The sequence below is a fragment of the Streptomyces sp. NPDC127098 genome (assembly GCF_042722465.1).
Lineage (GTDB): Bacteria > Actinomycetota > Actinomycetes > Streptomycetales > Streptomycetaceae > Streptomyces > Streptomyces millisiae.
This window is the reverse complement of record NZ_JBHXFJ010000028.1, coordinates 1-57,076: the sequence shown is the minus strand read 5'-3', so window position 1 is coordinate 57,076 and position 57,076 is coordinate 1. Positions and strand designations below refer to the sequence as shown.

The 57,076-nt window shown below is 72.0% G+C and carries 46 protein-coding genes, 1 pseudogene and 2 riboswitches (1 of these 49 cut by a window edge); of the genes and pseudogenes, 25 read left to right on the top strand and 22 right to left on the bottom strand.

Features of this window, described 5'->3' with window-relative positions:
- The 3 genes in view from ACFWI8_RS19150 to ACFWI8_RS19140 are tightly spaced (at most 6 nt apart) and all read right to left on the bottom strand, a layout consistent with a single transcriptional unit that may run on beyond the window.
- Positions 1 to 435, bottom strand: partial view of a carbohydrate ABC transporter permease gene (locus ACFWI8_RS19150; RefSeq protein ID WP_387092711.1) — the 5' portion only. 393 nt of this gene lie to the left of the window's left edge; the window shows 435 of its 828 coding nt (coding positions 1-435); it begins with the start codon at positions 433 to 435; its stop codon lies beyond the left edge, outside the window.
- The gene (locus tag ACFWI8_RS19145; RefSeq protein ID WP_387092708.1) at positions 432 to 1,418 is read right to left on the bottom strand and encodes a carbohydrate ABC transporter permease; all 987 of its coding nucleotides are present in this window, start codon (positions 1,416 to 1,418) and stop codon (positions 432 to 434) included. Before ACFWI8_RS19145 ends, ACFWI8_RS19150 begins: the two co-directional genes overlap by 4 nt.
- Before the next feature lie 6 nt (positions 1,419 to 1,424).
- The gene (locus tag ACFWI8_RS19140; protein WP_387092705.1) at positions 1,425 to 2,690 is read right to left on the bottom strand and encodes an extracellular solute-binding protein; all 1,266 of its coding nucleotides are present in this window, start codon (positions 2,688 to 2,690) and stop codon (positions 1,425 to 1,427) included.
- Positions 2,691 to 2,948: 258 nt separating this feature from the next.
- Between ACFWI8_RS19140 and ACFWI8_RS19135 the strand changes: the two genes are divergently transcribed.
- From ACFWI8_RS19135 to ACFWI8_RS19105, 7 genes are all read left to right on the top strand, one after another.
- Complete coding sequence (locus tag ACFWI8_RS19135; RefSeq protein ID WP_387092702.1) at positions 2,949 to 3,731, top strand: GntR family transcriptional regulator; 783 nt, start codon at positions 2,949 to 2,951, stop codon at positions 3,729 to 3,731.
- A 181-nt stretch (positions 3,732 to 3,912) separates the two neighbouring features.
- Positions 3,913 to 6,045: a carbon starvation CstA family protein gene (locus ACFWI8_RS19130; protein ID WP_387092798.1), complete on the top strand. Its 2,133-nt coding sequence runs from the start codon at positions 3,913 to 3,915 to the stop codon at positions 6,043 to 6,045.
- Positions 6,042 to 6,233, top strand: a complete 192-nt coding sequence (locus ACFWI8_RS19125; RefSeq protein WP_311598856.1) for a YbdD/YjiX family protein — start codon at positions 6,042 to 6,044, stop codon at positions 6,231 to 6,233. Before ACFWI8_RS19130 ends, ACFWI8_RS19125 begins: the two co-directional genes overlap by 4 nt.
- A gap of 361 nt (positions 6,234 to 6,594) precedes the next feature.
- On the top strand, positions 6,595 to 7,098 hold the full coding sequence (locus tag ACFWI8_RS19120; RefSeq protein ID WP_387092699.1) for a GNAT family N-acetyltransferase: 504 nt from the start codon (positions 6,595 to 6,597) through the stop codon (positions 7,096 to 7,098).
- 115 nt (positions 7,099 to 7,213) lie between these two features.
- Complete coding sequence (locus ACFWI8_RS19115; RefSeq protein ID WP_387092696.1) at positions 7,214 to 8,647, top strand: DUF2079 domain-containing protein; 1,434 nt, start codon at positions 7,214 to 7,216, stop codon at positions 8,645 to 8,647.
- Positions 8,648 to 8,819: 172 nt separating this feature from the next.
- Positions 8,820 to 8,986: riboswitch (cobalamin riboswitch) on the top strand.
- A 175-nt stretch (positions 8,987 to 9,161) separates the two neighbouring features.
- Entirely contained in the window at positions 9,162 to 11,522 is a 2,361-nt protein-coding gene (locus tag ACFWI8_RS19110) for a ribonucleoside-diphosphate reductase subunit alpha (RefSeq protein ID WP_387092693.1), read from the top strand.
- 59 nt (positions 11,523 to 11,581) lie between these two features.
- Positions 11,582 to 12,538, top strand: a complete 957-nt coding sequence (locus tag ACFWI8_RS19105; protein WP_387092795.1) for a ribonucleotide-diphosphate reductase subunit beta — start codon at positions 11,582 to 11,584, stop codon at positions 12,536 to 12,538.
- A gap of 57 nt (positions 12,539 to 12,595) precedes the next feature.
- Here the strand turns inward: ACFWI8_RS19105 and ACFWI8_RS19100 are convergent, their stop codons facing one another.
- Positions 12,596 to 13,387 carry a class I SAM-dependent methyltransferase gene (locus ACFWI8_RS19100; protein ID WP_387092690.1) on the bottom strand — a complete coding sequence of 264 codons (792 nt, stop codon included), beginning with the start codon at positions 13,385 to 13,387 and terminating at the stop codon, positions 12,596 to 12,598.
- A 360-nt stretch (positions 13,388 to 13,747) separates the two neighbouring features.
- Complete coding sequence (locus tag ACFWI8_RS19095) at positions 13,748 to 14,464, bottom strand: TetR/AcrR family transcriptional regulator (protein ID WP_387092687.1); 717 nt, start codon at positions 14,462 to 14,464, stop codon at positions 13,748 to 13,750.
- A 100-nt stretch (positions 14,465 to 14,564) separates the two neighbouring features.
- Here ACFWI8_RS19095 and ACFWI8_RS19090 point away from each other — a divergent pair, with 100 nt between their 5' ends.
- The gene (locus tag ACFWI8_RS19090; RefSeq protein WP_387092684.1) at positions 14,565 to 15,266 is read left to right on the top strand and encodes an NAD(P)-dependent oxidoreductase; all 702 of its coding nucleotides are present in this window, start codon (positions 14,565 to 14,567) and stop codon (positions 15,264 to 15,266) included.
- A gap of 200 nt (positions 15,267 to 15,466) precedes the next feature.
- On the opposite strand, the gene ACFWI8_RS19085 is transcribed toward ACFWI8_RS19090, so the two are convergent.
- The 8 genes from ACFWI8_RS19085 to ACFWI8_RS19050 form a co-directional block, all read right to left on the bottom strand.
- Positions 15,467 to 15,730 (bottom strand): type II toxin-antitoxin system RelE/ParE family toxin, encoded by a 264-nt coding sequence (locus ACFWI8_RS19085; RefSeq protein ID WP_387092681.1) that lies wholly within the window; start codon positions 15,728 to 15,730, stop codon positions 15,467 to 15,469.
- Positions 15,723 to 15,989, bottom strand: a complete 267-nt coding sequence (locus tag ACFWI8_RS19080) for a type II toxin-antitoxin system Phd/YefM family antitoxin (protein WP_387092679.1) — start codon at positions 15,987 to 15,989, stop codon at positions 15,723 to 15,725. The genes ACFWI8_RS19085 and ACFWI8_RS19080 overlap by 8 nt, the downstream gene beginning before the upstream one ends.
- 146 nt (positions 15,990 to 16,135) lie before the next feature.
- Positions 16,136 to 16,870, bottom strand: a complete 735-nt coding sequence (locus ACFWI8_RS19075) for a D-Ala-D-Ala carboxypeptidase family metallohydrolase (protein WP_387092676.1) — start codon at positions 16,868 to 16,870, stop codon at positions 16,136 to 16,138.
- 83 nt (positions 16,871 to 16,953) lie between these two features.
- A complete protein-coding gene (gene def, locus ACFWI8_RS19070) occupies positions 16,954 to 17,583 on the bottom strand; it encodes a peptide deformylase (RefSeq protein WP_387092673.1) in 630 nt (209 codons plus the stop codon).
- Between the two features lie 103 nt (positions 17,584 to 17,686).
- Positions 17,687 to 18,682 (bottom strand): tetratricopeptide repeat protein, encoded by a 996-nt coding sequence (locus ACFWI8_RS19065; RefSeq protein ID WP_387092670.1) that lies wholly within the window; start codon positions 18,680 to 18,682, stop codon positions 17,687 to 17,689.
- Positions 18,683 to 18,911: 229 nt separating this feature from the next.
- Positions 18,912 to 19,226: a mycothiol system anti-sigma-R factor gene (gene rsrA, locus ACFWI8_RS19060; protein WP_387092667.1), complete on the bottom strand. Its 315-nt coding sequence runs from the start codon at positions 19,224 to 19,226 to the stop codon at positions 18,912 to 18,914.
- The gene (locus tag ACFWI8_RS19055) at positions 19,223 to 19,867 is read right to left on the bottom strand and encodes a sigma-70 family RNA polymerase sigma factor (protein ID WP_387092793.1); all 645 of its coding nucleotides are present in this window, start codon (positions 19,865 to 19,867) and stop codon (positions 19,223 to 19,225) included. Before ACFWI8_RS19055 ends, rsrA begins: the two co-directional genes overlap by 4 nt.
- Before the next feature lie 264 nt (positions 19,868 to 20,131).
- Entirely contained in the window at positions 20,132 to 20,959 is an 828-nt protein-coding gene (locus ACFWI8_RS19050; RefSeq protein ID WP_387092664.1) for an SOS response-associated peptidase, read from the bottom strand.
- 89 nt (positions 20,960 to 21,048) lie between these two features.
- On the opposite strand from ACFWI8_RS19050, the gene ACFWI8_RS19045 reads away from it, so the two are divergent.
- The 7 genes from ACFWI8_RS19045 to ACFWI8_RS19015 all read left to right on the top strand — a co-directional run bounded on the left by ACFWI8_RS19045 (position 21,049) and on the right by ACFWI8_RS19015 (position 27,421).
- Positions 21,049 to 21,594 (top strand): 2'-5' RNA ligase family protein, encoded by a 546-nt coding sequence (locus ACFWI8_RS19045; protein WP_387092661.1) that lies wholly within the window; start codon positions 21,049 to 21,051, stop codon positions 21,592 to 21,594.
- Positions 21,595 to 21,716: 122 nt separating this feature from the next.
- On the top strand, positions 21,717 to 22,730 hold the full coding sequence (locus ACFWI8_RS19040; RefSeq protein ID WP_387092658.1) for a polysaccharide lyase family 1 protein: 1,014 nt from the start codon (positions 21,717 to 21,719) through the stop codon (positions 22,728 to 22,730).
- A 19-nt stretch (positions 22,731 to 22,749) separates the two neighbouring features.
- Complete coding sequence (locus tag ACFWI8_RS19035) at positions 22,750 to 23,757, top strand: polysaccharide lyase family 1 protein (RefSeq protein ID WP_387092655.1); 1,008 nt, start codon at positions 22,750 to 22,752, stop codon at positions 23,755 to 23,757.
- Positions 23,758 to 23,768: 11 nt separating this feature from the next.
- The gene (locus ACFWI8_RS19030; protein ID WP_387092652.1) at positions 23,769 to 24,773 is read left to right on the top strand and encodes a polysaccharide lyase family 1 protein; all 1,005 of its coding nucleotides are present in this window, start codon (positions 23,769 to 23,771) and stop codon (positions 24,771 to 24,773) included.
- Between the two features lie 28 nt (positions 24,774 to 24,801).
- Positions 24,802 to 25,833 (top strand): polysaccharide lyase family 1 protein, encoded by a 1,032-nt coding sequence (locus tag ACFWI8_RS19025; RefSeq protein WP_387092649.1) that lies wholly within the window; start codon positions 24,802 to 24,804, stop codon positions 25,831 to 25,833.
- Between the two features lie 9 nt (positions 25,834 to 25,842).
- Positions 25,843 to 25,929: riboswitch (ZMP/ZTP riboswitch) on the top strand.
- Positions 25,930 to 25,951: 22 nt separating this feature from the next.
- Entirely contained in the window at positions 25,952 to 26,815 is an 864-nt protein-coding gene (locus ACFWI8_RS19020; RefSeq protein WP_387092646.1) for a bifunctional 5,10-methylenetetrahydrofolate dehydrogenase/5,10-methenyltetrahydrofolate cyclohydrolase, read from the top strand.
- 126 nt (positions 26,816 to 26,941) lie between these two features.
- Positions 26,942 to 27,421 carry a peptidoglycan-binding protein gene (locus ACFWI8_RS19015; RefSeq protein WP_387092644.1) on the top strand — a complete coding sequence of 160 codons (480 nt, stop codon included), beginning with the start codon at positions 26,942 to 26,944 and terminating at the stop codon, positions 27,419 to 27,421.
- A gap of 77 nt (positions 27,422 to 27,498) precedes the next feature.
- Here the strand turns inward: ACFWI8_RS19015 and ACFWI8_RS19010 are convergent, their stop codons facing one another.
- On the bottom strand, positions 27,499 to 28,890 hold the full coding sequence (locus ACFWI8_RS19010) for a glycoside hydrolase family 6 protein (protein ID WP_387092642.1): 1,392 nt from the start codon (positions 28,888 to 28,890) through the stop codon (positions 27,499 to 27,501).
- Between the two features lie 718 nt (positions 28,891 to 29,608).
- Between ACFWI8_RS19010 and ACFWI8_RS19005 the strand changes: the two are divergent.
- A pseudogene (locus tag ACFWI8_RS19005) lies at positions 29,609 to 31,492 on the top strand (glycoside hydrolase family 48 protein); the annotation flags it as partial.
- Positions 31,493 to 31,677: 185 nt separating this feature from the next.
- Complete coding sequence (locus ACFWI8_RS19000; protein ID WP_387092639.1) at positions 31,678 to 32,742, top strand: alpha/beta hydrolase; 1,065 nt, start codon at positions 31,678 to 31,680, stop codon at positions 32,740 to 32,742.
- On the opposite strand, the gene ACFWI8_RS18995 is transcribed toward ACFWI8_RS19000, so the two are convergent.
- Positions 32,723 to 34,177 carry a serine hydrolase domain-containing protein gene (locus tag ACFWI8_RS18995; RefSeq protein ID WP_387092636.1) on the bottom strand — a complete coding sequence of 485 codons (1,455 nt, stop codon included), beginning with the start codon at positions 34,175 to 34,177 and terminating at the stop codon, positions 32,723 to 32,725. The two genes, ACFWI8_RS19000 and ACFWI8_RS18995, sit on opposite strands and share 20 nt — an antisense overlap.
- 109 nt (positions 34,178 to 34,286) lie before the next feature.
- Here ACFWI8_RS18995 and ACFWI8_RS18990 point away from each other — a divergent pair, with 109 nt between their 5' ends.
- Entirely contained in the window at positions 34,287 to 35,507 is a 1,221-nt protein-coding gene (locus ACFWI8_RS18990; RefSeq protein ID WP_387092633.1) for a sensor histidine kinase, read from the top strand.
- Entirely contained in the window at positions 35,504 to 36,169 is a 666-nt protein-coding gene (locus tag ACFWI8_RS18985; RefSeq protein WP_387092790.1) for a response regulator transcription factor, read from the top strand. Before ACFWI8_RS18990 ends, ACFWI8_RS18985 begins: the two co-directional genes overlap by 4 nt.
- A gap of 19 nt (positions 36,170 to 36,188) precedes the next feature.
- Here the strand turns inward: ACFWI8_RS18985 and ACFWI8_RS18980 are convergent, their stop codons facing one another.
- Positions 36,189 to 37,016, bottom strand: a complete 828-nt coding sequence (locus tag ACFWI8_RS18980) for a hypothetical protein (protein ID WP_387092630.1) — start codon at positions 37,014 to 37,016, stop codon at positions 36,189 to 36,191.
- A 151-nt stretch (positions 37,017 to 37,167) separates the two neighbouring features.
- Complete coding sequence (locus tag ACFWI8_RS18975; protein ID WP_387092627.1) at positions 37,168 to 39,840, bottom strand: glycoside hydrolase family 48 protein; 2,673 nt, start codon at positions 39,838 to 39,840, stop codon at positions 37,168 to 37,170.
- Positions 39,841 to 40,225: 385 nt separating this feature from the next.
- Here ACFWI8_RS18975 and ACFWI8_RS18970 point away from each other — a divergent pair, with 385 nt between their 5' ends.
- A complete protein-coding gene (locus ACFWI8_RS18970) occupies positions 40,226 to 41,953 on the top strand; it encodes a glycoside hydrolase family 6 protein (protein ID WP_387092624.1) in 1,728 nt (575 codons plus the stop codon).
- Between the two features lie 87 nt (positions 41,954 to 42,040).
- On the opposite strand, the gene ACFWI8_RS18965 is transcribed toward ACFWI8_RS18970, so the two are convergent.
- Both ACFWI8_RS18965 and ACFWI8_RS18960 read right to left on the bottom strand, forming a co-directional pair.
- Positions 42,041 to 44,521 carry a hypothetical protein gene (locus tag ACFWI8_RS18965; protein WP_387092621.1) on the bottom strand — a complete coding sequence of 827 codons (2,481 nt, stop codon included), beginning with the start codon at positions 44,519 to 44,521 and terminating at the stop codon, positions 42,041 to 42,043.
- On the bottom strand, positions 44,518 to 45,534 hold the full coding sequence (locus ACFWI8_RS18960) for a TolB family protein (RefSeq protein WP_387092619.1): 1,017 nt from the start codon (positions 45,532 to 45,534) through the stop codon (positions 44,518 to 44,520). The genes ACFWI8_RS18965 and ACFWI8_RS18960 overlap by 4 nt, the downstream gene beginning before the upstream one ends.
- A 133-nt stretch (positions 45,535 to 45,667) precedes the next feature.
- Between ACFWI8_RS18960 and ACFWI8_RS18955 the strand changes: the two genes are divergently transcribed.
- The gene (locus ACFWI8_RS18955; RefSeq protein ID WP_387092617.1) at positions 45,668 to 47,101 is read left to right on the top strand and encodes a polysaccharide lyase family 1 protein; all 1,434 of its coding nucleotides are present in this window, start codon (positions 45,668 to 45,670) and stop codon (positions 47,099 to 47,101) included.
- Positions 47,102 to 47,137: 36 nt separating this feature from the next.
- Here the strand turns inward: ACFWI8_RS18955 and ACFWI8_RS18950 are convergent, their stop codons facing one another.
- The 3 genes from ACFWI8_RS18950 to ACFWI8_RS18940 all read right to left on the bottom strand — a co-directional run bounded on the left by ACFWI8_RS18950 (position 47,138) and on the right by ACFWI8_RS18940 (position 51,002).
- Positions 47,138 to 48,259 carry a cytochrome P450 gene (locus tag ACFWI8_RS18950; protein ID WP_387092614.1) on the bottom strand — a complete coding sequence of 374 codons (1,122 nt, stop codon included), beginning with the start codon at positions 48,257 to 48,259 and terminating at the stop codon, positions 47,138 to 47,140.
- Positions 48,244 to 49,752 (bottom strand): cytochrome P450, encoded by a 1,509-nt coding sequence (locus ACFWI8_RS18945; RefSeq protein ID WP_387092612.1) that lies wholly within the window; start codon positions 49,750 to 49,752, stop codon positions 48,244 to 48,246. Before ACFWI8_RS18945 ends, ACFWI8_RS18950 begins: the two co-directional genes overlap by 16 nt.
- Positions 49,753 to 49,964: 212 nt before the next feature.
- Entirely contained in the window at positions 49,965 to 51,002 is a 1,038-nt protein-coding gene (locus tag ACFWI8_RS18940) for a LacI family DNA-binding transcriptional regulator (protein ID WP_311598920.1), read from the bottom strand.
- 238 nt (positions 51,003 to 51,240) lie between these two features.
- On the opposite strand from ACFWI8_RS18940, the gene ACFWI8_RS18935 reads away from it, so the two are divergent.
- The 4 genes from ACFWI8_RS18935 to ACFWI8_RS18920 all read left to right on the top strand — a co-directional run bounded on the left by ACFWI8_RS18935 (position 51,241) and on the right by ACFWI8_RS18920 (position 56,057).
- Positions 51,241 to 52,563 carry an ABC transporter substrate-binding protein gene (locus ACFWI8_RS18935; RefSeq protein ID WP_387092609.1) on the top strand — a complete coding sequence of 441 codons (1,323 nt, stop codon included), beginning with the start codon at positions 51,241 to 51,243 and terminating at the stop codon, positions 52,561 to 52,563.
- Between the two features lie 29 nt (positions 52,564 to 52,592).
- Positions 52,593 to 53,603, top strand: a complete 1,011-nt coding sequence (locus ACFWI8_RS18930; protein ID WP_387092787.1) for a carbohydrate ABC transporter permease — start codon at positions 52,593 to 52,595, stop codon at positions 53,601 to 53,603.
- Entirely contained in the window at positions 53,603 to 54,526 is a 924-nt protein-coding gene (locus ACFWI8_RS18925) for a carbohydrate ABC transporter permease (protein WP_387092606.1), read from the top strand. Before ACFWI8_RS18930 ends, ACFWI8_RS18925 begins: the two co-directional genes overlap by 1 nt.
- Before the next feature lie 103 nt (positions 54,527 to 54,629).
- A complete protein-coding gene (locus tag ACFWI8_RS18920) occupies positions 54,630 to 56,057 on the top strand; it encodes a GH1 family beta-glucosidase (RefSeq protein WP_387092604.1) in 1,428 nt (475 codons plus the stop codon).
- Positions 56,058 to 57,076 lie beyond the last annotated feature (1,019 nt).

The window sequence follows — 57,076 nt, the reverse complement described above, 5'->3', positions numbered from 1 at the left end:
GAAGTAGACGAGGACGAGGGTGCCCAGGCTGTTGAGCATCGACAGGTCCCGGGCGTTGAGGTAGACCACGATGATCAGGATCTCCCAGGGCGCCATCTGGGCCATCATCACGGCGAGCACCATCCCGCGCCGCCCCCGGAAGCGCATCCTGGCAATGGCGAAGCTGGCCGCGAGCGCCACCACGAGCGCGAGCAGCACGGCCCCGACGGTGACCAGCACGCTGTTGGCGACGTAGGTCCAGAACAGCTCGACGCCGGTGGCAGTCGCGTAGTGCTCGAACGTCGGGGTGAAGAGGAAGACCGGATCGCGGGTGAGCACCTCGGAGTTGCTCTTGAAGGAGGTGGAGAACATCCAGTAGACGGGGAAGAGGAACACCGCCGCCAGCAGCAGGGCGAGCCCGTTGCGCCAGAGGCGGCCCAGGGTGCGTGCGTTCATGCGGTCTCGTTCTCCCTCTCCTGGCGGAGGATGAGGCGGAAGTAGAAGGACATGGCCACCAGCAGGATCAGCAGGGTGAGCACGGAGATGGCCGCGCCCGTGCCGTACTGGTTCTGCCCCATGCCCTCGATGTAGGCCATGACGGGCAGGGTCTCGGACTCGCGGTCGGGGCCACCGCCGTTGAGGGTGTAGATCTGGACGAACGCCTTGAACACCCAGATGATCTCGAGGAACGTGGTGATCAGGAAGAAGGGCCGCATGATCGGCGCCACGATGGACCAGAAGACGCGCCAGCCGCTGGCGCCGTCCATCCGCGCCGCCTCGTAGATCTCGCCGCCGATGGTGGTGAGGCCGGCGTAGAGGTTGAGCGCGACGAACGGCACCGAGGCCCAGACGACCAGCACGGTGACGATGACGAGCGTCGAGGTGCCGCTGGCGAACCAGTTGTGCTCTTCGTAGCCGTCGAAGCCGAGTCCGCGCATGGCCCAGTTGGCCACGCCGAACTGGGTGTCGAAGAGCCAGCGGAAGACAGTGGTGCTGGCCACGGGGGGCATCGCCCAGGCGGCGACCAGGCTGATGGAGAGCACCAGGCGCATCCTGCGGCCCAGTTGGTTGAGCAGCAGCCCGATGAGGGTGCCGATCAGCAGGATCAGCACCACGTTGCACGCCATGAAGAGCACGGTGCGGACCAGGGAGTCCCAGAAGCGGTCGTTCTCCAGCACCGCTCGGTAGTTGTCGAGCCCGGTCCACTCGGTGGTGCGCGAGATCAGCTGCCGGCGGCCGAACGCCTGGAAGGAGATGAGCAGGTTGCGGACCAGCGCGTAGCCGAGGACGGCGAGCATCGCGAGCACGGCCGGCGCGATCAGCAGGTAGGGCACCCAGCGGGCCGAAGGGCGCCAGCCGCCGGCCGCGCGGCCGACCCGCCCGCCGGGCGGGGTGCCGCGCGGCGGAGCGGGTGGGGCCTGTTCGATATCGACGGTCATCGCGCGCTACTCGCGGTTGATCCGGGCGGTGATCTCCGCGTCGGCCTCCTGGGCGGCGCCGGAGTAGTCCTCGCCGTTGAGCGCCTTGGTCATCAGTTCCTTTATGGGGTTGGGCCCGGTCTCGACATTGGCCCAGCCAGTGGTCAGCGGCGGCAGGAAGCCGACGTCGGCGGACCGCACCATGGCTTCCGCGAAGGTGCCGGCCTCGGGCTCGGCCGTGACGTCGGTGCGGTTGGGCACCACGCCGCCGGAGTTGGCGTCCACGTACCGCTGCGCCCACTCCTGGGAGGTGGCCATCCGCAGCCACTCGTTGGCGAGTTCGGGGTTCCCGGCACGCTCGGAGACGGCCAGGTTCGAGCCGCCGAGGAAGACGTGGCCGAGCTCGTCGGCGGTCTTGCCGGGGATCGGGAAGTAGCCGAAGTCGGCCTCGCCGCCCTGCTCCTCGATGGCGGCGACGGCGCCGGCCGCCTCCCAGCCGAGTCCGATCCAGGACGCGACCTCGCCGTTCGGCACCACCTCGGTGGACTGCTGGGGCGACGCCTCGTCGTTGTCGGTCGGGGAGTTCGAGAACGAATGGAGCTGGGCGTAGAAGTCCATGCCGGCCTCGCCGGCCGGGGTGTCAAGGGCGCCGGCCCAGCCGTCGCCGTCCTCGACGGCGAAGTTGCCGCCCTCGTCGGCGATGAAGCCGCCGAGCACGTAGTAGCTCTGTCCCGGCAGGTAGATGGGCTCGGCGTCGGTGTTGGCCTCGATGGCCTCCAGGGCCTCGATCCACTCGTCCCTGGTGGTGGGCACCTCGGCGCCGGCCTCCTCCCAGATGCTCCGGTCGTAGATGACGACCCGGTTGGCGCCGTACCAGGGCACGGCGTAGAGGGTGTCGTCGACCCGGCCCGAGGAGAGCATGGCCTCGTTCCAGGGTTCGTCGGCGAGGTCGCCGAGGTCGGCGAGGCCGCCGGTGTTGGCGTATCCGACGGTCTGGGTGTTGCCGATCTCCAGCACGTCGACGGTGCCGTCCTCGGACAGGGCCGTGGTGACCCGGTCCTGGATGCCGTTCCACTGCTGGGTCTCGACGTTGACGGTGACACCGTGTTCGGCCTCGAAGGCGGCGTTGAGCTCGGAGACCCAGGCCTCTGGCGCCGAGCCGTCCATGAGCCAGACGGTGATGGAGTCCGAGCTCCCGCCACCCCCGGCGCCGCTGCTGCCGTCGTCACCGCAGGCCGCCAGGCTGACCGTCAGGGTCATCATGCCGGCGGCGGCGATCAGCTTGCGCTTCACGATCCCGAGCCTCCGTAACGTTTAATGGTGGAGATACAAGAGGTGTAGACCAGTTGCCCGGGAGCTTGGACTAGACCAAGTCGGGGTGTCAAGAGTCCACGAGCGGCGCATGCTGTCCGTTACCGGACCGACATCTGTTCGGATCACACGCCGAACTCGGGCCCGTGCCACGATGTGAACTGCGATGTCTCGGAGGAGCCGGTGACGGCGGAGAACGCGGAAGGCGCCGCGCGGAAGAACGAATCGGGAAGGCGTGGTATGGCGAGAGACGGGGCGACGGTCGCGGGCTCACCCGCCGGCGCGGACGGGCCCGACCGCAGCCGGACCACGCGGGTGCCGAAGTACTACCGCCTCAAGCGCCATCTCCAGCAGATGACCGAGACGCTCCCGCCCGGCACCGCGGTGCCGCCGGAGCGTTCCCTGGCCACCGAGTTCGACACCTCGCGCACCACCGTCCGCCAGGCCCTCCAGGAGCTGGTGGTCGAGGGCCGGCTCGAGCGCATCCAGGGCAAGGGCACCTTCGTCGCCAAGCCGAAGGTCTCCCAGATGCTCCAACTCACCTCCTACACCGAGGACATGGGTGCCCAAGGCCTCGAACCTACCTCCCAGCTGCTGGAGATCGGCTACATCACCGCCGACGAGCGCCTCAGCCGTCTGCTCGACATCCCGCCGGGCGGCCGGGTGCTGCGCATCGAGCGGCTGCGGCTGGCGAGCGGCGAACCGATGGCGATAGAGACCACGCACCTCTCCCAGGCGCGCTTCCCCGCCCTGCGGCGCAGCCTGGTCCGCTACACCTCGCTCTACACGGCCCTCGCCGAGGTCTACGACGTGCACCTGGCAAGCGCCGAGGAGACCATCGAGACCTCGCTCGCCAACCCCCGCGAGGCCGGCCTGCTCGGCACGGACGTCGGCCTGCCGATGCTGATGCTCTCCCGCCACTCCCGCGACTCCACCGGCAAACCCGTCGAATGGGTCCGCTCCGTCTACCGCGGCGACCGCTACAAGTTCGTCGCCAACCTCGCCAGGCCGGGCCTGGCGTAGACCCGCCGGTGGGCCTACGCCGCACGCCTCCCTGGTCAACTGGGCTTCCTCTGGCCTAGATTCCGGCGAGTCAGTCAAGGAGGACAGGCGGGAGACCACCGTGCAATTCCCCACGCACGCACGACCACGCTCCATCGCCATCTGGACCACCGTCGCCGTCATCGGCGCCGTCGGCTGGTCCATGTTGGCGCTCTACCGCGGCGAGGAGGTGTCCGCCGCCTGGATGGTGGCGGCCGCGCTCGGCTCGTACGCCATCGGCTACCGCTTCTACGCCCGCTACATCGCGACCCGCGTGCTGCGTGCCGACCCGACCCGCGCCACCCCGGCCGAACGCGTCAACGACGGCGTCGACTTCCACCCGACCGACCGCCGCGTGCTGCTCGGCCACCACTTCGCCGGCATCTCCGGCGCCGGCCCCCTGGTCGGCCCGGTGCTCGCCGCACAGATGGGCTATCTGCCCGGCACCATCTGGATCATCGTCGGCGTCATCTTCGCCGGCGCCGTCCAGGACATGGTGGTGCTGTTCTTCTCCACCCGCCGCGACGGCAAGTCGCTCGGCCAGATCGCGCGCGAGGAGATCGGCCCGATCGGCGGCGTCGCCGCGGTCATCGCCGTCTTCGCCATCATGATCATCCTGTTGGCGGTGCTGGCGCTGGTGGTGGTCAACGCGCTCGCCGAGTCGCCCTGGGGCACCTTCTCGGTCGGCCTGACCATCCCCATCGCCCTCTTCATGGGCGTCTACCTGCGCTACCTCCGCCCCGGTCGGGTCGCGGAGGTCACCGTCATCGGCGTGGCGCTGCTGCTGCTCGCCATCGCCTCGGGCCGCTGGGTCGCCAACTCGGGGCTGGCGGACACCTTCACGCTCTCGCCGCGCACCCTCGTCGTCTGGCTGGTGATCTACGGCTTCGCGGCGTCCGTCGCGCCGGTGTGGCTGCTGCTGGTCCCCCGGGACTACCTGTCGACGTTCATGAAGATCGGCACCATCGTGCTGCTCGCCGCGGCCCTGGTGGTCACGCTGCCGACGCTGAAGATGGACGCCGTCACGGACTTCGCGAGCAACGGCGAGGGGCCGGTGTTCGCCGGCTCGCTCTTCCCGTTCGTGTTCATCACCATCGCCTGCGGCGCGGTCTCCGGGTTCCACGCCCTGATCTCCTCCGGCACCACGCCCAAGATGATCCAGAAGGAGACCCAGGTCCGCACCATCGGCTACGGCGCGATGCTGATGGAGTCGGGGGTGGCGATCATGGCGATCACCGCCGCCTGCGTGCTCGACCCGGGCGTCTACTTCGCGATGAACGCCTCGCCCGCGGTGATCGGCGACACCCTCCAGTCCGCCGCCGACACCATCTCCTCCTGGGGCTTCACCGTCACGCCTGAGCAACTCGCGGCCGCCGCGGAGTCCGTCGAGGAGGAGTCGCTGCTCTCCAGGACCGGCGGCGCGCCGACGCTCGCGCTGGGCCTCGCCGCGATCCTCGCGGACATCATCGGCGGCGACGCGATGATGAGCTTCTGGTATCACTTCGCGATCATGTTCGAGGCGCTGTTCATCCTGACGGCGATCGACGCCGGCACCCGGGTCGGCCGCTTCATCGTCCAGGACGCCATCGCCTCCGTCCACCCGAGGTTCGGCCGGATGCGCGCCACCAACTGGCTGCCCGGCATCGCGTTGAGCAGCGGCATCGTCGTCGCACTCTGGGGCTACCTGCTGTGGGTCGGCGTCAACGACCCGCTCGGCGGCATCAACACGCTGTTCCCGGTGTTCGGCATCTCCAACCAGCTGCTGGCGGCGGTGGCGTTGGCCGTCTGCACGGTGCTGCTGGTCAAGTCCGGCCGGCTGCGGTACGTCTGGGTGACGTTGCTGCCGCTCACCTGGCTCGCCGTGGTCACACTCACCGCGAGCTGGCAGAAGGTGTTCTCCGGCGACCCGGCGGTCGGCTTCTGGGCCCGGCGCGACCAGTACCAGGACGGCATCGACGCCGGACAACTGCTGCCCGGCGCACAGGACATGGACGACATGCGGACCATCGTCAACAACGCCACCCTCGACGCGGCGATCTCCGCGGTGCTGGCCCTGCTGGTGCTGATCGTCTTCGCCGACGCGCTGCGGGTGTGCGTGCGGGCCGTCCGCAACCCGGGCACGGCCCGGCTGCGGGAGTCCCCGCACGTGCCGTCGCGGCTGATCGCCCCGGCCGGCCTGATCCCGACGAAGGAGGAGCGCGCCGAGCTCGCCGCGGCGGGCCTGGGCCCGGGCGGCGGCATCCCAGAGCAGTCCAGGGGTGCGCGGAGCACGGCGAAGGTGGAGGCCGGCGAATGAGACGCGCGGCGGCCTGGCTGCGTTGGTACGTCACCGAGCTGACCGGCGAGAACGCCTACGCCCGCCACGTCGCGCGGGTCCGCGAGGTGGACCCGTCGGCGCCCGTGCCCTCCCGTCGCGCCTTCGAACGCGAGCGGGTCGAGCGCCGCTACGGAGATCCGCGCAACGGGGGCGGCGTCTGCTGCTAGCCCCTGCCGGGGCGGGGGGGGGGGGGTGTACCCCCCCCCCCCCCCCCCCCCCGGGGCCCCCCCCCCCCCCCCCGCCACCACCCGCCAGGCGGCGCCGCCGCGCAGCCCCGGTGGGGTGCCGGCGCGACCACCGACGTGCGCCCCGCCTCCGGCAGCTCTCCCCCGCCCGCCGATTCGGCCCACCGTCCCGGGCCGCCGGGCGGAGGCTGCGCCGCGCCCGTCTGACCGGCACCGCCGCGCCGCAGGCGCCGGCAGGCACCGGCCGGCGCGGCAGGTGCGCCGAAACCCGCTGGCGCGGGACGGGTCCCTGCTCCGAGAATCGGCGCTCGGTGGGACGGCGCCGGGCGGAGAGGGGCAGGACGTGGCCGAGCGGGGCGTGGCGTTGCGTGTCGTGGACGAGGAGACGCTGGGCGGGCTGCTCGCGGCGGCGGTCGCCGACGCGGCGCCCGAGGACGTGATGCCGCCGGTCGCCGGTCCGCCCGGGTGGACGGCGGACCGCCGGGAGGCGTTCCTGGCCTGGCACCGGGCCCGCGGCGCCGGGCTCGACGGGCCGGCCCGCGAGGCCACCTACGCCGTCGTCCACGACGGGCGGATCGTCGGTTCCGTGCGGCTGGCCAGGGCGGGCGCCCCCAGCGATCTCGAGACCGGCATCTGGCTCGGGCGCTCGCACCGCGGCCGCGGCATCGGCACCGCCGCCCTGCGGCTGCTGCGCGCGGAGGCGCGGCGCGTCGGCGGCCGGGTGCTGGTCGCCGACACCACGGCGGACAACGCACCGGCGGTCGCGGCCCTGCGGCGGCTCGGCGCCACGCTGAGCCGGCGGCCGGACGGCGTCGCGGTCAGCGCCAGGCTGCCGCTCGGCGAGTAGCCGCCCCGGGTCGGGAACCGTCGGGGCCGGCCGGACGTCCTTCCTGCGGCGGGGCGGGCCACCGGCGCGGCACCGCCCTCGCGCCCCGACCCCTCGCGACCGCAGCGGTGTCCCGATGACCAGCACCACCCACACGCCCATGAAAACCCCACCGCAGGCTGTCGCGCGGCCGACCCCGCGGTGGGGGTCGCGCCTGCCGTCGGACGGCGTGCTGCTGGCCATCGGGTTCTTCGTCGTCTACGCCACGCTCTCCGTCACCCGCCATCTCCGCTGGGAGAACCGTTCCTGGGACCTGGGGATATTCGAGCAGGCCATCGGCGCCTACGCCCGGCTGAGCGAGCCGGTCGCCGACCTCAAGGGGCCCGGGTTCCCGATACTGGGCGACCACTTCAGCCCGATCACGGCGCTGCTCGCGCCGCTGTACCGGGTCTTCCCGTCGCCCGTCACCCTGCTCGTCGCGCAGGCGGCCCTGTTCGCGCTCGCCGTGGTGCCGGTGACGCGTGGCGCGGCCTTCCTGCTCGGCCGCCCGGCGGGTGCCGCGATCGGCGCGGCGTTCGGCCTCTCCTGGGGCATGCAGCGGGCGGTGGACTTCGACTTCCACGAGATCTGCTTCGCCGTCCCGCTGATCGCCTTCTCCCTGGAGGCCGTGCTGCGGCAGCGCTGGCGCGCCGCGCTCTGCTGGTCGCTGCCGCTCCTGCTGGTCAAGGAGGACCTGGGCCTGACGGTGGCCGTGCTCGCCCTGGTGGTGGCGTGGCGCGCCCACCAGGCCGGGCACGTGCGGGCGACCAGGTCGGCACTGGCGGTGGCCGGGTTCGCCGTGCTGGCGTGCGCGCTGGTGATAGGCGTGGTGATACCGGGGTTCAACGCGGCCGGCGGCTACGACTACTGGGCCAAGGTGGACGAGGGCGGCGGCCCGCTGGACGCGCTGTTCACCGCGACCGACACCAAGCTGCGCACCCTGCTGTGGATCCTGGTCCCGACCACCGGGCTGCTGGCGCTGCGCTCGCCGCTGCTGCTCGTCGTGCTGCCGACACTCGCCTGGCGGTTCGCGTCGCAGGAGCCGAACTACTGGGGCACCGACTTCCACTACAGCGCCGTGCTGATGCCCGTCACGGCGCTGGCCCTTGCCGACGCCGTCGCCCGCTCCCGGGACTCCCGCAGGCCGTGGCTGCGGGCCTACGCCCGCCAGTTGCCCGCCGCGGCCCTGGCGGCCGCGCTGGCGCTCTCCACGACGCTGCCGGTCGCCACCCTCACGCACGCCGACACCTACCGCCCGGGGCCGGTCGCCGAGGCCGGTGAGCGGGTGCTGGCCGCCGTCCCCGACGGCGCGGACGTCGCGGCCAACGTCCGGCCCATCTCCCATCTCACGCAGCGCGCCCGGGTGTTCTGGATCGGCGACCCACGAACTCCGGCCCCCGAGTACGTCGCCTACTACGACCCGGCCAGGGACGCGGCCGGCATGCTCGCCTACGCCCGGCAGCTGTATCCGGACGCGGCCTACCGGGTGACGGCGAGTGAGGCCGGCTTCTGGGTGTTGCGCCGCGACTGACCGCCGCGCACATTCGCGATCGCACACGCGGAAACATCCCCACCCCGAGCCCGACCCGTCGCCGCACACCCTCGGGCCCCCATGCCACGGCGAGCACCCCGGCCGTGGGTCGACCCAACGGGCATTCGCTTGTTCGCTCCCCTCGCTCCGTCACCAAGGGGACACGGAACACAACATATAGGGGTGCTCAGTTGGGGCAGCACAAGATGTATGCTCTTCCTCGTTGTCGCCCAGGGGAATCCGGTGAGAGTCCGGAACTGTCCCGCAACGGTGTGCGACGGCGGGATCCGTCCCGTCTGTCGTCAAGTCCGGTCGCCTGGCTGGCAGCCACAGACGTCCGGGCCTCGAGGACTGGGCCGACGGACGCAGCGCGGCATGCCTTTGCCTTACCACACGCATGCCGGGTGCGCCCGTCCCGCCCGGCCCTCGAAAGCCCGCCGCGGAACGCCGCGCGCGACCCCGTTCGGGCCGGCGCTCCGCGGTCGATTCGGTTCGATTCGAGGGAGAGCATCGAGTGACCATCGCACCCGTCGCACCCGCGGAGCCGGTTACAGCCTCGCAGTCACCCACGCTGTCGAAGGTGCTGGCCGACCTCACCGGCGACCTGCCCGCCACCGACCCCGCGCGGGTCGAGGCGGCCGTGCTGCGCGGCCGGCACGCCGGCTCCGACGAGGCCGAGCTGCGCTCGCTGGCCATCGAGGCCGCCGCCGGCCTGATCGCCGAGGAGCCCCAGTACTCGCGCCTGGCGGCCCGGCTCCTCACCCTCGCCATCCGCGAGGAGGCCGCCGGGCAGGGTGCCGACTCGTTCTCCGCCTCCATCGCCGTCGGCCATCGCGAGGGCCTGATCGGCGACCGCACCGCCGGGTTCGTCCGCCGCCACGCCTCCCGCCTCGACGCCCTCGTCGAGCACGCCGTCACCACCGGCGCCGACGACCGCTTCGAGTACTTCGGGCTGCGCACCGTCGAGTCCCGCTACGTGCTGCGCCACCCGATCACCCGCAAGGTCATCGAGACCCCCCAGCACTTCCTGCTGCGGGTGGCCTGCGGCCTGGCCGAGGACGACTCGGAGCGGGCGCTGGCGGACGTGGCCGAGCTCTACCGGCTCACCAGCACCCTGGCGTACCTGCCGTCGTCCCCCACCCTGTTCAACTCGGGCACCCGCCACCCGCAGATGTCCTCCTGCTACCTGCTGGACTCCCCCGCGGACGAGTTGGACTCCATCTACGAGCGCTACCACCAGATCGCCAGGCTCTCCAAGCACGCCGGCGGCATCGGCCTGTCCTACTCCCGGATCCGGGCCCGTGGTTCGCTGATCCGCGGCACGAACGGCAAGTCCAACGGCATCGTCCCGTTCCTGCGCACCCTCGACTCCTCGGTGGCCGCCGTCAACCAGGGCGGCCGGCGCAAGGGCGCGGCCTGCGTCTACCTGGAGACGTGGCACGCGGACATCGAGGAGTTCCTGGAACTCCGCGACAACACGGGCGAGGAGGCGCGCCGCACCCACAACCTCAACCTCGCGCACTGGATCCCCGACGAGTTCATGCGGCGCGTCGAGGCGGACGCCGACTGGTCGCTGTTCTCGCCCGCCGACACGCCCGAGCTCGTCGACCTGTGGGGCGAGGAGTTCGACGCCGCCTACCGCCGCGCCGAGCAGGCCGGGCTCGCGCAGCGCACCATCCCGGCCCGCCAGCTGTACGCCCGGATGATGCGCACCCTGGCCCAGACCGGCAACGGCTGGATGACGTTCAAGGACGCCGCCAACCGCACCGCCAACCAGACCGCCAGGCCCGGCGCCATCGTGCACTCCTCGAACCTGTGCACGGAGATCCTGGAGGTCACGAACGACGGCGAGACGGCCGTCTGCAACCTGGGCTCGGTCAACCTCGCCGCCCACCTGGGCGACGACGGCGAGATGGACTGGGAGCGGCTCGACGCCACCGTGCGCACGGCCGTCGTCTTCCTGGACCGCGTCGTCGACCTGAACTTCTACCCCACGGCCCAGGCCGGCGCCTCCAACTCCCGCTGGCGGCCGGTGGCGTTGGGCGTGATGGGCCTGCAGGACGTGTTCTTCAGGCTCGGCCTCCCCTTCGACTCCCCCGCGGCGCGCGAGCTGTCCACCCGGATCGCCGAGCGCATCATGCTCACCGCCTACGAGACCTCGGCCGACCTGGCCGAGCGGCACGGCAGGCACCGGGCCTGGGCCGAGACCCGCACCGCCGACGGCGTGTTCCACCCCGACCACTACCCGGAGGCCACCGCCGCCTGGCCCGAGCGCTGGGCCGCGCTGCGCGAGCGCGTCGCCCACACCGGCATGCGCAACTCGCTGCTGCTCGCCATCGCGCCGACCGCGACCATCGCGTCCATCGCCGGCGTCTACGAGTGCATCGAGCCGCAGGTGTCCAACCTCTTCAAGCGGGAGACGCTGAGCGGCGAGTTCCTCCAGGTCAACTCGTACCTGGTCGACGAGCTCAAGAAGCTCGGTCTCTGGCACGACGCGACCCGCGAGGCGCTGCGCGAGGCCAACGGCTCGGTCGCCGAACTCCCCGGCCTGCCGGACGAGTTGAAGGCCCTGTACCGGACCGCGTGGGAGCTGCCGCAGCGCGCCCTGATCGACATGGCGGCGGCCCGCACCCCGTACCTGGACCAGAGCCAGTCCCTGAACCTGTTCATGGCCGCGCCCACCATCGGCAAGCTCAGCTCGATGTACGCCTACGCGTGGAAGAAGGGCCTCAAGACCACCTACTACCTGCGCTCGCGCCCGGCCACCCGGATCGCCCAGGCGGCCCGCGCCGCCGCCCCCGCCGTCACCGTCGTCCCCGAGCAGGCCGTCGCCTGCTCCCTGGAGAACCCCGAGTCCTGCGAGGCCTGCCAGTGACCACCACCGTCCCCACCAAGAACCTGCTCGACCCGGGCTTCGAACTGACGCTCCGCCCGATGCGCTACCCGGCGTTCTACGAGCGCTACCGGGACGCCATCAAGAACACCTGGACGGTGGAGGAGGTCGACCTCCACTCCGACGTGGCCGACCTGGCCAAACTCTCGCCGGGCGAGCAGCACCTGATCGGCCGCCTGGTGGCGTTCTTCGCCACCGGCGACTCGATCGTCGCCAACAACCTGGTGCTGACCCTCTACAAGCACATCAACTCCCCCGAGGCCAGGCTCTACCTGTCGCGGCAGCTGTTCGAGGAGGCCGTGCACGTCCAGTTCTACCTGACGCTGCTCGACACCTACCTGCCCGACCCGGACGACCGCGCCGAGGCGTTCGCGGCCGTGGAGAGCATCCCGTCCATCCGCGAGAAGGCGCAGTTCTGCTTCCGCTGGATCGACTCGGTGGACGACCTCGACCGGTTGGAGTCCAAGGCCGACCGCCGCCGCTTCCTGCTCAACCTGATCTGCTTCGCGGCCTGCATCGAGGGGCTGTTCTTCTACGGCGCCTTCGCCTACGTCTACTGGTTCCGCTCGCGCGGCCTGCTGCACGGCCTGGCCACCGGCACCAACTGGGTGTTCAGGGACGAGAGCTGCCACATGGACTTCGCGTTCCACGTGGTCGACACGGTCCGCGAGGAGGAGCCGGACCTGTTCGACGAGGAGATGGAGCGGCAGGTCACGGACATGCTGAAGGAGGCCGTGGAGGCCGAGCTCCAGTTCGCCCGCGACCTGTGCGGGGAAGGACTGCCCGGCATGAACACCGACTCCATGCGCGAGTACCTGGAGTGCGTCGCCGACCAGCGGCTGGCCCGGCTCGGCCTCAAGCCGGTCTACGGCTCCCGCAACCCGTTCGCGTTCATGGAGCTGCAGAACGTCCAGGAGCTGACGAACTTCTTCGAGCGCCGCCCGTCCGCCTACCAGGTGGCGGTCGAGGGCAACGTCTCCTTCGACGACGAGTTCTGACCCGCGCCCTCCGCCGACCGGCCCGCCGCAGCTCCCGCGCGGCGGGTCGGTCGGCTTTCAACCGCGCCGGGCGAGCAGCGCGACGACCTCCACCCGCTCCACGAACTCCCGCCGCCCGCCAAGCGCACGGCCCAACTCCTCGGCGAAGGCGGCGCGTTCCCCGGGCGGCGGCAGCGCGCTCGGCGGCATCGCGGAGAACACCTCGCCGACCAGTCGGCCGAGGTCGAACGCGTGCTCGTGGCCGTGGGCGACCTCCCGCACCTCCCGGAATCCCGCGGCGGCCAGCGCCCGCGCGTAACGGCGGCGGTCCTCGGCGCCGGTGCCACAGGTGGCGACGAGTTCGGTGTCCAGGCGTCGTTCCAGGAAGGCGCGCAACGCGCGTGACCAGTCGGCGGGTTGGAGCCACAGCGGGGTCCCGTTGGAGACCACACCGACGCCGCCGCCGGGGCGCAACAGCGGAGCGAGGGCGGGAAACAGCGCGTCGGGGTCCATCCAGTGCAGGGCCTGTCCGATGACGACAAGGCCGAGGCCGGGCCCGCCAACGAGCGGAGCCAGCGCGGGCACGTCGCGGTCGGCGCCGAGGACCCAGGTCACGTTCCGCACCCCGTCGCGCTCGGCGGCGGCACACGCCTGCCGCAGCATGTCCGGCTCCGGGTCCATGCCGACGGCCGCCCTCGCTCGCGCGGCGAGCGGGATGGCGAGTTGGCCGGTGCCGCAGCCCAGATCGAGGACGACGTCCTCGGCGCCGAGGCCGACGTGTTCGGCGAGCGCGTCGAGCACCGGAGCCGGATAGCCCCGGCGGAAGGCGGCGTGGAACGCGGCGACCTCGCCGCCGAAGGAAACCGTCACACCGGCTTCCTGCCCGGCACGGCCCGGGCCAGGCTCTGCCGTCGGCCAAGTCCTGTCCGGGCGTTCTTCGAGGAGCAGCCCGCGGCGTCAGACGCGGTGCTCCCCCAGCTAACGGCCCCCAGCTAACGGCCCCCAGCTAACGGCCCTTAACTAACGCTGGGAGGTACCCCCAGGGAGGTACCCACCATTCGCTTCGCTCAAGGCACCCCCACGCGGCGGAGCCGCACATCGACAGCAGCGCAGCTCATACTCGGCCGTACTCGCGCGCAGCGCCCGATATGCCGCTCCGCGACGCGGGGTAACGCAACGAGGTGCCGTAGCTGGCGTCGCGGCATCGAAGAAGATCGCCCCGGACAGGGCCTAAGCCGCCGGGGGGATGCCGAGGGTGCGGACGAGGTGGGTCAGCTCCTCCTGGAAGAGCTTCTCGGGGCTGGTGGTCTGGGTGTTCAGGTGGCCGTAGATCTCCAGGGAGACCAGGCCGTGCAGGCGACCCCAGATGCTGAGGGCGAGGGCCACGGCGGCCGGCGGGAGGTCGGGGAAGGCGGGGCGGACCTTGGCCAGCAGACCCGGGTCGAAGTCGGACCACTGGAACTCGCTGTCGCCGTAGAGGCGTCGGGCGTGCGGCCAGGCGGCGTCCGCGACGGCGGTGAGGACCAGGCAGACGCGCTGTGCGGCGTCCGGGGCCGGGCCGCCCTCGGGGGGCTGGTAGCCGGGGACCGGGTCGCCGTAGACGAGCCGGAAGCCCTCGGGGTTGGCCAGGGTCCAGTCGCGGAAGGCGCCGGCCCAGGCGCGGATCCGGGTGGCCGGGTCCTCGCCGGCCGTCGCGTCCCAGGCCGCGCCGACGGTGTCGGCCAGCGCGGTGTACAAGTCCCTGATCAGCGTGGTGACGAGGGCGTCGCGGGTGGCGAAGTAGCCGTAGATGGCGTTGGCCGTCATGCCCATCTCCCGGGCGATGGCCCGCAGGGTGATGGCGTCGGGCCCGCCCTCGGCCATCAGCGCGAGCGCGACCTGCTTGATCTCGGCCGTCGTCTCGGCCCGCAGCCGCTCGCGCCGATTCCTGGTGCCGGTGCCTGCCATCCGCACACTCTACAGCGTCACTGAGCCGATTGCCGTTTCAAAACTTCACGCCGTATAGTTCCCACACGCCGTACCAAACCAGTCAGGCAGGAGCTCAACCATGCACATCGGAGTGATCGGGGCCACCGGCACCATCGGCAGCCGGGTCGTCAGCGAGGCGCTCGACCGAGGCCACCGCGTCACGGCCTTCAGCCGCGACGCCTCGACGATCGGGGACGACCGGGAGAACCTCGCCTGGGCCAGCCTCGACGTCCTCGACCCGGACGCCGTCGCCGCCGCACTCCCCGGCCTCGACGTCCTCATCAGCGGCTTCCAGCCCGGCAACGCCGCCAAGGACTTCGCCGACACCGTCGAGCGCTCGATAGCCGACCCCACCCGCTACGCCACCGCGGCCCGGTCGCTGCTGAAGGCGCTGGAGAGCCGGCCACGCGTCCGACTCATCGTGATCGGCGGCGCCGGCAGCCTGGAGATCGCGCCGGGGGTGGTGCGGGCCGACTCGGACGAACTCCTGCACGAGGCCCTCGACCAGCTCGGACTGCCCAGGGAGTACGCGGCGGCGGTGCGCGGCCACCGGGACGCGCTCAACGTGCTGCGCACCTCGAACCGGCTGTGGACCTACTTCAGCCCGGCCGAGGAGATCGCCCCCGGCGAGCGCACCGGCCGCTACCGCCTCGGCGGCGACCAGCCGGTCCTCGACGCCGCGGGGCGCAGCCGGATCTCGGTGGAGGACGCCGCCATGGCGCTGGTCGACGAGGCCGAACTGCCGCGCTTCGTCCAGCGCCGCTTCACCATCGGCTACTAGAAGGACGGACGACCGACTCGGCGGTTCCCGTGGGGGACGGCATCAGAGGCGAGAACGTGGCGGCACGGGAATGGGGAGGAGGGCGCGACAGGAAGGGATACACCCGATGGCGGGACATCCGTGACAGCTACGTCGAGCGCGCGGGCGGCGAGGAGGCTCTCACGCGAGGCAGGGGGGATCAGGGCGATGCCGATCACCCTTCAGGAGTCGTAGACGGCCGATCGATGCCCGACCTGGATGGCCCACACCACGAGATCGCCGTTGTCGATGGTGTAGATCACACGGTAGTCGCCGACCCTCAACCGGCGTCGATCCGGTTGGGAGACGAGTGACGTGGTGTGGAGGCCGAGCGGATCCGCCTCCAGTTCGGTGAGCTTGGCCAGAATCCGGAGCGCCATGCCCCGGGGGATCTTTCGGAGCTCCGCTTGAGCCTCGGGATGGAAGACGGTGCGGTACCTACTCACTGCGCGCCAGCGTCTCCCTCATGACGTCCTCGAGGGGGACGCCGGCCACCGGCTTCGCCATGCGCTCGTCGATGATCCGGTTGATCTCGCGCTCCTCCCACTCCTGGTACCTGCGCAGGACATCGATCGGCACGACGGCGGCCACCTCCTTCCCCCGCCGTGTGATGACCGTGGGCGTGTCGTCGCGGTCGGCACGATCGACCACCTCGGCGAGATGGGAACGAACGTCGCGGATGGACTCTATGGGCATCTTGACCATTTCTTCAGTGTACCGAGTGTGCCATGTGTACACCACGCCCCCGCACAGCCTCCTGGACGGGCCCCAGGGCTGTGTCGCCTCGCTGCGGCTCGGCGTCTGAGGGAGCGGCGGGGGCCGGCGCGGCCCCCGCCGCGGGGCGTCGGGCGTCAGATGCCGCAGCTCGGCGCCGACCAGAAGCGCGAGGACCGGTTGGCGACGTGGGCGTGGTCGTTGTGGTCCGGGTAGCCGGGGCCCAGGATCTCGTTGAAGCCGTGGTAGCGGGCGCGCTGCGCGAGGGTGCACAGCGAGGGCGTGCCGGTCAGGTCGACCCCGTCGCCGTAGAGGTGCCGGCTGGTTGAGGAGCCGCCGGCCGCGTTGTTGCAGGCGTAGGAGCGGAAGCCGCTGCTGACGGTGATGGCCCGGTCGCCGAGCGCGTGCCGCAGGGCCTCCAGTTTCCACATGCTGACCAGCGCGTTGGCCCTGGCCGTCGCGGCGCTGACCGCGCCGCCCGACCAGTCGGAGTTGCAGCGGTTGAGCTCGGCGTAGCTGAAGTGGACGGGCGTGCAGTCGGCGTCCTGGAGCGCGTAGATCTGGTTGAAGGTCTGAGAGCCGGCGACGCCGTCGGCGCTGAGGCCGTACGCCTGCTGGAAGCGGGTGACGGCGGCCGCGGTGGCGGGGCCGTAGGAGCCGTCGATGGCCAGCACCTCGCCGTAGGCCGGGTAGCCGGCGACCCGGATCTGGAGCTGCCGGACGTCCTCGCCGGAGGCGCCCTGGCCGAGGGTGCGGTTCCAGGTGTAGCAGGCGTCGGCCTGGGCCGTGCCGGCCGTGAGGACCCCGCCGACCAACACCACTGAGGCGATCATGACAAGTGACAGAAGGAGACGTGCCGCGTGTCTGAGCATGCCGACAGCGTGGCCGAGGGGTCAACGCGCGTCAACCGTGCGAAGCCGAAAGGGCCCCGAAGGGCCCTACACGGCACGGCGGTTCAGTCGTTGGGCACCGTCTCGTAGCGCGGGGTGCCCTCCTCCATCATCTTCAGGGCCTTCTTGCGCTCCCGCTTGGAGAGCCGGTCGATGTACAGCCGGCCGTGGAGGTGGTCCGTCTCGTGCTGCAGGCAGCGCGCGAAGTAGCCGGTGCCGCGCACCGCGATCGGCTTGCCCGTGGCGTCCTGCCCCCGCACCACCGCGACATCGGGCCGCGCCAACTCCGCGTAGGCCGTCGGCACCGACAGGCAGCCCTCGTTGTTGTCGTCCAACACCCGCTCTTCGGCCGGCAGTTCGTCGAGCACCGGGTTGCAGACCACGCCCACGTGCCGCACGCCGTCGTCGTCGGCGCAGTCGTAGACGAAGACCTTCAGGTCGACGCCGATCTGGTTGGCCGCCAGGCCGACGCCCTCGGCCGCCCGCTGGCTGGCGAACATGTCGTCGATCAGCGCGGCGAGCTCGTCACCGAACTCCGTGACGTCCTTGACCTCCCGGTGCAGCAGCGGGTGCCCGAAGACGGTGATCGGCCGGGCCGTGCCCCGCTCGCGGTGCGCGCGCTCCCGCTCCTCGCAGTCCTCGGTGTCGACGACGAACTCGTCGCTGATCCGCTCATCGGTGTCTTGCTGCGCCATGGTGTCCGCCGTCTGCCTTCCGGGGTGCTGCTCGCGGTAACCCGTACAGCTTACGGCGCCCGCCGGCCGGCCCGAGCTGCCTCCGCGGAGAAGGGCGACCGGCTCAGCAGACCTCTTCCAGATCACGCCAGTCCCTGGTGTCCTCGCTGTCGGCCACCCAGCCGTCCAGCAGCCCCCGCACCAGCTGCTCGGGCGCAGCCAGGCCGCACTCGCGCTCCGGGGACCACAGGGCGCCCGTGCCCGTGTGCCCGAGCGGCCCGGGACGCCCCGGCACGCTGTGGTCGTGCGGGTCGTGCTGGGCCAGGCCGTCGCCCTGCTCGCTCGGCATCCGGCTCTCCGAGCAGGCACGACACAGCAGCCGGACCGACGACGACCAGTCCTCGGCCGCGTAGCCCGCGTCGGCCGCCAGCCGCTCCAGCGCGTCCCGGTCGGCCTCGGTCGCCGCCTCGATCAACACCACCCAGGTGGGCACGGCGGACGGCGCCCACAGCTCGATCTCGTCGAAGACCGGGTAGACCGAGGTGACGCCCCCGGCGGTCATGGTGCGCTCGCCGCGCGGCACGCCGTCGTGCAGCACCACCTCGCCCCAGCGGCGGCCGGAGGACGGCAGCGGGATGTTCTGCACCTCGATCCTGGCCGGGTCGAGCCGCCGACCCCAGACCACCTCGGCCTCACCCTCGGGCGAGAGCCGCACCGCGGCCCCGCCCAGGTCCATGCCGAGCGGCTCACCCCCGGCCGCCGAGCCGGCGTCCGGCACCGGCAGCCCGTACGCCTGCCAGGCACGCCGGGCCAGCGGCCAGTCCTGGAGGGCGGTGGCGGCGATGCCGACGTTCCACCAGTCGGGTGCGCCGGTGTCCTTCTCCAGCAGCGCCACGGCCCGCAGCCCGGCCGACCTCGCCTGCTCCCAGTCGTGCCGGAACTTGTACAGCAGGGCCAGGTTGAACCAGGACTCGGACAGCCAGGGCTCGAGATCGGCGGCACGGGTGAGCAGCGCGCCCGCGTCCTCGTAGCGGCCGTCGTCGATGAGGGTGAACGCCCGGTCGGTGGCAAGCCGCCAGTCCGAGGACGGCCGCTGCCTGACCCTGCCGAAGATCCTCACATGTCCCGCCTGATTCCCGCTTCACAGCGTCTACTTCACAGTCTTCCTGTCCTGACCCGATGGCATCCAACCATGGGGAGGTTGGGGAGGACAGGTGCCTGCTCACAGCATGGGGCAGGGGGCGGGGACGCGCGAGACGGCATCGGGCGGGAGGGTGGGGAAGGGGCCGCGCGCCGGGCGTGCGCGGTCTCCCGGACGACTCCGATCGGGTGAACCGCCGGCGCGGCGATCAGCCGGCGGGCTGCCCCGGCGCCTGCTCCCCGGCGCCCGCGCCGCCGCCCCGCTCGCTCCTGATCAGGTCGATCCGGCCGAGCACCTTGGCCCGCAGGTCCGACGGCACGTCGTCATGGCCGCAGCAGCGCTTGACCAGCTTCTTCACCGACTGCTCCAGGCCGTACTTCTCCAGGCACGGCGAGCACTCGTCGATGTGCTCCTGGATCTTGGCGCAGTCCCCGTCCGGCATCTCGCGGTCCAGGTACTCGTAGATCCGGTCCAGGACCTCCGAGCAGTCCTTGGGGCGCGACGGTTCGCCACTTCCGGTCATGATCCAGCGCCTTCCTGAGCCGCCCCGGCGGGGACGAGGCCGCGCTCCCGCGCGTAGTCCTCGAGCATGTCGCGCAGCTGACGCCGACCGCGGTGCAGCCGGGACATCACCGTGCCGATGGGGGTTCCCATGATGTCGGCGATCTCCTTGTAGGCAAACCCCTCGACGTCGGCGAGGTAGACCGCGATGCGGAACTCCTCGGGGATCGCCTGCAGGGCCTGCTTGACGTCGGAGTCCGGCAGGTGGTCGAGGGCCTGGGACTCGGCGGAGCGCAGGCCGGTCGACATGTGCGACTCGGCGCGCGCCAGCTGCCAGTCCTCGATGTCCTCGGCGGCACTGCGCTGCGGCTCCCGCTGCTTCTTGCGGTAGGAGTTGATGAAGGTGTTGGTGAGGATGCGGTACATCCACGCCTTGAGGTTGGTGCCCTGGCGGAACTGGTGGAACGAGCCGTACGCCTTGGCGTAGGTCTCCTGGACCAGGTCCTCGGCGTCGGCCGGGTTGCGCGTCATGCGCAGCGCGGCCGAGTACATCTGGTCGAGGTAGCCGAGGGCGTCCCGCTCGAAGCGTGCGTTGCGCTCGGACTCGGTCTCCTCGTGGGACTCCTCGTGCGCGCCGTCGTCCGTGCCGGTGACCGGACCCACCTCCTCCGCGAAAACGATGAGCCCGGGGGCGGACCCACCCGCTTCGGAGGATAGACGACCGGGGGCGGGCTTCGCCGGTCGGGACGACCGCTCGGCGGCCAGCCGGAGCGTCGCCCAGTCGACCTCCGCGGCCCGCTGGACGAGCGTGCTTTCGGCGCGGGGCGGGCAGGCGATGGAACCCATGGAGCTGGTCTCCCTCTCCCTCTCGGACGTCATGACGTCTGCCACAACGCCACGCGCCCCCGCCGCATTCCCCGGCTCGGCCTAGAAGAGGGTCTCCTCCTCGGGGGCCGGCAGCTCCCGCACGAGCTCTGGACCGTTGTTCCTGACGTTGCTGACCTCGGTCGGCACCGGATAGGCCCGGAACCGGCCGGTCGGCAGGTCCTCGAGCAGCGGCCGTATCGCCTCCGGCTCGGTCCGCGCCGGGTCGAGCCAGGCGTCCCAGCGCTCAGGCGGCAGCGCGACCGGCATCCGCGGGTGGATGTCGGCCAGGGCCCGGGGCGCCACGCTTCCCGCCCCGACGCCCGCCGGCTCGGGCAGCGGCGCGGTCTCGGCCTCGGTGGTCAGCACCGTGCAGGTGACCCACCAGGCCCGCGGGTGGTCGTCGGGCAGCGTCGCGTCCCGCCAGAACTCGTAGAGACCGGCCAGTGCCATCACGGAACCGTCCAGGGGCGTCACGAAGTACGGCTGCTTGCGGGGCCGCTTCCGCTTCCCCTTCTCCTCTTCCTTCCGCTCCTCGCCCCCGGTCACCCACTCGTAGTAGCCGTCGGCGGGGATCAGGCAGCGGCGGGAGGCGAAGGGGCGCCGGTAGGACGCCTTCTCGTGGACGGTCTCCATCCGGGCGTTGATCATCATCGCCGCCTTCTCGGGCGACTTGGCCCACGACGGCACGAGCCCCCACCGCAGCGTCCGCAGCTGCCGCACCGGCTCGGGCCCCGCGTCCCGCATGGGCCGGTCGAGCACGGCGTACACCTCCTTGGTGGGCGCCACGTTCCAGTCAGCGGGAAGCGTCTGCTCCGCGTCCCACAGCTTCACGTCGAACAGGCCCACCAGATCCTCGGGTCGCCGGCTGGCCGCGTACCGTCCACACATGCGACCCCAGGGTAGTCGCTGCCTCTCCGTTCCCGTGTTCGGAGGCGTGGGGTGGCAGGGCCGGTGGCGCGCCTGGGATCCTCGGGGCCATGTCGAGCGACACCGCGGGACGGTACCGGGTCGGTGAGACGGCCCTGTTGGTCGTGGTGGAGGCGGCCGAGCCGGTGGTCGGGGGGTGGCGGCGGCGGTTCGACCGGTCGGCGGCGGCCGGGGTGCCGGCACATGTGACGGTGCTCGTGCCGTTCCTGGACGTGGCGAGGATCGATGACGGAGTGCTCGGGGAGCTTCGAGAACTGTTCGCCGCGCACCGGCGGTTCACCGTCCGGTTCGAGGGGTTCGGACGGTTCCCCGACGTGTTGTATCTCGCGCCGGAGCCGGCTGGCCCGGTGCGGGCGCTGACCGAGGCCGTCGTGGCGCGGTGGCCGGAACTGCCGCCGTACGGTGGCGTGTTCGCGGAGGTCGTGCCGCATCTGACCGTCGCGCACGGTCAGCCGGAGGACGTGTACCAGGAGGCGGAGGCCGCGCTGGGCGGGCGGCTGCCGCTCAGCGCCAGCGTCCGCGCGGTCGAGCTCTGGGGAAGTGACGGGGATCGTTGGCGCCGGCGGGCCCGGTTCCCCCTGCCCGCACCTCGTTGACATGGGCGCGGCAAGCGCTTACCTTGTCGGCACGCTCTAGAAAGCGCTTGCGCCCCGAAGGTGTGGGACCACCTTCCGGCGCCGCGGAGTCGCCCCTTCACCCCCACGGAAGGGAACAACCTGTGCGCATTCCAACGAAGTTATCCCTCGGAACCATCCTCTTCGCGGCCGTGGCCGCGCTCCTGCCCCCCACCGCCGGCGCCGCCCCCGGCGCGCTCGCCGGCGCCGACGGGTTCGCCTCCGTCGACGCGCTGGGACAGGACGGCACGACCGGCGGCGCGGGCGGGGCCACCGTGACGGCCACCACCACGGCGCAGTTCCTGGACTACATCGCCCGTCCCGAGCCGCTGGTCGTGCAGGTCAGCGGCGTGATCACGCTGCCGACCGGGGACAGCGACGGCATGCACGACGTGGCCTCGGACAAGACCGTCGTCGGCCTGGGCAGCACGGCACGGCTGACCGGCGGCGGGCTGAACATCGGCCTGCCGGTGGACGACGACACCACCTCGCCGCCCGCCGACGCGGTGCACAACGTGATCATCCGCAACATCGCGTTCGACGGCGCCACCGACGACCTGATCAACGTGCAGATGTTCTCGCACCACGTCTGGATCGACCACAACGACTTCTCGAACGGCGACGACGGCGCGGTGGACATCAAGCGCGGTTCGGACTACGTCACCGTCTCCTGGAACCGCTTTCACGACCACGACAAGACGTCCCTCGTCGGGCACGACGACGAGAACGCCGCGCAGGACACCGGCCGGCTGCGGGTGACGTACCACCACAACTACTTCGACGCCTCCGACCAGCGCAATCCGCGGGTCCGCTTCGGCGAGGTGCACGTCTACAACAACTACTACCGCGACAGCAGTTACGGCGTGGCCTCGACGATGAACGCCGGCGTGACGCTGGAGGGCAACTACTTCTTCAGCGTCAACAACCCGGCCCGGGTGGACTTCAGCGGCGATCTCGGGCGCCTCGTCCAGCGCGACAACATCCTCGTGGACTGCAACCACGAGATCGAGACGCGCGGCACCGTCACCGCCCCGAGCCAGTCCTACGCCTACACCGCAGACCCCGCCTCCACCGTGCCCACCGTCGTCCCCGCCGGGGCCGGCGTCGGGAAGATCTGACGAGCCGAGGAGAACCGCCATGAGCACGCAGGACTTCGCACGCCGTCCCTCGATCAGCCGGCGCGGGCTGCTGGCCGGCGCGGCCGCGACCGCCGCCGCCCTGGCCACCGGGGCCGCGACGACCGGCACGGCACACGCCGCACAGCGGGCGTTCGCGTCGACGCCCGACGGCTTCGCCTCCGTCAACGCCCTCGGCCAGAACGGCACCACCGGCGGCGCCGGGGCGCCGGTGGTGACGGTCAGCGACGCCGACACCTTCCTCGACTACTGCGACCGCAACGAGCCCTACACGATCCAGGTGCAGGGCACCATCAACATCACCAGCAAGCAGGCGCTGCGGTCCAACAAGACCGTCGTCGGCCTGGGGGCGAACGCCACCATCGCCGGCGGCGGCCTGGACATGTACCGCCGGCAGAACGTGATCATCCGCAACCTCCGCTTCGTCGGCGCCGAGGACGACGCGATCAGCGTCCAGCAGGACTCGCACCACATCTGGATCGACCACTGCTACTTCGCCGAAGGACTCGACGGCGCCATCGACATCGTCCGGGCCGCCGACTACATCACCGTGTCCTGGAACCACTTCGACGGCTTCGACAAGTCGATCCTCATCGGCCACTCCGACGGGAACGCCAGCCAGGACACCGGCAAGCTGCGGGTGACGTTCCACCACAACTACTTCGACGGCAGCCGGCAGCGCCACCCGCGGGTGCGGTTCGCCGAGCCGGTCCACGTCTACAACAACTACTTCCGGAACAACACGCTCTACGGCGTGGCCTCGACGGAGAACGCGGGGGTGCTGGTGGAGGCCAACTACTTCGAGAACGTCCCCCACCCCGTCTACTCCGGCTACGACGAGAGCGGCCCGGGACGGGTCGTCGAGCGCGACAACGTGTACGCGGGCAGCGGCACGCCCCAGACCCTGGGCACGGTCGTGGAGCCCCGCACCTACTACGCGTACACCCCGGACAACCCGTCGACGCTGCCCGGCACGGTCCCGGCCGGCGTGGGCACCGGGAAGATCTGAGGGGCGGCGAGATGAAGGACCACCGTTCCCCGATCAGCCGGCGCGGGCTGCTCGCCGGCACGGCCGCGACCGCCGCCGCCCTCGCCACCGCCAACGTCACGACGGGTACGGCACACGCCGCACCGCGGACGTTCGCCTCGACGGCCGACGGCTTCGCCTCGGTCAACGCCCTCGGCCAGAACGGCACCACCGGCGGCGTCGCGGGACCCACCGTCACGGTGACCAACGGCACGGACCTGGCGAGCGTCGCCGGCGCCAACACGCCCTACGTGATCCTGGTGTCCGGTCGCGTCCAGGTGGACGACATGGTGACCGTGGTCGCCAACAAGTCGATCATCGGCGTCGGTTCGACGGCGGAGATCACCGGCGGCGGGCTCCAGCTCGGCTCCACCACCCGCCCCGGCAACAACGTCGTCATCCGCAACCTCCGCTTCACCGGCGCCTCGGACGACTCGGTCAGCGTCACCAACTCGGCCCACCACGTGTGGATCGACCACTGCGACTTCTCCGACGGCTACGACGGCCTGCTCGACATCAAACGGCAGTCCGACTACGTCACCGTCTCCTGGAACCACTTCCACAGCCACAGCAAGACCTGCCTGGTCGGGCACTCCGACAGCTACACCGCCGACCGCGGCAGGCTGCGCGTCACGTACCACCACAACTTCTTCGACGGCACCGAACAGCGGCACCCACGGGTGCGGTTCGCCGAGCCCGTCCACGTCTACAACAACTACTACCGGAACAACGCGCTCTACGGCGTGGCCTCGACCGAGGACGCCGGCGTGCTGGTGGAGGCCAACTACTTCGAGAACGTCCCCCACCCCGTCTACTCCGGCTACGACGAGAGCGGCCCGGGACGGGTCGTCGAGCGCGACAACGTGTACGTGAACTCGGGCACGCCCCAGACCCTGGGGACCGTGGTCGAGCCGCGCACCTACTACTCCTACACGCCCGACGACCCGCGCACCCTGCCGTCCGCCGTGCCGGCCGGCGTGGGCGTCGGCCGGATCTGAGCGGCGGAGGTTCACGATGAGGCTCACGATGAGACTGAACGTGCTCGCGGCGGCGGCCGTCGCCACGCTTGCCCTCTCCGGGGCCACGCCGGCGACCGACCCCTCCGGCCGGCAGGTGGCCTCCGGCGTGGCGGCCGAGGCGGCTCCGACCGGCTTCGCGTCCGTCAACGCCTGGGGTCAGAACGGCACCACCGGCGGCGCCGGCGGGCCGACGGTCACCGTGTCGACGGCGGCCGACCTGATCGCCGAGATCCGCGCCGACGGACCGCGGATCGTGCAGGTGAACGGCATGATCACGCTGCCCGACGGGATGTACGACATCAGCTCAGACAAGACCGTCATCGGCCTCGGCGCCGACTCGGGCATCACCGGCGGCGGCTTCAACATCGGCCTGCCGGCGGACGACTCCGTCACCTCGCCGCCCGCGAACGCGGTGCACAACATCATCATCCGGAACCTGAACTTCCGGGACGCCAGCGACGACTCGATCAACGTCCAGATGTTCTCGCACCACATCTGGATCGACCACAACGACCTCGCCCAGGGCTACGACGGACTGATCGACATCAAGCGCGGCGCCAGCTACCTCACCGTCTCCTGGAACCACACCCACGACCACACCAAGAACATGCTGCTCGGCCACGACGACGACAACGCGGCCCAGGACACCGGGCGGTTGAAGGTCACCTACCACCACAACTGGTACGACCGGACGCCGCAGCGCAACCCGCGCGTCCGCTTCGGCGAGCCGGTGCACATCTACAACAACTACTACCACCGCAACTCCGACACCGGCCCGGCCTGCCAGGCGGACTCCGGCTGCTGGATCGAGGGCAACTACTTCGAGGACGTCGAGGAGCCCATGACCAACAGCTACTCGGGACCCGACGGCCGGATCGTGGAGCGGAACAACGTCTTCGTCGGCGAGGAGGCCGGCGAACCGGTCGTCGGCGGCTCGGTCCAGAACCCGGCGACGTACTACTCCTACCCGCTGGACGACGCGGCGGACGTCAGAACCATCGTGACGAACGGCGCCGGGACCGGTCGGATCGGCATCTGAACTACAGTGACGGTGGGCCGTGACTGGCGCTGAGGTGGAGCACCACCGGGGAGCGGCCCCCGGAACGGGTTGATGCCGTGCGCCTGGGCGTTGTCGTCACGATGCTCGGGAGCTCGGCATGCCCCATGTACACACCGCGGAACTGATGGACGGCACGGCGTTGGCCAGGCGGGTGCTGGGTGAGACGGCCGACCGGGCCGCCGCGCTCACCCGGCGCACGGGCGTCGCGCCCTGCCTGGCCACCGTGCTGGTCGGCGAGGACCCGGCCTCCGTCACCTACGTCCGGATGAAGCGCGCCCGGTGCGCCAAGGTCGGCATCACCTCGCGGCACGTCCCGCTGCCGGCCACGACCACCACGGCCCAGCTCGTCGAGACCATCGAGGGTCTTTCGCGGGACCCCGACGTGCACGGCATCCTGCTCCAGCACCCGGCAGGGCCCGGCATCGACGAGCGGGCCGCGTTCGAGGCCATCGCGCCGGAGAAGGACGTCGACGGCGTCACGACGCACTCCTTCGCCGCGATGAGCTTCGGCCTGCCGGGCTTCGTCTCGTGCACACCGGGCGGCATCATGCGGCTGCTCGACGAGTACGACGTCGACCTCGCCGGGAAGCGGGCGGTCGTCGTCGGCCGCAGCGCCATCCTCGGCCGCCCGGTCGGCATGCTGCTGCTGGCCCGCGACGCCACGGTGACGTACTGCCACTCCCGCACGGAGGACCTGCCCTCGGTGGTGCGGGAGGCCGACGTCCTGGTCGCGGCGGTCGGCCGCCCAAGGCTCGTCCGCGGCCAGGACATCAAACCGGGCGCGGTCGTGGTGGACGCGGGGTACAACGCGGGGAACGTCGGCGACATCGACGCGGAGGGCGCGATGAGCCGGGCGCGCCTGATCACCCCCGTCCCGGGCGGCGTCGGGCCGATGACGATCGCCGTCCTGCTGTCCCAGACCGTGGACGCGGCGACCGCGCAACGTGGCCTGGCGCCATGAGCGGGGACGAGCCACGGGCGCCGCTCGCCCCGGCGCAGGTCGCGGCATGAAAGCGCGATGAAAGCCCCCGCCGCCAGATTTGGCTCTCGGAACCGGAGACGGAGACCACACGGCGTGGAGGTAGTCATGAACCGACGCACAGCGGGTGCCACCCCATCCCCCGCCCCTCGGCCGCCGCGCACGGCGACGCGCGAGCGCGTCGTCCTCGCGGCCACCGCGCTCGCGCTGGCCGGCACGCTGGCGCTGCCGGCGTCCGGGGCGGCCGCGGCGGGGGAGGTCGGCGCCGCGGTCTACTCGTGCTCCAACGCCGAGTTCGAGAACGGGCGCTGGTACTACGGCTACTACAGCGGCATGACCGCCGTCCCCTCCGCTTCCGGCGTCACGTCGTCGGGCATCGAGGCGCAGTGCTCGCTTCGGCGGGCCAGCCTGGACCTCGGGCGCTCGGACATGAACCCCGGCACCATCGACGGCATCTTCGGGTCCAACTCGCAGGACGCCATGCGGGCGCTCCAGCGGTGGGTGAACACCACCTTCGGCAGCGGCACCGTGGGGGTCGACGGCTGGCCGGGCCCCGAGTCCTGGCCCTACCTGCGCATGTGGCACTGACCCACAGCGCGGAGCGAGGGGCCGGGGCTGGGTGCCCCGGCCCCTCGTTTCAGGGGTGGATCGGTGTTCCTACCGGCTCACAGGGGCGGGTAGGCGTTGTCCAGGAGCTCCTGGAACTGCGCGGAGAACCAGTGGCCGGAGAGCGGGGCGTCCGGGAGGGCGCCCGAGGGGTTGTTGTTGTTGCGCGGGTTGCCCTGGTAGGTCGGGTCGCACATCCGGTCGAAGCCCTTGCCCTCGTCGTTGGGGATCTCCCGGCTGGCGCCGTCGGACTCGCCCGGGGGCTTGATCCAGACGTAGGCGTCGATGCCGGAGGCGGGGGCGGCGGTCGGGCGCTCGCCGAGGCCGGCGCCGGCCTGGTTGCACCAGTTGCCGGCGTGGATCCGGCCGTCGACACGGCTGCCCTCGACGTAGGCGTTCACGTCGGTGCGCGGGCCGGGCCCGGCGGGCCGGTCGGAACCGCCCCAGCCGTTACGGGAGGTGTCGATCAGCATCCCGATGTTGGAGTTGAAGCCGGTGCTCACCAACTCCTGGCGGAAGCCCTGCGCGAAGGACTGGTTGTCGACGTAGCGGTTCCAGTCCACCCAGGTCGACTGCCGCACGGACGTGCCGTTGATCGAGTCGTTGATCGAGTAGTGCGGCTCGGTCGTCGGCCCGTAGTTGGCGGTGTTGACGATGAAGCCGTGCACGTCGTCGACCGTCGCCTCGCCGTGCGTGGCGGTCTGGTGGAAGAGGTCCGCCGAGGCGCCGAAGTTGTCGTCCCAGCCGATCCAGCCGTAGTGGCCGGCGTCGATGTAGTTGTAGACGTTGCCGACCGAGCCCAGCTCCGACAGCGCGTACGAGACGCCCTCGACGTAGTTGCCGTTGGCCTTCATCGTGTCGCACTGCGGCGTGGCCGTCGGGCGCGGGCTGACGTTGGTGACGAGGTTCGGCAGCGAGTCGATCTCGATCACCGCGGAGACCCGCAGGTTCGCCTCGTTCTCGTACTCCCGCAGGATGTCGGCGATGACGTCGATGTACTCGGTCTTGTAGCGGTCGATCTCCGTCGCGCCCAGCTCGCCGTTGGAGGCGAGCGCCGAACAGTCGCGACCCGGCAGGTTGTAGATCACGACCTGGAACACCAGCGGCGAACCGCCGGCCTGCTCCACGGCCTCGTCGAGGTGGTCACGCAGGCCCATGCCGCCGTTGACGCCCTCGATGGCGGCGATCCGGTCCAGCCAGACGCCGGTGGGCTCGTTCGCGATCGCCGAACCGCCCGGCTCGGCGGCGGCGCGGGCCGACCACTCCGGGTTCACGTACACGTCGGCCCCGACGTACGGGTTGTCCACGCGCGCCAGGGTCCCGGGGTCGTCGTTCGCCGAGGCCATGCCGAGCGTGCTGAGCGTGATGGCGAAAGCGCCGGCCAGGGCGCCGGCCGCGAACGCCGAGCGGCGTGCGCGTCGCCGGTGTGGGGGGTGTTCTGTGCGGCTCATCGCTGCTCTTCCTCCAGTTGTTCGCTGGTTGTTTCGCGGTGCGTCGATGCCGCCGGACGCGGCGGGGGGCGCCGCGCGACGGAACGGCGTGACGTCACGGATGCCGGTCATCGCAGTCGCCGCGCCCGGATCCGGGCAGGGCGACGCGGCGCGGTGGGCGCGAGCACGCCGGCGGTCGGCGGACAGGACCGCCGTGGGCATCCGGATGGTGGTGGGGGGTGTGGGGGTTCGTGTGGGGGATGTGGGGGTGCATTCGGAGCGACTCCGGTTCGTCCGGCGCGCCGTCCTCGGCGCCTGACAGCTTGGGACCGCTCCCACTGGTTGAAGGGACCGTAGGCCATTCGCCCCCTTCCCGCCAAGGGGGCGTTCGAGAATTGACCGCTGACCTGCCCTGAAACAAGGAGTTTCGTCAAGGGGGTTGACGCCTGTAATCAATGCCTTAATTCTTGGGAGCGCTCCCACTGGCGTCCTCTGAGGGCACTTTCCGTGTGTGCGCCACCCCACGGCGCGCGCGCAGCTCCTCACCCCCCACGAGCCGCGAGGAGGCGCGATGCGGATCCCACGTGGATCAGCGAGCACCACCCCCACAAGAGCCAGAAAGCGAGCGCGCAGGGCCAGGCAACGACTGTGGTTGACCGGCGCCCTCGCCCTGTCCATGCCCCTGGGCCTGACGGCCACCGCCGGCGGCGCCAGCGCGGACGAGCCTCGGCTGCTCCAGTTCGAGCAGGAGTTCCTGGAGCTCTACGAGAAGATCAAGGATCCGGCGAACGGGTACTTCTCCGACGAGGGGATTCCGTACCACTCGGTGGAGACGCTGATCGTCGAGGCGCCGGACCACGGGCACGAGACCACGTCCGAGGCCTACTCCTACCTGATCTGGCTGGAGGCCCAGTACGGTCAGGTGACCGGCGACTGGGGCCCCTTCAACGATGCCTGGGATCTGATGGAGGAGTACATGATCCCGGACAGCAGCGAACAGCCGACGACCAGCTTCTACAACGCCTCGTCACCGGCCACGTACGCGCCCGAGTCGACCAACCCGGCCGACTACCCGGCGCCCCTCGACCCCGGTGTCCGGGTGGGCTCCGACCCGTTGGCGGCCGAGCTGCGGTCGACGTACGGGACGAGTGACATCTACGGGATGCACTGGATCCAGGACGTGGACGACGTCTACGGCTACGGCGACGTCTGCGGCGGGAACAGCGGCGACCCGACGTTCATCAACACCTTCCAGCGAGGTGCGCAGGAGTCCACCTGGGAGACCGTCCCGCACCCCTCGTGCGAGGACTTCTCCTACGGCGGTGACAACGGCTACCTCGACCTGTTCACCGGGGACAGCTCCTACGCCCGCCAGTGGCGCTACACCAACGCCCCCGACGCCGACGCCCGCGCCGTGCAGGCCGCCTACTGGGCCAACCAGTGGGCTTCGGAACAGGGCAACGCGGCCCAGGTGGCCGACACCGTGGAGCGCGCCTCCCGGATGGGCGACTATCTGCGGTACGCGCAGTACGACAAGTACTTCAAGCAGGTCGGGAACTGTGTGGGTGCCTCGTCGTGCCCGGCGGGGAGCGGCAAGAACAGCTCGCACCGGCTGCTGTCCTGGTACTACGCGTGGGGCGGCGCGCTCGACACCTCGGCCGGCTGGTCCTGGCGGATCGGCTCCAGCTTCGCGCACTTCGGCTACCAGAACCCCATGGCGGCCTACGCGCTGAGTGAGGACCCGGCCCTGCGGCCCAACTCGGCGACCGGGGCCTCGGACTGGGCGGCGAGCCTGGACCGGCAGGTGGAGTTCTACCGGTGGCTGCAGTCCGCGGAGGGGGCCATCGCCGGTGGCGCGACGAACAGTTGGGAGGGCCACTACGCCACCCCGCCGTCGGGCACCCCGACGTTCTACGGCATGTACTACGACCCGCAGCCGGTCTACCACGACCCGCCGTCCAACCAGTGGTTCGGCTTCCAGGCCTGGTCCATGCAGCGCCTGGCCGAGTACTACTACGAGTCCGACGACCAGCTCGCAGGACAGGTCCTCGACAAGTGGGTCGACTGGGTGCTGGACAACGTGACCGTCGGGACGGGTGAGGACTTCCAGATCCCCTCCACCCTGGCCTGGTCGGGCGCGCCCGACACGTGGAACGCCTCCAACCCGGGCGCCAACAACAACCTCCACGTCCGCGTCGTCGACTACACCCAGGACGTCGGGATCACCGGCTCCCTGGCCAACACCCTCTCGTACTACGCGGCCGCCAGCGGCGACACGGCGGCTCAGGAGACGGCGGCCGGACTGCTCGAGGCCCTGACGGCCAACTCGGACGACCTCGGGGTGGCCGTGCCGGAGACCCGGGCGGACTACAACCGGTTCGACGACGAGATCTACATCCCCAGCGGCTGGCAGGGCACCATGCCCAACGGGGACACGATCGAGCCGGGTTCGACCTTCGAGTCGATCCGCACCTTCTACCAGGACGACCCCAACTACCCGCAGGTGGAGGAGTACCTGAACGGCGGCCCCGCGCCGACGTTCACGTACCACCGCTTCTGGGCCCAGGCCGACATCGCCATCGCCCTCTCCACCTACACCTCGCTTTTCGGGGACGAGGCGTAGCACCCCTTCCCCACCTTCCCCGACGAGGGCCCCGGTCGATGTCGACCGGGGCCCTCCCGTGTGCGGCGTGGCGCCACGGACCCGGTACTCCGCGGGGAGTAGCGACCGACTGCGCTCGGCGGATGCCGGGGGCGAGGCCAGGACGGAGACTGGCCGGGCCCGCCAGGTGCGACGAAAGGCAAGCCGTGCGCCAACTCAGTGACTCCGCCGCCCACCTACGCCTCAGCCGCAGATCGTGCCTGGCCGCGATGGCCGGCGTGGCCGCCCTCGCCGCGGCGCCCTCGGCGGCCGCCGCGCCGCGCCCACCACGGGCCGTGCGGGAGACGGCGGTCGGCGAGCGGCTCGTCGACCTGTCCTTCGACTCCCCGGCGCTCGGCGGTCGGGGCCGGGTGCGGCTGCTCACGCCGGCCGGGTGGGCGGAGCGCCGGGCCGGCGACCGGTGGCCGGTGCTGTGGCTGCTGCCCGGCGGGGACGGCGACCACCTGACGTGGACGGTGGACTTCGGCGTCCAGGACCTGCCGGAGCTGCGGGACGTGCTGGTGGTGATGCCGGACATGCCGCTGTACGGCTTCTACACGGACTGGTGGAACCACGACGCCGGCGGTCCGCCGCGCGTCGAGTCGTACCACCTGCGGGAGGTGCTGCCGCTGGTCGAGGAGCGGTACGGAGGCGGCGGGCGACGGGTGGCCGCCGGACTCTCCCAGGGCGGGTTCGGCGCGCTGTCCTATACCGCCCGGCATCCAGGGCTCTTCCGGGCGGCGGCCAGCTACAGCGGCTTCGTCCACCCGAGCCGCCATCCGCACGCGGTGCGCGCCGGGATGACCTACCTGGGCCTGGACTGGCTCGCGCTCTGGGGCGATCCCGAGCTCCAGGCCGAGGTCTGGGACGCCCACGATCCGGGCCGCCACGTCGGGCGGCTCGCCGCCGTGCCCCTCTATCTGTCCTGCGGCGACGGCCGCCTCGGGCCGCTCGACCTGCCGGGCACCGAGCCGGACGAGGAGATCCCGGGGCTCGAGGACCCGGAGGATCCGTTTCCGGAGGACGTCTACTCGCCCACCGAGGCCGTGATGCTCGCCGAGAACGAGGTCCTCGCCGACCGGCTGCGCGCCGCGGGCGCCGAGCTGACGACGCACTTCCACTCCGGCACCCACTCCCCTCCCTACTGGGGCCGCGAGCTGCGCGCCTCCCTTCCGATGCTGCTCGACGCCCTGCACGGCACGGACGGGGCTGTCACGCGGCTCCCCGCCTGACCAGCACCACGGCCAGCCCGCGCGCCGCGAGCACCACGACGGCCGCCAGCGCGCTCCCGGCCGCCCAGATCACCAGGGCGGGCCAGGCGAGGCCGAGTTGGGCGAGCGTGCCCTGCCGGTGCATGGCCGCGCCGACCAGGTCGGTCAACCACCAGAACAACAGGACGGGCAGCGCGTAGGGCAGCAGCCGCGGCACCGTGCGCCACCACGCCCGGGCCGTCGCCCGCCGCGCCCAGCGCCTGGCCCGCACCACGCCCAGCGTCGCGAGACCGAGGGCGAGCAGCGTGAGGGCGCCCAGCACGAGATCGGCGGTCATCGAGAACGGCCGGGTGACGGACGGGGTGCGGCCTTCGGCGAGCTCGACCAGGCCGTCGACGATCAGCTGGGCGTCGTCCCCCGAGAGCATCCCGGTGTTGGTCACGACGGCGATACCCGTGCCGCTGTCCGGGAGCAGCGTCTGCATCGCGTTGTGGGTGAGGAGCTGACCGGTGTGCTCGATCCGCCGCGGCTCCTCGCCGGGCTGGCTGGTCCGCCAACCCATGGCGTAGTCCTCGCCCTCCGGAGGGGTGTGGGTGAGGGCTACGCCCTCGGCGGATATCACGCGCTCGCCACGCTGCCCGATCAGCCAGCGGGCCAGGTCGTCGGCGGTGGAGACGACGCCGAAGCCGCCGGCCGTGAACCAGCGCGGATGGGAGCTCTCGAACACCATGCCGTAGGCACGGACGTAGCCCCTGGCGTGCTCCGGCATGTCGTCGGTGGTGTCGACCGACGTGGTGTCCGCCATGCCGAGCGGCCCGAACACCTCGTCCGCCAGGTACTCGGCGAACGGACGGTCGGCGACCACCTCCACCAGCCGGCCGAGCACGGAGTAGTTGGGGTTGTGGTAGCTCCAGGCCGTGCCGGGGTCGGCGGCGAGCCGGGCGTCGCGCATCGCCGCGACCGCCTCCTCCAGCGTGTCCGGCTGCGGGCGCGTGAGGTCCGGGTAGGCGGAGTCGGCCATGCCTGAGGTCTGGTTGAGCAGCTGCCGGACGGTGATCCCGGCGGCCCTGGGGTCGGCCATGGTGAACTCCGGCAGGTAGCGCCGCACCGGCTCGTCCAGGTCGAGCGCGCCGGCCTCGGCGAGACGCACCACCGCCGTCGCCGTCATCGACTTGGAGAGCGAGGCCACCGGCAGCGGCGTCCGCGCGGTGATCTCGGCGCCGCCCGCCGTGTGCCCGTATCCGGCCGTGTGCACCACCTCGTCGCCCCTGGTCACCGCCACGGCGGCGCCCGGCAGGCCCGTCTCGTCCAGGTAGTCGTTCAGATAGCGGTCGATGGCGGCGGGGTCGAGCGTGGCGCCGGTCGCCTCGGCGGCCTGTGCCGGGGCGGCGGGCCATCCGATGGCGAGGGCGGCGAGCGCCCCGCAGGTCAGCCGGCGGAGGGTACGGATCAACATGTCAGCCATTCCAGCCGGCCGGCGGCGCCGGCACAGTCGCGCCAGTGCGAGAACCGGAGTAGTGCCAGCACTACCGCGCGGGCGCCGGGCACCACGTACCGTGGCCGGCATGCAACACCGCACGGCCTGGCAGGCGCTCGCCCAGCGCCCGCTGGGGTTCCTCGCTTCCGTCTGGCCCTGGCGGGCCCTCGGCTATCTGCTCTCGGGCGTCGCGTTCGGGGCGCTGACCTCGGTCGTCCTGCTGGTCACCGCCCTGGTCGGCGCCGTCTCGCTGCTGCTGCTCGTCGGGATCGTGCCGCTGCTCGCCGTGGCACTCTCCGGCATCCTCGTGGCCCGCATCGAGCGCTGGCGGCTCCGCCTCGTCGACGCCGACCCGGCGCCCGACCCGCATCGGCCGCCCCCGCGGCCCGGGCTCCGCGCCTGGCTTGAGACGCGGCTGCGCGAGCCGGCGACCTGGCGTGAGCTGGGCTTCACCGCCGTCTCGCTCACCGCGCTGTGGTGGATGGACGTGCTGGTGCTCGGTTTCGCGCTGGTCCTGCCGGTGCTGGTGGTGCTCTCCCCCGTCGACGACCCGGGCGCCTGGCCGTGGGTGCTGGTGGGCCTCGCCATGCTGCCGTCCGCGCCGTACACGATCACCGCCTGGGCCGGCGCCAGGGCGGCGCTGACCCGGCTGATCCTGGCCCCGCGCGACGGCGAGCTCGGCCGGGAGCTGCGGGAGGTGCGCGCGTCGCGGGCCCGCCTCGTCGACGCCTTCGACGCCGAGCGCCGCCGCATCGAGCGCGACCTGCACGACGGCGCCCAGCAGCGGCTCGTCTCGGTCAACGTGATGCTCGGCATGGCCCTGCTCGACGCCTCGCCCGACTCCCCGGTCGGCCGGCAGTTGACCACCGCGCAGCGCGAGCTGACGCAGGCGGTGGGCGAGTTGCGGGAGCTCAGCCAGGGCGTCCACCCCAAGGCGCTCACCGACCAGGGCCTGGCGGCGGCCGTCGCCAACCTCACCACCCGCTCACCCACCCCCGTCGAGGTCGACATAGCGCTGCCGCACCGCCTGCCGACGGCCGTGGAGAGCACCGCGTACTTCGTCGTCGCCGAGGCGCTGGCCAACGTCACCAAGCACAGCGGGGCGGCCGCGGCCGAGGTGCACGGCCGGCTCCGCGCCGACACCCTGGTGCTTTCGGTCAGCGACGACGGTGTCGGCGGCGCCGATCCGGCCGGCGGGAGCGGGCTGGTCGGCCTCGCCGACCGCGTCGCCGCCGCCGACGGCCGGCTGCGCATATCCAGCCCGGCCGGTGGCCCCACCCTCCTCCATGTGGAGCTCCCGTGCCGTTGACCTCTCCGTCGAGCGCACCGCTCACCGTCGTCGTCGCGGAGGACTCGCCGCTGCTGCGCGACGGGATCGTGGGCGTGCTCTCCCGCTTCGGGCACGAGGTGGTGGCCGCCGTGGGCGACGCCGACGCGCTGCTCTCCGCGGCCCGCGCGCACCACCCCGACATCGTGGTGACCGACGTCCGCATGCCGCCGGACCACGGCGACGACGGTCTGCGCGCCGCCCGCGTGCTCCGCGAGGACCGCCCCGACCTGCCGATCCTGCTGCTCAGCCAGTACATCGAGCAGTCCTACGCCGCCCACCTGCTCGACCTCGGCGGGGGCAGCGGCCTCGGCTACCTGCTCAAGGACCGGGTGAGCGCGGTCGCCGAGTTCGCCGAGGCCGTCGCCCGGGTGGCGCGCGGCGCCACCGTCATGGATCCGGAGGTCGTCCGGCAGCTCCTGCATCGCAGGCACGATCCGCTGCGCCGCCTCACCCCTCGGGAGCGTGAGGTCCTGGCCCGGATGGCCGAGGGGCTGTCCAACGCCGCGATCGCGCGGGCGCTGCATGTGACGGAGGCCGCCGTGAACAAGCACGTGAGCAGCATCCTGCAGAAGCTCGATCTGCGCGTGGACGGTGAGAGCCACCGCCGGGTGTTGGCGGTCCTGGCCTATCTGCGGGCCTGACCGGGTGGTTGAGGGGCGGTCAGCAGAAGATCCACCAGCAGTCGTCCTCGGTGGGGCTCGGTTCCGGCTCCTCCGGTCCCGGCTCCCCCGGTTCACTGGGCGAGGGCGAGTCGGGCTCGGGGTCGGTGGGCCCCGAGGTCTCGGGGTCGGGCGCCGAGGTGGTGGGCGCGGCAGAGGTCTCGATGGAGCCCTCCTCCTCGACCGGGGGCGGCGTCGTCTCCTCCGGCGACTCCTCGGTGGACTCGTCTTCCGACGGGCTCTCCTCGGGGTCGGTGGACGCGGAGTCCGTCACCTGCTCGACCGGGGCGTCAGCGGACTCGCTTGCCTCCGCGGTGGCCTCCGGGGTGGTCGGGGTGTCCGCCGCCTCCGACTCGCGTCCGGAGCCGATGGGGTTGAGCACCGGCGGCAGTCCGACGTCGCCGACCTCGGCCACCGTGACGCCCAGCACCGCGACGCCGAGCACCGCGGCCAGCAGATAGCGGCGCCGGCCGTTGCGCCGGACGGCGCGGTGGGCGGCGCGCCGTCCGCCCGGGACCGGCACGAGTTGCCCGGTCGTCTCCCCGGTCGTCTCCCCGGCGGCCGCCGCCTCGTCACCGCGCCGGTCGGCACGGTGGTCACCGGGGTGGTCGCCATGCTGGTCGCCATGGAGGGCGTCGCCGCGGGGGGTGTCGTGGTCGGGCGCGTCGTGGCGGGCGACGACGGCGCCCTGGCCGGCGGCGAGCTCCGGCAGGGCCGCCGTGCCGTCCGTCTCGTCGTGGTGCTTGGTCGCGTTGTCGGTCAGTTCTCCGCAACCCGGGCATATCAGCGCGCCGTTGAGGTGCCGGCGGCAGGTCGTGCAGTAGTCCATGTTCTCCCCGTTCTGCCATGGACCGTGTGTGGGGTGGCGAACACGATAGCGGGGCTGTGGTTTCGGACACGGCGGAGCCCCGGGGCGGGATCGCCCCGGGGCTCCGGTCTGTCCGTGTTGCTGATGACTTGCTCCGCCGATCGCCGACCGGCTACTCGAAGAGGTCCGAGTAGGTCGAGAGCGCGATGGCGATGTCGGCCTGGGCCCAGAAGCGGTGGTACGTGAACGTCGGCGCGGAGCCGCCGTTCAGGTATGCCTGGACCTGCGGCCAGTCGGGGTCGTTGTGGTAGAAGGTGCGGATGGACTCGAAGGTGGAGCCAGGCTCGATCTCGTCCCCGTTGGGCATGACGCCGTGCCAGCCGTTGGGGATGTAGATCTCGTCGTCGAACCGGTTGTAGTCGCGCCGGGTCTCGGGAACCGAGATGCCCATGCCGTCCGAGTTCTCCCACAGCGCGTCCAGCAGGCCGGCGGCCGTCTGCTGGGCGGCGGTGTCGCCGGTGGCGGCGGCGTAGTAGGAGAGCGCGTTGGCGAGGGAGCCGGTGACGCCGACGTCCTGGGTGTACTCGGTGACGCGGACGTGGAGGTTGTTGTTGGCGCCCGGGTTGGAGGCGTTCCACGTGTCGGGCGCGCCCGACCAGGCGAGCGTCGACGGGATGCGGAAGTTGCCGCCGGTGCCGATGGTGACCTCACCGAGGACCCAGTCGACCCACTTGTCGAGGACCTGTCCTGCGAGCTGGTCGTCGGACTCGTAGTAGTACTCAGCGAGTCGCTGCATGGACCAGGCCTGCATGCCGAACCACTGGTTGGACGGCGGGTCGTGGTAGACCGGCTGCGGGTCGTAGTACATGCCGTAGAACGTGGGGGTGCCGGACGGCGGGGTGGCGTAGTGGCCCTCCCAGCTGTTCGTCGCGCCACCGGCGATCGCGCCCTCCGCGGACTGCAGCCACCGGTAGAACTCCACCTGCCGGTCGAGGCTCGCCGCCCAGTCGTCGTCGGCCGTCGGGGAGTTCGGGATGAGCGCCGGGTCGGTGCTCAGCGCGTAGGCCGCCATGGGGTTCTGGTAGCCGAAGTGCGCGGAGCTGGAGCCGATCCGCCAGGACCAGCCGGCCGAGGTGTCGAGCGCGCCGCCCCAGGCGTAGTACCAGCCGAGCAGCCGGTGCGCGCTGTTCTTCCCACTGCCGGCGGGGCAGGACGTCGCCCCGACGCAGTTGCCGACTCGCTTGAAGTACTTGTCGTACTGCGAGTAGCGCAGGTAGTCGCCCATCCGGGACGCCTTGTCCACGGTGGCCGAGACCGCCGAGGCCCTACCCTGCTCACTGGCCCACTGGTTGGCCCAGTAGGCGGCCTGCACGGCGCGGGCGTCGGCGTCCGGGGCGTTGGTGTAACGCCACTGCCGGGAGTAGGAGTTGTCCCCGGTGAACAGGTCGAGGTAGCCGTTCGGGCCGCCGTACGAGAAGTCCTCGCACGAGGGCTGGGGGACGGTCTCCCAGGTGGACTCCTGCGGGCCGCGCTGGAAGGTGTTGATGAACGTCGGGTCGCCGCTGGTGCCACCGCAGACGTCGCCGTAGCCGTAGACGTCGTCCACGTCCTGGATCCAGTGCATCCCGTAGATGTCACTCGTCCCGTACGCCGACCGCAGCTCGGCCGCCAACGGGTCCTGGCCGACGGACACGCTCGGGTCAAGACGGGCGGGGTAGTTCGCCGGGTTGGTGGACTCCGGGGCGTAGGTCGCGGGTGACGAGGCGTTGTAGAAGCTGGTCGTCGGCTGCTCGCTCGCCTCCGGGATCATCCACTCCTCCATGATCCCCCAGGCCTCGTTGAAGGGGCCCCAGTCGCCGGTCACCCGGCCGTACTGGGCCTCCAGCCAGATCAGGTAGGAGTAGGCCTCGGAGGTGGTCTCGTGCCCGTGGTCCGGCGCCTCGACGAGCAGGGTCTCCACCGAGTGGTACGGAATCCCCTCGTCGGAGAAGTACCCGTTCGCCGGGTCCTTGATCTCGTCGTAGAGGTCGAGGAAGCGCTGCTCGTACTCGCCGTCCGCCTCGCCCAGTTGGGTCGCGGTGACGGTGGCCGCGGTGTGGCCGGGGGCCGACGCCGTGAAGACCGCGGAGCCACTGCCGGTGGCCGCGGCGGCGATCGTGATGTTCTGGGTGATGTTCCAGTTGGACGGCGTGAAGGTCCTGCTGGACGCACCCGAGATGGTCAGCCCGGTGTTGCCGCTGGTGCGGGCGACGTTGACCGTGACGTTCGAGGTGGGCTGGGTGTTCAGCCGGATGCCGAAGGTCCCGGTCTGGCCCGGCTGGATGGCCAACGAGCTGGGCGTGGCGACCACGGCCGCCTGCTCCGCCGGGTCCTCACCGCACACCGTGCCGTTAAGCGTGAAGGCGGTCGGCGCGGTATTGCTGCCCGAGTAGCTGAAGTTGGCGCCGGCGGAGGTGGAACCGCCCGCCGGGATGGTCGAGTTGAACGACTCGTTGGTGACCGTCACCGTCTGCCCCGACTGCGACCACCGGCCGTTCCAGCCCTGCTGGAGGCGCTGGTTGCCGGCGTAGGCGTAGGACAGCGTCCACCCGCTGATCGCCGAGGTGGACGCGTTGTGGATGGTGACGTTGGCGGTGAAGCCCGAGCCCCAGTCGTTCGCCGTGTAGTCGACGCGACAGGTGGCGGCCGCCGCCTGCACGTCGCCGCTGTTGCTCAGCCCGGCCGTCATGGCCAGCGGCAGGGCCAGCGCGACCAGGGCGGCCAGGCGGCCGCGCCGTGCGACGCGCCGACGTCTGACCTCGGATGGGGGCGGCGCCCCTGCTGGTGCTCGTCTGCGAACCCGCATGACAGCGGTCCCTCCTTGCGGCTCGTCGGGGGGTGAGGACGGTGTCTGTGGTGCCGGTGGTGGCGGGTGTGGCACGAGAGAAAGTGCCAAGTGGACGCAAAGAGTGGGAGCGCTCCCAAGAATGTGACCGCGACGAGTACGCGTCAAGACCTTTGACGCGAGGTCATGTAAGCAAGGTGACTTCCTTGACTTTGCTGCGATGCCCGGTCATCAACCCAACACAATTCTTGAACAGAACTCTGGCGAACGAGGCGACCTGGCGCTACCTTCCCTTCAAAGAGTGGGAGCGCTTCCAAGGGTCGGACGCCGGGGACGGGCGTCATACCGGTCGCTGGGACGCCCGGCAAGCACGGCATCGGACACCGCAACCACCGAAAGGATCTCGATGAGCCGCACCAACCCCCCACCCCGTCACAGACGCGGCGCCCTGTTCACCGCGGGGCTGGTCGCCGCCGCGGCGCTGGGCACCGGGGGTCTCATGCAGGGGACGGCATCGGCCGCCGCCTTCGGCTGCTCCGTCAACTACTCCGCGAACGACTGGGGTTCGGGCTTCACCGCCAACGTCACGATCAACAACGTCGGTGACACGGCCACCACCAACTGGACCCTCACCTACGCCTACTCGGGCAACCAGCGGCTCCAGTCCGGCTGGAACGGCACCTGGTCGCAGTCCGGGCAGAACGTCACGGTCCGTGACGCGGGCTGGAACGCCCGTATCGCGCCCGGCAGTTCGGTGACCGCCTCGGCGAACTTCAACTACTCGGGCACCAACACCGCCCCGACCAGCTTCTCCGTCAACGGCATCGCCTGCAACGGCACCCCCGGCGGCCCGGGCGACCCCGGTAACCCGGGCGATCCCGGCACCAGGGTGGACAACCCGTACGTCGGCGCCGACGTGTACGTGAACCCGGAGTGGTCGGCCCGCGCCGCCGCCGAGCCCGGCGGCAGCCGGATCGCGAACGAGCCCACCGCCGTCTGGCTGGACCGGATCGCGGCCATCAACGGCGTCAACGGCGGCATGGGCCTGCGCGACCACCTCGACGAGGCCGTGGAACAGGCCGGCGGCGACGACCTCGTCTTCCAGGTCGTGATCTACAACCTGCCGGGCCGCGACTGCGCCGCCCTCGCCTCCAACGGCGAGCTGGGCCCGACGGAGATCAACCGCTACAAGACCGAGTACATCGACGTCATCGCCGACATCCTCGCCGACCCGGCCTACGCCGATCTGCGCATAGTCCCCGTGATCGAGATCGACTCACTGCCGAACCTCGTCACCAACGTCACCCCGCGGGCCACCGCGACGCCGCAGTGCGACACCATGCGGGCCAACGGCAACTACGTCGAGGGCGTCTCCTACGCCCTCTCCGAGCTCGGGGCCATCCCGAACGTCTACAACTACATCGACGCCGGCCACTACGGCTGGATCGGCTGGGACGACAACTTCGGCGCCTCCGCCGACCTCTTCTACCAGACCGCCACCCACGGTCAGGCGACGGTCGACGACGTGCACGGCTTCATCGTCAACACCGCCAACTACGGGCCGACGACCGAGCCGCACTACTCGATCAACGACTCGATCAACGGCACGTCCGTGCGGCAGTCGACCTGGGTGGACTGGAACCGCTACGTCGACAACCAGTCCTTCGCGCAGGCCTTCCGTCAGGAGCTGGTCGGCAACGGGTTCCGCTCGGGGATCGGCATGCTGATCGACACCTCCCGTAACGGCTGGGGCGGCCCCGACAGGGCCACCGGGCCCGGCCCGCGCACCGACGTGAACGCCTACGTCGAGGGCAGCCGTGTCGACGGCCGGATCCACGTCGGCAACTGGTGCAACCAGGCCGGCGCCGGTCTCGGCGCGCGTCCGACCGCCGCCCCCGCCTCCGGCATCGACGCCTACGTCTGGATCAAGCCCCCGGGCGAGTCCGACGGCGCCAGCCGGGACATCCCCAACGACGAGGGCAAGGGCTTCGACCGGATGTGCGACCCGACCTACGAGGGCAACGCGCGCAACAACTTCAACGACTCGGGCGCGCTGCCCAACGCCCCGCTCTCCGGCCACTGGTTCTCCGCGCAGTTCCAGGAGCTGATGGCCAACGCCTACCCGCCCCTGTGAGCCGGTAGGAACACCGATCACCCCCTGAGGTGAGGGGCCGGGGCGAACGCCCCGGCCCCTCACGCGTGTTCGGCGCGCCCCGGCACCTCAGCCCAGCGGCCAGCGCCTGGCGCCGAACTGGGTGACGGTGACCAGCGTCTCGCCGTCCAGGGACAGCGCGACGCCCGCCTCGGTCGCGGCGAAGGGGAGCTCGGCGAGCACCGTGTCGGTGGCCGCGTCCCAGACGGCGCCGCGGCCGTGGCTGCCCGGGAAGTAGGCGCGGGGGCCGGTGGCCGTCCAGACCAGGGCGCCGTCGGAGTGGTCGTGCATCGGCAGGTCGCGGACGGCGATCCGGGGGATGGCGCGGCGGCGGCCGCCCGTGCCGTCGGCGGTGAGCGGCAGCAGCCACAGCGCCGCGTGGCCGCGCAGCGTCGAGCCGGCGAGGGCCAGGGCCGAGCCGTCGGGCGCGAAGGCTAGCCCGGTGATCCAGCGCAGCTGTTCGGGATCCGCGCGCAGCAACGTTTTTCCGCTGGCCACGTCCCGCACCACGAGACGCGTGGCGCCGGCGCGCAGCCCGCAGGCCACCCGTTCGCCCGAGGCGTCGAGCGCCGCCTGGTCGAGGGGGCCGCCGCGCTCGGTGAGCACGAAGACCTTGCCGCCGGTCTCGGCGTCGAGCACGACCAGCCGGGCGGCGGCGTGCGAGGCGAGCACCAGGCGCGAGCCGTCCGCGCTGAAGGCGAGCCGCAGCCGCTCCTCGGCGTTCGGGGTGGTGGGCGGCAGCTCCCGGCGCCAGCGCCGCGTGCCGCCCTCGATCTCGTCGAGCACCAGGCAGGGTTGGTCCCCGAGCAGGCCGCGCGCGACGACGTCGCCGCGCGGTCCGAAGGCGAGGCCCGCCAGATGGGCGGCGCCGGGGACGGCCGGCAGCCGGCCGATCTCGGGCGGGCCGCCGTCGGCCCGCGGGCGGACCAGCAGCAGCGGGCGCTCGCCGGACCGCCGGTCGAGGGCGGCGGAGTAGACGAGGGCACGGGCGTCGTCGGCGACGGCCGCGTCCCTGACGGGCTGGTAGGAGCAGGGCAGGTCGTCGGGGAGCCCGGTGAGCAACACCTGTCCAGGGCCCGGGTCGCCGCCGGGCGGGGCGGCGTCGGCGGGCGGGGCGCAGCCCGCGAGGAACCAGGCGTCGATCTCCTCCTGAACCACGACGAGCGCGCGGCCGTCGGGGGAGAAGGCGGCCATCGCGCCGGCGGGGTCGGCCCACAGGGCGTGTCCTCGGCCGTCGAAGAGGAGGGAGCCGAAGTCGGTGCCGACGAAGGCGTAGGGTCCGTCGGCGGTCCAGACGGCGCGTGAGGTGAGGGCGGCGGTGGGCGAGTCGGCGTCGACGCCCTCGGTGAATCCCGTGGGGCGCAGCAGCCGGCCGGGGGTGAGGGTGGTGTCGCGCAGGTCCAGGAGGCGGGCGGCGGGGTGGGCGGCGACGGCGATCCCCGCGCTCTCCGGGGCGCCACCGACCGCGCCGCCGACGGCGATGGCGCCGCTGCCGTCGGGGGCGAAGGCGAGGGCGGTCACGGTGGTGAGCCCGGTGTCGGCGGTGGCCAGCACGGTGCCGCCGGCGACCGCGCGCAGCACGACCCGGCCGGCGGGCGCGGCGTGCAGCAGCAGCTGGCCCGTGGCGTCGAGGGCGACCGGGCCGAAGGCGTCCTCGCCCTCGGGGACACGCAGCAGCACCCGTCCGGTGGCGGTCTCGACGACGGCGACGACGTCGGAGCCGCCGGTGCCGACGGCCAGCCGTCGGCTGTCGGCGGAGAAGGCGAAGCGCACCAGGTCGTCCATGCTGAGGCAGCCCTCGTCGGACCGGTCCACGCCGTCGTCGGGTCCGGCGGAAGCCAGCCGGGGGACGATGCGCCACAGCGGCTCGCCGGTGCGGGCCGACCAGGCGCGCCAGCCGCCCTCGACGGCGGTGACGACGGTCTCGCCGTCGGGGCTGACCTGGAGGTCGTACGCCTCGTCGTGGTAGTCGCCGCCGTCGAGGTAGCGGACGAGGGGGGCGTCGCGCGTGGTGTCCCAGCGGACGATGTCGCCGCCGTCGTGGTGCCATTCGGCGGCGGCGGCGAGCGCGAGCCAGCGCAGCCCGGGCGGGGCGGCGACGGCGGTGACGCCGTTGTAGAAGTACGCGCCGTCGAGGGGAACGCCGTCGGGGTCCCCGGCGGAGCCGTCGTCCCCTCCTTCCTCGAACCCGGCGTCCGGCCAGTCCTCGTGCCGTTCCCCGTCGGGGTCCTCGGTCCGCTCGTCGTCCCAGTCCTCGGCGACGGGCGCCGGCACGGTGCCGGTCTCCACGCTGTCGAGGCGGCCCAGCCTGCGGGTGCCGGCGAGCGCGTGGTGGGGGCGGAGGTCGCCGCCGACCCACTGGGCCCACCAGTGGTCGGGCATGGGGCGCTGGGCGGCGGGCCAGCGCAGCACCTCGGGGGTGAGTTCGGCGAGTTCGTCGGGGGTGAGCTGTTCGAGCAGGGTGCAGAGCCGCTGCCAGCCGGCGTGGTCGGGGCGGGCGGCGAGCAGCGCGCGGATCTCGGCGGGGTCGGCGCGGGGGGCCGCGGTCATGCGCTGGGCTCCAGAACGTGGGCGCGGATCTCGGTGGTGGTGGCGACGACGAGGGCGCGGCCGTCGGTGGCGAGGCTCCAGGCGGTGGAGCGGCCCAGGTCAGGCACGGCGTGCAGCGGGCGGGCGGTGAGCAGGTCCCAGACGGTGACGGTGCGGCCGGTCCTGACGGCGGCCCGGGCGCCGGCGGCTCCCCAGACGGGGCGGAGGATCTGGCGGCGGGCGTCGCCCGGCAGCGGGCCGAGGGCGCGGCGGTCGACGATGCCGTGGCCGGGCGCGATCAGCACCGCCATGGCGGCGCCGTCCGCCTCGCCGACGACGGCGAGGGTGGAGCCGTCCGGGCTGAACGCGAGGCCGCCGCACCAGTCGAGGCCGGCGGTCCTGGCCTCGGTGTGGCCGGTGGCGAGGTCGAGCACGGCGATGCCGCCCTGCGCCGGGTAGGCGAGCCGGCCGCCGGCGGGGTCGAGGGCGACGGCGGGGCTGCCGGCGTTGGCCGGCGGGTCGGTAAGCCGGCGGCCGTCCGCGGCGGCGAGGGCGAGCACCGCGTGCCGGCAGCGGTCGGCGCAGGCGAGGGTGGAACCGTCGGCGCTGGCGGCGAGTTGGGGCCGGAGGCAGTCGCCGAGCCCGGCGTCCCGGGCGCGGCCGAGCGAGCGGCGCCAGCGTTCGGCCGGCCCTTCGAGTGTCCAGTGGGCGAGTTGGCCGACGTGCTGTTCCTCGGTGCCGCTGAGGGCGACGGTGAGCGCGCCGCCATCCGGGGTGAGCAGCAGGTCGCGGACCAGGCCCGGGTGGGGGCGGCGGACGGCGGGCGGCAGCCGCAGCGGCGGACCGCCCGACTCGGTGTCGAGGACGAGGAGTTCGCCGAGGCCGTGGAACCAGGGGGCGGTGGTGGCGACGGCGACGCGGCGCAGCCCGTCGCTCGCCGCGACGGCGGCCACGCGCTGCGCGTGGGCCGGTCGCCCGGGCAGCGGGCGTCGGGTGTCCAAGTCCCCTGGTGCGCAGAGGTGCCGAACTGCCATGGCAGGGACCTTAGACCGCGCCGCCGGCCGTACGGGCGGCGTTCGGCAACCTTCTGGCAACGGAATCACCAAGGCGCGGCGTCCGGCTCGCGGTCGGCGGCAACCTTCCGGGGGCCGGCGACGACAGTGGCGTATGCGAAAGAACCCTGGAGGAACGCCGCTGGTGGCCGCGCTCGCCTTCGTGGTGGCGCTCGGCGCGGGCCCGGCGGCGGCCGCCGAACCACGCACCCCGGCCGGCCCGACCGCCCCGACCGCGATCGCCGCCCTGGAGGTCGGGGCGCCGACCGGTTGGGCGACGGCCGGTGCGGGCACCACGGGCGGCGCGGGCGCCGCGCCGGACAGCGTCCATGTGGTCTCCACCCGCGCCGAGTTGGCCGAAGCGCTGGCCAACGACGGGGATCCCGCGGCGCCCAAGGTGATCCTGGTGCGCGGCGCGATCTCGGGCAACGAGGCGGACGACGGCCGGCTGTTGGAGGCGCGGGACTACGCGCCGGGCTGGGACCTGGAGCGGTACATGGCCTGCTTCGGGCCCGAGGGCACCGAGTGGAGCGACTCCCGCCACCCGTGGTGCGGCGAACAACGGCGGCTGCGCACCACGGGATCGAACGCCCAGAAGCGGCAGATCCAGCTGACGGTGCCGAGCAACACGACGCTGCTCGGACTGGGCCGGGACGCCCGGCTGCTCGGCGTCAACCTGTCGATCAACACCGGGCGCAACATCATCGTGCGCAACCTCGAACTCGAGGCGCCCGTCGACCACTTCCCGTCCTGGGATCCGTGGGACGGCGAGCAGGGCGCGTGGAACGCCAGGTTCGACGCGCTGTCGGTGATCACGGGCACCAACATCTGGATCGACCACTGCACGTTCTCCGACGGGCGGTTCCCCAACGGCGAGGCGCCCACCGGCTTCCACGGCGAGCCGGTCGAACGGCACGACGGGCTGCTCGACATGGAGGACGGCACCGACCTCGTCACCGTCTCCTACAGCCGCTTCACCGACCACTCCAAGACGATGCTGGTCGGCTCGGGCGACGGCCGCGGCGACCGGGACCGGGGCCGGCTGCGGATCACCTTCCACCACAACCTGTTCGCCGACAGCGCGCAGCGCAGCCCGCGCGTACGGTTCGGCCAGGTGCACGTCTACAACAACTACTTCACCGGCTCGACCGACGACCCCGACTACCCGATGCACTACGGGATCGGCGTCGGTCTCGAGTCGATGGTCGTGTCGGAGTACAACGCCTTCGACTACACCGGCCCCGGCGCCTCGGCCGAGTTGGCGCTCGCCAACCTCAACGGGCACCAGTTCCTCGACCGGGGCTCCTGGTTCCGCGGCCGGCCGACCGACCTGAACGCCGTGGCCAGGCGGCAGTTCGAGGCCAGGGCCGCCGAGGCGCGGGCCACGCCCGAGCCGCCCGAGTGGGCGCTGCGCGAGTTCACCACCGACGTGGGCTGGGTCCCGGCCGACGTGTACGACTACCGGCCGCAGCGCGACCCGCGCGCGGTGCGTGCCACGGTGCTGGCACTGGCCGGCGCGGGCCGGCTCGCCGTGCCGTGGCCCCGGTGAGCGGGCGAAGGCCCCAGGGCCACGACTCGGGGCGGCTCAGCCGCGCAGCACCACCGGCAGCTCGTGGTGGCCGTTGATCCCCAGGGACGGGACCCGCACGGGCGGCCGGTCGACCAGGGTGAGGTCGGGGAAGGCGGCGAAGAGTCGCCGCAGCGCTATCTCGGCCTCCAGCCTGGCGAGCGGGGCGCCCGGGCAGCGGTGGGCGCCGACGCCGAACGCGATGTGCCGGCCGGCCTCCGGGCGGCCGGGCCGGAAGGTGTCCGGGTCGGGGAAGGTGAACGGGCAGCGCTGGATCGCGGCGATCGGGACGAGCACCGCCTCACCGGCGTGGATCACGGCTCCGCCGGGCACGGTCACGTCCTCCGTGGCGTAGCGGAACATGATGTGGCGGGTGGGCGACTCCCACCGCAGCGCCTCCTCCACCACGTCGGGCCAGGGGTCGTCGCCGGCGCTCTCGCGGGCCCGGACGGCGGCCATGGCCTCAGGATGGGTGAGCAGCCCGCGCACCGCGTGGCAGATCAGGTTGACCGTGGTCTCGTGGCCGCCGATGACGGTGGTGATCAGGTTGCCGAGGACCTCCGCCTCGCTGAGCTCGCCCGCGTCCATCGCGTCGACGAGGTCCATGGTGAGGTCGTCCCGGTCGCCGGCGGCTCGCTTGCGCTCGATGAGCGCGGCGAGCGCGGCGGGGAAGCGCTCCGCCACCGTGGCCTTCACCTCGGCGACGGTGGCCTCCGAGTTCATGGCGGCGGCCGACAGTTCGTGCAGCTCGTGTCGGACGTCGCCGTCGTCGGGGAGGCCGAGCAGGTCGCAGATCACGTCGAGCGGGAGCGGCAGCGCGTACCCGGCGCGCAGGTCGGTCTCCTCGCCCGGCGGCAGCTCGGCGAGGCCGGCGAGCAGCCGCTCGACGATCTCCTCGACGCGTGGCCGCAGCGCCTTGACGCGGCGCGGTGAGATGGCGCGCTGCACCGGCAGCCGCAGCCGGCGGTGGGCCTCGCCGTCGGTGGTGAGCAGGCCGCGGCCCTCGACGATGAACAGCAGCGGCCAGTCCGCCGGTATCTCGCCGCGCTGGTAGGCGCCCCAGTGCTCGATGTCCTTGGCGAACCGCGGGTCGCTCATCACCAGGGACGCGGTCTCGCGGGTCGTTACCGCCTTGGCCACCACGCCACCAGGGAGCGCCACAGGGGCAACCGGCCCGGCCGCTCTGAGGGCTGCTCCCTCGTCTCCGTGGAGGTCGGCAGGGGCGGGCTCGAGGTGAACGGAGTGGTGTCGCGTGTCCATCGGGCGGCGTCCTTGGGCTCTGCTGACGGGCGGGGGAAGGTCACGGGGAGCGCGGTGGGGGTGCGCGCCATGTAGGGCAGGTCCCAGGTCAGCTTCTCCTTGGGCACGGCCAGTTCGATGCCGGGCAGCCGGTCCCACAGGACCTCGAGGCCGGTCCTGACGATCAACCTGCCCAGGTCCCGGGCGGGACAGCCGTGCTCGCCCGCGCCCCACGCGAGGTGGGCGTTGTTGGTGCGGGAGACGTCCAGGCCGGCCGCGCGCATCGTCATGCCGGAGGAGCCGAGGCTGACGATGGCCATGTCGCCCTGGTCGAGCCGGTAGGGCCCGAGCTTGGTTGGCTGGGTGGCCCAGTAGCCGAACAGGTTCTGGACGGGGGCGTTGACCCACATCACGTGGTTCATCGCCTCGTCCATCGAACAGCGGTTGGCCAGCACGTCCGAGTAGAGGTCGTCGTTGCTGAGGAGTTCGAGCAGCGTGTTGCACGTCCAGGTGGTGCTGGCGCCGCGGCCGACGACGATCTGGAGCCACACCTCCTCGCGCAACTGCTGCTCGTCGAGCCCGGAGTCCCGGTTGTGATGGAGGATCCAGGAGACGAGGTCGGGTCCCGGACGGTCCCGCTTCTCCGCCACCAGGGCCCCCATCAGCTCCTCCAGCTCAGCCGCGGCGCGCGCGGCTTCGGGGCCGCCGCTGAGCAGCTCGTGGATGGCGGTGCCGGTGGCGAGGGCGCTGTCCTCGTTCATGCCCGCGAGCCGCATCATCACCAGCAGCGGCAGCGGCAGCGCGTAGTCGGCGAGGATGTCGACCTGGAGCTCCTCGGCCGGCGGAGTGGGCGCCTCGCTCTCCGCCCCGTCCTCGGGCTGGTCCTCGGTCTTGTCCTGGGCGCCTGGCAGGAAGGCGTCGATCAGCTGGTGGGCCAGGGCCTCGATCAGGTCGCGGACCCTGACCAGGTCGAGCTCGCCGAGGGCCTGGTTCCCCGCGGCTGCCATGCGGGTGTGCTCGGCCCCGTCCGCGTAGAGCCGGTGGCGGCGGTAGGCGATCTGCGGGACCAGTGGGTGGTCCAACGGCAGCGTGCCCTCGGCGAGATCGCGGTACCAGCGCGAGTTCCGCGCCCAGACCTGGCCGTGGTTGCGGAGGACCTCCAGCTGGTAGACGTGGTCGAGCACCAGGTAGCCGCGGAAGGTGCCCTCCTCGTCCAGCGTGACCGGGGCGATGGGCCCGAAGTCCCGGCGCAGCGTCTCGTAGTAGGCCAGGGGGTCCCGGGTGAACTCGGGACCGTAGAGCGGGGCGCTGCGGAGCGGCCACGGCACGGTCCGCTCGCGCCAGGGCACGCCGTCCGGGTTTGTGGGGGCGGAAGTCGGGTCGGATTCTGACACGGTGATCAGCCTTCTGTTTCCGGAGCGGAGAGGCAACAGAAGGTTACGGATTCGTTATCGCCGTCGGCGACTCTCCGACCGGCGCCAACGCCGGTGTCGGCGGCCGGAGTTCCGGCCGCCGACACCGGGCGGGGTGCGACGGGGTGTCGGCGCGGGGCTACGCGCGTCGCGAGGACTGACGGGTCGTCGGTCGGTGCGCCGCGGGCTCGGTCCTAGGAGGAGGCGCGGCGCACCAGCTCCGTGGGCAGCAGCAGGTGGGGGCGGTCCTGGTCGCCCTCGTTGATCAGCTGGAGCAACGCCCTGGTCATCGCCCGGCCCATGCCCTCGGTCGGCTGCCGGACGCTGGTCAGCGGCGGGTCCATGTGCCGGGCCAGCGCCGAGTCGTCGAAGCCGACCAGTGCCACGTCCCCCGGGACGGAGCGCCCCAGCTCGCGCAGCGCCCGCCGGGCGCCCATCGCCATCGGGTCGGAGGCACAGAACACCGCGTCGAGCGCGGGCCGGCGGCGCAGCAGCTCGCGCATCGCCGCGTAGCCGCTCTCCTCGGTGAAGTCGCCCCCGGCGACCAGCTCGTCGTCCGGCCCCTTGCCGGCCGCGCGCAGCGCCTCCCGGTAGCCCTCGAGCCGGCACCGCGCCGCGTACATGTCGGACGGCCCGGAGATGGTCGCCACCGTGGAACGGCCGCGGCCGAGCAGGTGCTCGACGGCCAACTGGGCGCCGCCCACGTTGTCGCAGTCCACGTAGGGCACCGGCTCGTTCTCCGAGCGGCGACCGGTCATCACCACCGGCAGGCCCATCTCGGCCAGCTGGTCGGGCAGCGGGTCGTCCCCGTGCACCGAGACCAGCAGCACCCCGTCCACCCGGTCGCTCGCCGCGTACTGCGCGAACCGCGCCCGCTCACGCGGGGCGCGGATCAGCGTCAGCAGCAGCTGGATGTCCGTGTCGGCCAGCTCCGCGCTGACCCCGCGGATGATCCCCGAGAAGAACGGCTCCGAGAAGAGCCGCCCCTCGGCCTCCGGCACCACCAGGGCGATGGCGTTGGACCGGTTGGCGGCCAGCGCCCTGGCCGCCTGGTGCGGCACGTAGCCGAGGTCCGCGATCGCCTGTTCCACCGCCGCGCGGGTGCGGTCACTCACCCGCGGGGACCCGTTGATCACCCGGGAGACGGTCCCCCTGCCGACGCCGGCGCGGGCGGCGACCTGTTCAAGGGTCGGCCTCCCGTCACGGCCGGCACCGCGTCTTGCCACTGCCATCGCATCCCTCCGTTTGCACCCCTGGATCCAACTACATCACGGAATCCCCGACGATCCGCCCTACCGCTTGACACACCGGCAAGGGCTCAGGAACCCTTCAACCCATCACGATTGGGAGCGCTCCCATACCATCGAGACCCTACAGAACCCGTACGTTCCGAGCCCAGGCACCCATCCCCCACACGCCGCACCAGCGCTGGGAAGGCAACGTCAGTGTGCGCCAGGAGGACGACCCGTCATGCGCAACGAGGCCATCGCACGTCGACCGCACCGCCGAAGGACAAGAGCAATCACCCTGGGGGTCGCCGCCACCCTCGCCATCTCGACGCTCGCCGCGTGTTCCAGCGACGGTGAGGAGGGCGAGGAAGGTCAGATCACCCTGCGGGTGGGCGTGTTCGGCCAGTTCGGCTTCGAGGAAGCCGGACTCTACGACGAATACATGGAGTTGAACCCCGACATCAGGATCGAGCAGGACTCGATCACGGACGGCGGCGACTACATCGCCCAGCTCCGCACCAGGCTGAGCCAGAACAGCGGGCTCGCCGACATCCAGGCCATCGAGGTCGGCAACATCGCCGAGATGACGCAGGAACTCAGCGACGCCTGGGTCGACTTCAACGAGTTCGACAACGTGGACCCGAGCCACTTCATGCCGTTCAAGCTGGACCAGGCCACCGACCCGGACGGCCGCCTCATCGGGCTCGGCACCGACATCGGCCCGACCGGGATCTGCTACCGCACCGACTACTTCGAGCAGGCCGGGCTGCCCACCGACCCGGCCGAGGTGGCTGAACTCTTCGCCGGCGGCTGGGAGTCCTACCTGGAGGTCGGCGAGCAGTTCCAGGCCGAGGCGCCGGAGGGTGTCTCCTTCGTCGACGGCTCGCCCGGCGTGTTCAACGCCGTGGTCTCCGCCTACGAGGAGCGCTACACCAACGCCGCCGGCGAGACCGTCTACGCCGAGAGCCAGGGCGTCGCGGACGCCTGGGACCTCGCCGTCGAGGCGTCGGAGCGCGGTCTCACCAGCCAGCTGGAGCAGTTCACCGACGAGTGGAACCGGGGCATGGCCAACGGCGCCTTCGCGACCCTGGCCGCCTGCCCGGCCTGGATGCTCGGCTACATCCAGGGCCAGGCCGGCGACGCCGGCGCCGGCCTGTGGAACATCGCCGAGTCCCCGGCTCCGTCCAACTGGGGCGGCTCCTTCGTCGCGGTCCCGCAGGCCAGCGAACACCAGGAGGAGGCCGTCGAGTTGGCCGCCTGGTTGACCGCGCCCGAGCAGCAGGCCAGGCTCTTCGTCGAGCGGGGCAGCTTCCCCAGCTCGGCCGAGGCGCAGCAGCTCCCCGAGGTGCTCAACGCCACCAACGACTACTTCCAGGGCGTCCCGATGGGCGAGTTCTTCTCGGCCGCCGCCGCGGAGATCCCCTCCAGCCCGATCGGCCCGCACGACCTGGAGATCCAGGAGGCCATCACCCAGGGCCTGGTCCAGGTCGACGCGCAGGGCGAAGCGCCGGACGGCGCCTGGGACAACGTGGTCAGCATGCTGGACAACCAGCTCGCGGAATAAGCGGACCGACCGGGACAGGTAGATGACTACTGACCACCGCCAGGCCGCGCCCTACGACGACAGCCGACCGGGGCTCCAGGGGCCCGGCCGGCCAGAACGATCCCAAGGCGGCCAAGCGGGCCGCGCGCCGCTCCCGTCGCTACCGATGGGACATCAAGTACAGCCCGTACGCGTTCATCTCGCCGTTCTTCCTGTTCTTCGCGGCCTTCGGCCTCTTCCCGCTGCTGTACACCGGGTGGGCCTCGCTGCACCAGGTGTCACTGAACCGGCCCAACGAGATGGAGTGGGTGGGCTTCGACAACTTCACGCGGCTGTGGGACGACGAGTTCTTCTGGAACGCGCTGCAGAACACGTTCACCATCGGGATCATCTCGACGGTGCCGCAGCTGCTGATGGCGCTGGGGCTCGCCCACCTGCTCAACTACCGGCTGCGCGGCAGCATGTTGTTCCGGGTGGCGATGCTCACCCCGTACGCCACCTCGGTGGCCGCCGCGGCGCTGGTCTTCGCCATGCTCTACGGCCGCGACTACGGCGCGATCAACTGGGCGCTCGGCCTGGTCGGCATCGACAACATCGACTGGCAGTCGGGCACCTGGACCTCGCAGTTCGCGGTGTCCTCCATCGTGATCTGGCGGTGGACCGGCTACAACACGCTGATCTACCTGGCCGCCATGCAGTCCATCCCCAACGACCTGTACGAGTCCGCCGCGCTCGACGGGGCGACGCGTTGGCAGCAGTTCCGGCACATCACACTGCCGTCGCTGCGGCCGACCATCCTGTTCACCATCGTCGTCTCGACGATCGGCGCCACCCAGCTCTTCGGTGAACCGATGCTGTTTGGCGGCGGCGGAGCCGAGGGCGGCGCCAGCGGCCAGTACCAGACGCTGGGCCTCTACCTGTACCAGATGGGCTGGTTCAACCGGCACCTCGGTCGCGCGTCGGCCATCGCCTGGACGATGTTCCTGCTGTTGATCCTCATCGGACTCGTCTACTGGGCGCTCACCCGCTGGATCGGCCGCGCCGGCGGAGAGGAGGAGTGATGGCGACCACCACGGAGACCACCAGGAGCGAGGCCGCGGACGAGGCCGCCGGCCGGCCGGCGGCCCGCCGCTCCCGCAGGGAGCGCCGCGCGGGCACCGCCGGGCGCCAACTGCACGGCGGCTGGCTGACGTACACCATCCTGACCGTCTTCACCATCGGCTCGCTCTACCCGCTGGTGTGGCAGATGTTCGCCTCGTCGCACACCACGGCCCGGCTCGCCGAGCCGACCCCGCCCTTCTGGTTCGGCGGCCGCCTGTTCAGGAACATCGAACAGGCCTGGACCGACGGCAACATGGGCACGGCCATGCTCAACACGCTGTTCGTGGCGGGCGCGATCACCATCTCGACGGTGCTGTTCGCCACGCTGGCCGGCTTCGCCTTCGCCAAACTCCGTTTTCGCGCCAAGAACTTCCTGATGCTGCTGGTCATCGGCACCATGATGGTGCCGCCTCAGCTCACCGTGGTGCCGATGTTCATGGCGATCGCCGAACTGGAGTGGACCGGCCAACTGCAGGCGGTCATCCTGCCCATGATGGTGAGCGCGTTCGGCGTGTTCTTCATGCGGCAGTACCTGGCGCAGGCCCTGCCGAGCGAGCTGGTCGAGGCCGCCCGGGTGGACGGCGCCAACAGCCTGCGGATCGTCTGGCACGTGGTCTTCCCCGCCGCCAGGCCGGCCATGTCCGTGCTCGGCATGCTCACCTTCGTCACGGCCTGGAACGAGTTCTTCTGGCCGATCATCGCGCTGACCCAGCAGAACCCCACGGTCCAGGTCGCGCTGACCAACCTGGGCCGCGGCTACATCCAGGACCAGGGCGTGATCATGGCCGGCGCGTTCCTCGCCACGATGCCGCTGCTGATCGCGTTCGTGCTGTTCGGCCGGCAGATCGTCGGCGGCATCATGAACGGAGCGCTCAAGGGCTGAGCCCCCGCTTCGCCGGCCGGGCCGCCGCCCGGCCGGCGTCCGGGCACCCCCCGACGCGCGGCATTCGATACCCTCATCCACGAGCAAGAATGGGAGCGCTTCCATGACCGAAAATGACCCCACCGAGTCCAACGCGGCTCTGGTCTTCCCTTCCGACTTCCTCTGGGGCTCGGCGACGGCCAGCTACCAGATCGAGGGCGCCGCACGCGAGGACGGGCGCACCCCGTCCATCTGGGACACCTTCGCCCGCACCCCGGGCAAGGTGCTGGGCGGGGACACCGGCGACGTCGCCTGCGACCACTACCACCGGTGGCAGGACGACCTCGACCTCATGGCCGAGCTCGGGCTCGGCGCGTACCGCTTCTCGGTCTCCTGGTCACGGGTGCAGCCCACCGGCCGGGGTCCGGCCGTCCAGCGCGGGCTCGACTTCTACCGGGCGCTCGCTGACGGCCTGCTCGAACGGGGTATCACCCCCTCCCTGACCCTCTACCACTGGGACCTGCCGCAGGAGCTCGAGGACGCGGGCGGCTGGCCGGTGCGGGACACCGCCGAGCGCTACGCCGAGTACGCCCGCATCGTCGGCGAGGCGCTGGGCGACCGGGTGCGTCTCTGGGCCACCCTCAACGAGCCGTTCTGCAGCTCGTTCCTCGGCTACGGCTCCGGCGTGCACGCCCCCGGGCGCACCGAGCCGGAGTCCGTGCTGAAGGCGGCGCACCACCTCAACCTCGGCCACGGCCTGGCGGTGCAGGCGCTGCGCTCGGTGCTGCCGCGCGACGCGCAGATCGGCGTCTCGCTCAACCCGGGCGTGATCAGGGCGCGCACCGACTCCCCCGAGGACAAGGACGCGGAGCGGCGGATCGACGCGCTGCACACCAGGATCTTCTCCGACCCGCTGCTGCACGGCGGTTACCCGGAGGACCTGAAGCGGGACACGGCGCGCGTCACCGACTGGTCCTTCGTGCGGGACGGCGACGAGGCCGCCATCCACCAGCCGCTCGACTACCTCGGCCTGAACTACTACACGCCGACCGTCGTCTCGGCCCCGGTCGCGGGCCGCCCGGCGGCGCGCAACCACGCGCACGGCGCCTCGGAACACTCACCGTGGGTCGGCTCCGAGCAGGTCGAGTTCCACCTCGCGCCGGGCGACCGCACGGACATGGGCTGGGTCATCGACCCGACAGGCCTCACCGACCTGCTGCTCCGCTTCAGCCGAGAGGCACCCGGGCTGCCGCTCTACGTCACGGAGAACGGCGCGGCGTTCGACGACAAGCAGGACGACTCCGGCGCGGTCCACGACCCGAACCGCATCGCGTACCTGCGCGGCCACCTGTCCGCGGTCCACGACGCGCTCGGGCAGGGCGCGGACGTACGGGGCTACTTCCTCTGGTCGCTCATGGACAACTTCGAGTGGGCGTACGGCTACAGCAAGCGGTTCGGGATCGTGCACACGGACTTCGAGACGCTGAAGCGCACGCCGAAGTCCAGCGCGCGGTGGTACGCCGAGGTGGCGGCGTCGGGTCGACTCGCCTGACGGACGTCGGCAGTCCTCGGTGCGGGTGGATCGGTGTCCGGCCACCCGCGCCGAGCCGTGGTTCCCGGGGGACAACGCCCCCGGACCCCGGGGCCACGGCCTTGCCGGCCGGGCTGAGCGGACCGGCACGGTTGCTGGCTGGTGCCGGCCGGCTCCGCCGGCGGCGCGGGGTGACGCCCGAGCCGTGCGGGCTGACGCCCGAGCGAACGGGGCACGGCCCGGCCGGGGCAACAGGCCGGCTCGGCCGGCCGTGCGGTGGGGACCCGCAAGGGTCCCAGCCGTACCGACCGGCTCCGCCGGCGGCGCGGGGTGACGCCCGAGCCGTGCGGGCTGACGCCCGAGCCGTGCGGGCTGACGCCCGAGCCAGCGGCGCGCGGACGCACGGGCGACCTGGGCCGGCTCGGGTTCACGGCGAGCGCATTCGCAGGCCAACGGCCTCGTCGGCGGCGCCGGGGCTGACGCCCGAGCCAGCGGCGCGCGGCCGGCCGGGGCAACGCCGCCGGCCTGACCGGCCGGAGGAACGCGCGGGCCAGCACGGATCCGTGGCCCACCGGCTCCGCCGAAGGCCGGGCCGGGCGGATGGGCGCGGAGCCGGAGCAGGGGCGGGTGGGTGGGATCGACTCCCCCAAGCCGACCGGCGGATGGTCAGGAGAGGTCGGGGGGCCGGACCGGCCCCGGAGGGCCGAGAGGGCGTGGGGGGAGCGTGGGGATGGTGGGCGGGGCGGGCGGCATCGGTGGCACAACCGGCGGCCGGGCCCGGCGCCCGCGTCGCGGCGCCTGCGGCTGCGGCTGCGGCTGCGCCGCCTGCGTCGGCGGCGGCCCCTGCGGCTTGGGCGGCGCGGCCGGCGGCGGGCCAGCGGTCGCCGTGGTCGGGCGCCGCGGTACGGCCGAGCCGGTCGGCGGCCGGCCCGACCCGGCGAACGATCGGCCCGGCGCCGCCGGCGATCGGCCCGGCGCCGCCGGCGATCGGCCCGGCGCCGCGGCCGAGGCCGCGGACGCGGCCTGGCGGCGGCCTGTGG

Excerpts from the sequence above, each read along its gene's own strand:
- ACFWI8_RS18935 (WP_387092609.1), top strand. The coding sequence starts at position 51,241 with ATGCGCAACGAGGCCATCGCACGTCGACCGCACCGCCGAAGGACAAGA.
- ACFWI8_RS18975 (WP_387092627.1), bottom strand. The coding sequence starts at position 39,840 with ATGCGGGTTCGCAGACGAGCACCAGCAGGGGCGCCGCCCCCATCCGAG.
- ACFWI8_RS18995 (WP_387092636.1), bottom strand. The coding sequence starts at position 34,177 with ATGTTGATCCGTACCCTCCGCCGGCTGACCTGCGGGGCGCTCGCCGCC.
- ACFWI8_RS19035 (WP_387092655.1), top strand. The coding sequence starts at position 22,750 with ATGAGCACGCAGGACTTCGCACGCCGTCCCTCGATCAGCCGGCGCGGG.
- ACFWI8_RS19135 (WP_387092702.1), top strand. The coding sequence starts at position 2,949 with ATGGCGAGAGACGGGGCGACGGTCGCGGGCTCACCCGCCGGCGCGGAC.
- ACFWI8_RS19010 (WP_387092642.1), bottom strand. The coding sequence starts at position 28,890 with ATGAGCCGCACAGAACACCCCCCACACCGGCGACGCGCACGCCGCTCG.
- ACFWI8_RS18955 (WP_387092617.1), top strand. The coding sequence starts at position 45,668 with ATGCGAAAGAACCCTGGAGGAACGCCGCTGGTGGCCGCGCTCGCCTTC.
- ACFWI8_RS19015 (WP_387092644.1), top strand. The coding sequence starts at position 26,942 with ATGAACCGACGCACAGCGGGTGCCACCCCATCCCCCGCCCCTCGGCCG.
- ACFWI8_RS18990 (WP_387092633.1), top strand. The coding sequence starts at position 34,287 with ATGCAACACCGCACGGCCTGGCAGGCGCTCGCCCAGCGCCCGCTGGGG.
- ACFWI8_RS19080 (WP_387092679.1), bottom strand. The coding sequence starts at position 15,989 with ATGGTCAAGATGCCCATAGAGTCCATCCGCGACGTTCGTTCCCATCTC.
- ACFWI8_RS19115 (WP_387092696.1), top strand. The coding sequence starts at position 7,214 with ATGACCAGCACCACCCACACGCCCATGAAAACCCCACCGCAGGCTGTC.
- ACFWI8_RS19075 (WP_387092676.1), bottom strand. The coding sequence starts at position 16,870 with ATGCTCAGACACGCGGCACGTCTCCTTCTGTCACTTGTCATGATCGCC.
- ACFWI8_RS19095 (WP_387092687.1), bottom strand. The coding sequence starts at position 14,464 with ATGGCAGGCACCGGCACCAGGAATCGGCGCGAGCGGCTGCGGGCCGAG.
- ACFWI8_RS19025 (WP_387092649.1), top strand. The coding sequence starts at position 24,802 with ATGAGACTGAACGTGCTCGCGGCGGCGGCCGTCGCCACGCTTGCCCTC.
- def (WP_387092673.1), bottom strand. The coding sequence starts at position 17,583 with ATGGCGCAGCAAGACACCGATGAGCGGATCAGCGACGAGTTCGTCGTC.
- ACFWI8_RS18925 (WP_387092606.1), top strand. The coding sequence starts at position 53,603 with ATGGCGACCACCACGGAGACCACCAGGAGCGAGGCCGCGGACGAGGCC.
- ACFWI8_RS18980 (WP_387092630.1), bottom strand. The coding sequence starts at position 37,016 with ATGGACTACTGCACGACCTGCCGCCGGCACCTCAACGGCGCGCTGATA.
- ACFWI8_RS19020 (WP_387092646.1), top strand. The coding sequence starts at position 25,952 with ATGCCCCATGTACACACCGCGGAACTGATGGACGGCACGGCGTTGGCC.
- ACFWI8_RS19045 (WP_387092661.1), top strand. The coding sequence starts at position 21,049 with ATGTCGAGCGACACCGCGGGACGGTACCGGGTCGGTGAGACGGCCCTG.
- ACFWI8_RS19105 (WP_387092795.1), top strand. The coding sequence starts at position 11,582 with ATGCGCTACCCGGCGTTCTACGAGCGCTACCGGGACGCCATCAAGAAC.
- ACFWI8_RS19130 (WP_387092798.1), top strand. The coding sequence starts at position 3,913 with ATGTTGGCGCTCTACCGCGGCGAGGAGGTGTCCGCCGCCTGGATGGTG.
- ACFWI8_RS19090 (WP_387092684.1), top strand. The coding sequence starts at position 14,565 with ATGCACATCGGAGTGATCGGGGCCACCGGCACCATCGGCAGCCGGGTC.
- ACFWI8_RS18920 (WP_387092604.1), top strand. The coding sequence starts at position 54,630 with ATGACCGAAAATGACCCCACCGAGTCCAACGCGGCTCTGGTCTTCCCT.
- ACFWI8_RS18970 (WP_387092624.1), top strand. The coding sequence starts at position 40,226 with ATGAGCCGCACCAACCCCCCACCCCGTCACAGACGCGGCGCCCTGTTC.
- ACFWI8_RS18965 (WP_387092621.1), bottom strand. The coding sequence starts at position 44,521 with ATGACCGCGGCCCCCCGCGCCGACCCCGCCGAGATCCGCGCGCTGCTC.
- ACFWI8_RS18960 (WP_387092619.1), bottom strand. The coding sequence starts at position 45,534 with ATGGCAGTTCGGCACCTCTGCGCACCAGGGGACTTGGACACCCGACGC.
- rsrA (WP_387092667.1), bottom strand. The coding sequence starts at position 19,226 with ATGACCGGAAGTGGCGAACCGTCGCGCCCCAAGGACTGCTCGGAGGTC.
- ACFWI8_RS19050 (WP_387092664.1), bottom strand. The coding sequence starts at position 20,959 with ATGTGTGGACGGTACGCGGCCAGCCGGCGACCCGAGGATCTGGTGGGC.
- ACFWI8_RS19145 (WP_387092708.1), bottom strand. The coding sequence starts at position 1,418 with ATGACCGTCGATATCGAACAGGCCCCACCCGCTCCGCCGCGCGGCACC.
- ACFWI8_RS19125 (WP_311598856.1), top strand. The coding sequence starts at position 6,042 with ATGAGACGCGCGGCGGCCTGGCTGCGTTGGTACGTCACCGAGCTGACC.
- ACFWI8_RS18940 (WP_311598920.1), bottom strand. The coding sequence starts at position 51,002 with ATGGCAGTGGCAAGACGCGGTGCCGGCCGTGACGGGAGGCCGACCCTT.
- ACFWI8_RS19030 (WP_387092652.1), top strand. The coding sequence starts at position 23,769 with ATGAAGGACCACCGTTCCCCGATCAGCCGGCGCGGGCTGCTCGCCGGC.